The sequence below is a fragment of the Undibacterium sp. TJN25 genome, from assembly GCF_049339885.1.
Taxonomy (GTDB): domain Bacteria; phylum Pseudomonadota; class Gammaproteobacteria; order Burkholderiales; family Burkholderiaceae_D; genus Undibacterium.
Map to the genome: position 1 here is coordinate 230351 of NZ_JBMPPM010000008.1, position 57478 is coordinate 287828.

Below are 57478 nucleotides of genomic sequence, written 5' to 3' on the forward strand. Positions count from 1 at the left end.
ATGACAGGGTTTAAGTAAATAACGGCAGGAACGTTTAAAATAAGCGACTTGGCTGAGAAAGGCGTCAGCGCCAACAGGCCAGCCCTCAGGGCAGGGTATATTTCTATGTGCCTGGAGCGTAGTCAGTTTCAACACCAGGCATCAACCGCATACGAAGGAATAAACATGGCAACACAAAAATCAAAGATCATCTACACGCTGACGGATGAGGCGCCTCTGCTGGCGACGTATTCCCTGCTGCCCATCATCAAAAAATTCACCGCGCCGGCAGGTGTTGACGTAGTCGCCAGTGACATTTCGGTGGCGGCGAGGGTACTGGCTGAATTTCCAGAATACCTGAGCGACGATCAAAAAGTGCCTAACACGCTGGCCGAACTGGGTGAGTTGACGCAGAGCCCCGACACCAACATCATCAAGCTGCCCAATATCAGTGCGTCGGTAGCGCAGTTGATGGCATGCGTGCGTGAGCTGCAGGGCCGCGGCTACAAGCTGCCCGACTATCCTGAAGATCCAAAGACCGACGCCGACAAGGCGCTGAAGGCGCGTTTTGGCAAATGCATCGGCAGCTCAGTCAATCCGGTACTGCGTGAAGGCAATTCCGACCGCCGCGCGCCCAAGGCAGTGAAGGAGTTCGCGCGCAAGCATCCGCATTCGATGGGTGAATGGAGCCAGGCATCGCGTACCCACGTGTCGCACATGCATGAAGGCGACTTCTACCACGGCGAGAAGTCGATGACGCTGGACCACGCCCGCGACGTCAAGATGGAACTGGTCACCAGCTCGGGCAAGACCATTGTGCTCAAACCGAAAGTCTCGCTCAAGGCCGGCGAGATCATCGACAGCATGTTCATGAGCAAAAAGGCGCTGCTGGATTTCTATGAAAAAGAGCTCGACGACGCGCACAAGACCGGCGTGATGTTCTCCCTGCACGTCAAGGCAACGATGATGAAGGTGTCCCACCCCATCGTATTCGGCCACTGCGTCCGCATTTTCTACAAGGAAGCTTTCGCCAAGCACGCCAAGCTGTTTGAGGAACTGGGCGTCAACGTCAATAACGGCATGGTCAACCTGTACGACAAGATCGAGACCCTGCCCGTATCCCAGCGCGATGAAATCCTGAAGGACCTGCACGCGTGCCACGAGCACCGTCCTGAACTGGCGATGGTCGATTCCGCCAAGGGCATCACCAACTTCCATTCGCCCAACGACATCATCGTTGACGCATCCATGCCAGCAATGATCCGTATCGGCGGCAAGATGTGGGGTGCCGATGGCCGTCCGAAGGACGTCAAGGCCGTGATGCCGGAAAGCACATTTGCCCGCATCTATCAGGAAATGATCAATTTCTGCAAATGGCACGGCAACTTCGATCCACGCACCATGGGTACCGTGCCGAACGTCGGCCTGATGGCCCAGCAAGCTGAAGAATATGGCTCGCATGACAAGACTTTCGAGGTGCCTGAAGCCGGCGTCGCCAACATCACTGACCTCGCCACCGGCGAAGTGCTGCTGACGCAGAATGTGGAAGAAGGCGATATCTGGCGCATGTGCCAGGTCAAGGATGCGCCTATCCGCGACTGGGTCAAGCTGGCCGTCACCCGTGCCCGCAACTCCGGCATGCCGGCGATATTCTGGCTCGACCCGTATCGTCCACATGAGAACGAGATGATCAAGAAAGTCCAGACCTACCTCAAGGACCACGACACACAAGGCCTCGATATCCAGATCATGTCCCAGGTACGCGCGATGCGCTTCACACTGGAACGCGCATCGCGCGGACTGGACACCATCTCGGTAACCGGCAATATCCTGCGCGACTACCTGACTGACCTGTTCCCTATCCTGGAACTGGGCACTAGCGCCAAAATGCTGTCCATCGTGCCATTGATGGCCGGTGGCGGCATGTACGAGACAGGCGCCGGCGGATCGGCTCCCAAGCATGTGAAGCAACTGGTGGAAGAAAATCACCTGCGCTGGGACTCGCTGGGTGAATTCCTCGCCCTTGCCGTGTCACTGGAAGACATGGGTATCAAGACCGGCAATGCCAAGGCCAAAATACTGGCCAAGACACTGGATGAAGCCACCGGCAAGCTGCTCGACAATAACAAGTCGCCTTCGACCCGTACAGGCGAACTCGATAACCGCGGCAGCCATTTTTACCTGGCGCTGTACTGGGCACAGGCATTGGCCGCACAGTCAGATGACGCGGAACTGAAAGCATACTTCACACCGCTGGCGAAAAACCTGTCGGAAAATGAAGCGAAGATCGTCGAAGAGCTGAAAGAGGTGCAGGGCAAAGAAATGGACATCGGCGGTTACTATTTCCCTGACCCGGCGAAAACCGATGCCGTCATGCGTCCAAGTGCAACTCTGAATGCAGCATTGGCTACCATCTGACGAAGAGTAACAAACAGCGCAGCCTGCCCGGTTAATCGGCGCAGGCTGCTGACTGAGTCCTGGAAATAAAAAAGCTAAGCCGTTGAAATCAATGGCTTAGCTTTTTTTATGATGGAGAAAAGACAAACTCCCCATATTTATAGTCGCGTTAGCGAAATGGCTGGTTCGTTTTTTAAAGTAACCGGAATAGCGTTCGAAGGCTGTGACTTGTGGAATCTATGACGCAGTCAGATTCTATGACGCAAAAAAATAAGGCCTTCCGAAGAAGGCCTTATAAATACTGGCGGAGAAACGGGGATTCGAACCCCGGGTAGGCTATGAACCTACACACGCTTTCCAGGCGTGCGACTTAAACCACTCATCCATCTCTCCTGATTTCGCAAAAAGTGTTACATCTGCGAAGCTCGCAATTATAGCAGAACTTTTTTGAGCTATGAAGCTTTTCTTGCGGTAGATGTTGATAAATTTTCATACAAAACTACCCGCCTGCATCTCGTCTGGCCCTGGCCTGATTTCATTTCTCGCGTAGCCGGTATTTCGGCGCTGGTACTTATAAGGCTCAGTAATACAGGGCTCAATGATTTTTCTCGGTTTTTGGCAGCAGCCGGGCCAATACTAAGGATCAATGATCGCAGCACACGCATCGGTAGGCAGCGCCGCCACATGCCCAACCACGGGCACCATCTTGATGGCCGCGGAAGTGATCCTGCAAGGCGCGGCGACCACGCCGCAGCCAGTCATGGCGAACGTTGCCAGGACGATTGCCAGAGCCCCGGCGATTCTCGATTGCTTGCGCCATTTTGGCGTTTGATTGTCATTCATGTGCGTTATTAAACTTTGTTTTCCTGAGTATCCTGAACGGGAACTGCTATGTTGCGTTGACACGTCCGCCGCTTTTAATTTTCATGATACCGAATTTTCCCAGCTGCAACGCTGTTTTAGGCCCGCCGTTTTGTATCGTTTTACATGATTGTTGTATTCGTCTTTCTGTATGGTACATGCTCGAATTGCATTCTTTTGTATGGAAGATAAGAGCAGTTCAGGGGGCTGCGCTCAGGATTTGTATTGCAGAGATAAAAAAACGAGCCTTAAAGACTCGTTTTTGAGAGGGGGAATGCGGCAATTTCAGTCGCGAATTTCCAGTGCCCGGTTTAGGCTCAGTGCGGCCAGTGAGCACGCTGCGCCCGATAGCAGGTAAAGGCTGACATAAGCGAGGCCGAAATGCGCGGAAAGGCCGAGCGCCACCAGCGGCGCAAAGCCTGCGCCCACCAGCCAGGCCAGATCGGATGTCAGCGCGGCACCTGTGTAGCGGTATTTGGCTGGGAAGTTTGCCGTGACTGCGCCTGCCGCCTGACCATAAGACAGGCCAAGCAGGCTGAAGCCAAGCAGGATGAAGATATTCTGGCCCAATTCTCCGCCATCCATCAGCAAAGGCACCAGCGCACTAAGCAGTGCGATCAGCATTGCCAGCGTGCCCAGCGTGCGGCGCCGGCCGTAGCGGTCCGCAATCAGGCCGGAGGCGACAACGCCAACTGCCATCAGTGCGGCGCCGGCAACCTGGATGACCAGGAAACCGCTGAGCGAGCGTGGCGAATACAGCGTGATCCAGGATAGCGGGAAGACCGTTACCAGATGGAACAAGGCATAGCTGGCCAGCGCTGCCAGCGCGCCTATCAGCAGGTTGCGACCCTGCGAGCCAACCATTTCGACCACATTGGTCGGTTCCAGCTCACGCTCGTCGAGCAGGCGCGCATATTCATTGGTGGACACCAGGCGCAGCCGCGCAAAGAGCGCGACGACGTTGATCGCAAACGCGACATAGAAAGGATAGCGCCAGCCCCAGTCCAGGAAATCTTCGGTGGTCAGGTTGGACAGCAGGTAGGCAAACAGGCTGCCAGCGATCATGAAGCCCACCGGCGCACCCAGCTGGCCCAGCATTGCATACCAGCCCCTGCGCTTGTGCGGTGCGTTCAGCGCGAGCAGGGATGGCAGCCCGTCCCACGAGCCGCCGAGGGCAATGCCCTGGCCTATGCGCAGGAAAGCGAGCAAGACGATGGACGCAGGCCCCAGGTGGGCAAAGGTCGGCAGGAAGGCCATGCCGGCGGTGGAAATGCCCAGCATGAACAGCGCCAGCGTCAATTTGATTTCTCGGCCGAAACGTTGCTGGATCGCCATAAACGCCACGGTGCCGAAAGGCCTTGCAAGGAAAGCAAATGAAAAAATGACAAATGCATACAGCGTTCCTTCCAGCCTTTGTTCAAAAGGAAAGAACACTGATGGAAATACCAGTACCGAGGCGATTGCGTAAACGAAGAAATCGAAATATTCTGAAGCGCGGCCTATCACCACGCCGATGGCAATCTCTCCGGGGGCAATTGACGCGTGGTCGGTTTTGGTATTGCGCGATGGTTGCGCGGGGAAGGAGCCTGGCAGATCGCTGGCTTGGCTGTGTGTGGTAGTCATATTGTCGTCTCGCTATGGATTCGGTCGCTGAGCGTTGTCGGCCCTACAATGTGACTGAGGGGGTGGGACAAAACGTCCAATCGCCAAGGTTTACCTGTAGGGGTACATTAGCATATTTTGATGTTTCGACAGGATTTTTCCGTATGGTTCCTCACATAGCCCGTCGCACTCTCTTCGCCGCGCCCGCCATTTTGCTGGCAGGCTGCAATACGGTTGTGATGAATCCTTCGGGAGACATCGCGGCCCAGCAGGGCCACCTGATCGTCGTTTCCACGTTGCTGATGCTGCTGATCATCGTCCCGGTGATCGCGCTGACGATCCTGTTTGCGTGGCGCTATCGCAAAAACAACAAGACTGCCAAGTACGAACCCGACTGGGATCACTCTACCCAGCTTGAGCTGGTGATCTGGGGCGCGCCGCTGCTGATCATCATCGCACTCGGCCTGCTGACCTGGATAAGCACCCATACGCTGGACCCGTACCGGCCGCTGTCGCGGCTGGATGCGGCACGGCCCATCCCTGCCGGCGCCAAGCCGCTGGTGGTGGAGGTCGTGGCGCTGGACTGGAAGTGGCTGTTCATCTATCCCGAACTCGGCATTGCCACGGTCAACGAGCTGGCTGCCCCCGTGGATGTGCCCATCCGCTTCAAGATCACAGCGTCCACAGTGATGAATTCTTTCTTCATTCCCGCTCTGGCCGGCCAGATCTATGCGATGCCGGGCATGGAAACGCCGTTAAATGCGGTGATCAACCGTCCCGGCGAATTCGAAGGTTTCTCCGCCAACTATAGCGGCGCCGGCTTTTCCGACATGCGCTTCAAGTTCCATGGCATGAGCGCAGAAAACTTTGAGCGCTGGGTACAGGCGACCAAGGCCGGAGGCGGCACGCTGGCCCGCAGCGATTACGTGCAGCTGGAAAAACCCAGCGTGCGTGAAGCGGTGCGACGCTTTGGCACGGTGGACGCCGATCTGTATCACGCCATCGTCAATCGCTGCGTCGATCCGAAACAGGCCTGTATGGACAAGATCATGATGACCGACACCAATGTCAAAGCCGGTTCGGCCCCGCAGCACCATGAATAAAACTCAGCAAGCAGCCCAGGCAATGCGCCTCTCTGCAGATACCGGCGCGGCATTTGCCGCGGCCTTCTTTTTCCCCGGAAAGTAACGATGCCCGATCATATCGACCTGACGAAGCTGATCTTCGGCCGCCTCACGTGGGAAGCGATTCCCTATCACGAACCCATCCTGTTATGGACCTTCATTGCGGTAGCAATAGGCGGCGTGGCAGTGCTGGCCGCCATCACGCGCTTCCGCCTGTGGGGCATCCTGTGGCGTGACTGGTTCACGAGCATAGACCACAAGCGCATCGGCATCATGTATGTCATTTTCGGCCTGGTGATGCTGTTGCGCGGCTTTGCCGATGCGCTGATGATGCGTGCCCAGCAGGCTTTCGCTTTCGGCGACTCGGCCGGTTTCCTGCCGCCGCACCATTACGACCAGATTTTTACCGCGCACGGCGTGATCATGATCTTCTTCGTGGCCATGCCGCTGGTGACGGGGCTGATGAACTATGTCGTACCGCTGCAGATAGGCGCGCGCGACGTGGCTTTCCCTTTCCTGAATAACTTCAGCTTCTGGATGACCTGCTTCGGCGGCATGCTGGTAATGTTGTCGCTGTTCGTCGGCGAATTCGCGCGCACCGGCTGGCTGGCCTATCCGCCTTTATCCGGCATACTCGCCAGCCCTGACGTGGGGGTGGACTACTATATCTGGTCGCTGCAGATTGCCGGTGTGGGCACGCTGCTGTCGGGTATCAACCTGATCGCCACCATCGTCAAGATGCGCGCGCCCGGCATGACGATGATGAAGATGCCCGTGTTTACATGGACCGCGCTGTGCACCAACGTGCTGATCGTTGCCGCTTTCCCGGTGCTGACAGCCGTACTCGGCATGCTGTCGCTGGACCGCCTGGCAGGCACGAACTTCTTCACCAACGATATGGGCGGCAATTCCATGATGTACATCAACCTGATCTGGATCTGGGGCCATCCGGAAGTGTATATTCTGGTGTTGCCGGCGTTCGGCATTTTCTCCGAGGTCGTGTCCACATTCTGCAGCAAGCGCCTGTTCGGCTATACATCGATGGTGTATGCGACGGTTGTCATTACCATTCTGTCTTACCTGGTCTGGCTGCATCACTTCTTCACGATGGGGTCCGGCGCCAGCGTCAACTCCTTCTTCGGCATCACGACGATGATCATTTCGATACCGACCGGCGCCAAGATCTTCAACTGGCTGTTTACGATGTACCGCGGCCGCATCCGTTTTGAACTGCCGATGCTGTGGACCATAGGCTTCATGATTACCTTCGTCATCGGCGGCATGACGGGCGTGCTGCTGGCGGTGCCGCCGGCCGATTTCGTGCTGCATAACAGTCTGTTCCTGATCGCCCACTTCCATAATGTGATCATCGGCGGTGTGTTGTTCGGCATGTTCGCCGGCATCAACTACTGGTTTCCTAAAGCTTTCGGCTACAAGCTGGACACTTACTGGGGTAAATGGTCGTTTTGGCTGTGGACCATCGGCTTCTATGTCGCCTTCATGCCGCTGTATGTGCTTGGCCTGATGGGCGTCACCCGCCGCCTCAGCCATTTTGAAGATCCGTCGCTGCAAATCTGGTTCCAGATCGCTGCTTTCGGCGCTGTGCTGGTCGCGCTGGGCATTGCCGCTTTCATCATCCAGCTGGTGGTGAGCTTTATTCGCCGCGAATCGCTGCGCGACACCACAGGCGACCCATGGGGCGCCCGCACGCTGGAATGGTCTACTTCTTCGCCGCCGCCGGCCTATAACTTTGCCTTCACGCCGCGCGTGCATGACAACGACGCCTGGGCCGACATGAAGAGCAACGGCTATACCCGCCCGCTGCAAGGCTTTAACGATATCCATATGCCGAAGAATACCGGCGCAGGCTTTATCATCGCCGCCCTCAGCGCGGTCTGCGGCTTTGCACTGATCTGGCAAATGTGGCTGCTGGCCGGCCTCGGCTTTGCGGGCATGCTGGCTGCGGTGATCATCCATACTTTCAACTACAACCGCGATTACTACATCCATGCAGACGAAGTCGTCCGCACTGAAGATGAACGCACACGCTTGCTGGGTAGCCATGTCTGACATTATTTCTTCTTCCTCCGGCGCGGCTGCCGTGCCGAGCTCGCGCTATTACGTGCATGAGCATCATCCCGAGAACGGCACGCTGCTCGGGTTCTGGCTCTACCTGATGAGCGATTGCCTGATTTTCGCCTGCCTTTTCGCCACCTATGCAGTGCTGGGCCGCAGCTATGCGGAAGGCCCGACCGGCGCCGAACTGTTCGACCTGCCGCTGGTGGCGCTGAATACCTCGTTGCTGCTGCTGTCTTCCATCACCTACGGTTTTGCGATGCTGGAAATGCAGCGCCAGCGCCTGCGCAGCACGATGGTGTGGCTGGCGGTAACGGGACTGCTGGGCGCCTGTTTCATCGGCTTCGAATTGTATGAATTCATTCACCTGATCCATGAGGGTGCAGGTCCGCAGCGCAGCGGTTTCCTGACCTCGTTCTTCTCGCTGGTTGGTACGCACGGCTTGCACGTCAGCTTCGGCATTGTCTGGCTCGTCACCTTGATGTTCCAGTTGCGCCGCCATGGCCTGAGTGCAGAAAACCGCCGCCGGCTGATGTGCCTGTCCATGTTCTGGCATTTCCTGGACGTGGTCTGGATCGGCGTCTTTACCTTTGTCTACCTGATGGGAGTCCTGCCATGAGCGAGCATCAACAACATCCGGCGCACGGCGGCGGCCATGACAGCCAAGAAGATCACCATGGCCACCATGGGCACATGGAAGCAGACCACGGCAGCCTGAAAAGCTATACCACCGGATTTATACTGGCGGTGATCCTGACGGCGATTCCGTTCTGGCTGGTAATGGGCAAGGTGTTCGACAAGTCCAGCACCACGGGCCTGGTTCTGCTGGCCTTTGCGGCCGTACAGGTTGTGGTCCACATGATCTATTTCCTGCACATGAACACCCGCTCCGAAGGCGGCTGGACCATGCTGGCGCTGTTGTTTACGGCAATGCTGGTCTTTATCATGCTCAGCGGTTCACTATGGGTGATGTACCACCTGAACCACAACATGATGCCGGGCATGATGCCGGACGATATGGGCAACATGCCGCAGATGCAAAATATGCAGAACATGCAAGGCCACGATATGCAGAATATGCAGAACATGCAGGGTATAACACCGGAGCATGACATGAAAAACATGCAAAAAATGAACAGTATGCCATGAACCCGGCTCCGCGCGGAACGGCGGCAGACGGCCAGCTTGCTGCCGATGCTGTAGCCGCGCATCAGGACGACATTCCTCGTTCCCGTTCTGCCGCATCCAGGTATGCCTTGGCCGTTTGCGCGCTCCTGTTGTTCGCGACCTTCGCGGCCCTCGGCACCTGGCAGGTCCAGCGGCTGTACTGGAAATTGGACCTGATCGCCAGGGTGGAACAAAGGGTGCACGCGCCCGCTGTCATTCCGCCCGCCAGAGACCACTGGACTTTAATCACCTCCGAATCCGACGAATACCGGCACATACGCCTGGCAGGCGTGTTTCTCCCGCAATTCAGCGCCAAGGTACAGGCGTCCACGGTGCTGGGCAGCGGTTGGTGGCTGCTGACCCCGATGCGTCTGGAGGACGGTAGCACGGTGCTGGTCAATCGCGGTTTCGTGCCTGCCCGGGCGGATGACTGGAACGGGCATGCTCCTTTGCCGTCCGTTGCGGAAAAGCAGCAGACTGCCACCGTAACGGGCTTGCTGCGCATCAGCGAGCCGGGCGGAGGTTTTCTGCGGCATAACGATCCTGCCGCCGGGCGCTGGTATTCGCGCGATGTGCAGGCAATCGCCGCGGCACGGGGATTGTCAGACGTGGCGCCGTATTTTGTCGATGCCGACGCGGATGGAGAATCCGGCAGCAAGGGCGCAGAACCCGCTGCCGATCACCCGGTCGGCGGCCTGACGGTTGTCAGCTTTCATAACAGCCATTTGGTATATGCTCTCACCTGGTATGCGCTGGCCCTGATGGTTGCTGGCGCTTTTATATGGGTAGCGCGCCAGGAGAAAAATCTTTCGGGACGCGACCGCTAGGGACGAAGACGGGCAAGGCGGGAATGACGGAAATCAAAGACATCACTGAAAACCACGCAGGCACCTACAACAAGGACGGCATGAAGGAAAGACCGGCAGAACCGGCGAGCCTGGAAAACGCCGCCGGTCACAACAACATGTTGCAGCTGATCCAGTTGCGCTGGATCGCCGTGGTCGGGCAGATCACGACAATTGCCGTCGTCACGCTGGGCCTGGGCATCCAGCTGCGGCTGCCGCACATGCTGGAAGTGCTGGCTTGCCTGATCGCCTTCAACATCGGCAGCCACCTGCGCTGGCACGAGCGCCGCGTGGTCGCTAACGATGAACTGTTTTTTGCGCTGCTGGTGGACGTAGGCATACTGACGCTCCAGTTGTACCTTAGCGGCGGAACGACCAACCCGTTTGCATTTTTATACCTGATGCACGTCATCCTCGGCGCCGTGCTGCTGGAGGCCTGGTCCACCTGGACCATCGTCGGCATCACCTGCGCCTGCCTGGCGGGCCTGTCGCTGTTTTCCGAACCGCTGGTCTTGCCGTATGACGATGGCGACGGTCTGTCCAGCCTGTATGTCGAAGGCATGATCATCTGTTTCGTGCTCAATGCCGCGCTGCTGGTCATTTTCATTACCCGTATCGAGGGCAACCACAGGGCCGCCGACGCGCAGCTTGCAGACTTGCGCCAGCGCGCGGTAGAAGAAGAGCATATCGTCAGGATGGGCTTGCTGGCCTCCGGCGCTGCACATGAGCTTGGCACGCCGCTGGCCACGCTGTCGGTGATCCTGGGCGACTGGAAGCGCATGCCCGAATTCAGCAGGAATGCCGATCTGCTGGAAGAAATCGGTGAAATGCAGGCACAGCTGCAGCGTTGCAAATCCATTGTTAGCGGCATCCTGCTGTCGGCCGGAGAAGCGCGCGGCGAGTCTTCGGTAAAGACCAGCATCAACGTGTTTCTGGACGACCTGGTAAGGGATTGGCGGTCATCGCGGCCGATAGGCGAATTCGAATATGACAACCGGATAGGCCAGGACGTGCCCGTCGTTTTTGATACGGCTTTGAAGCAGATGATCTGCAATGTGCTGGACAATGCGCTGGAAGCATCCCCGGCATGGCTACGGCTGGAGGTCGTGCGCGAAGCCGATTCCCTGATCCTGCTGGTCACCGACCGCGGCCCAGGTTTTGTGCCGGCGATGCTGCCGCATCTGGGCAAGCCTTACCAATCCAGCAAGGGGCGGCCCGGCGGCGGCCTGGGCCTGTTCTTTGTGGTCAATGTCGCGCGCAAGCTAGGCGGCACCGTCACAGCCGGCAACCGCAGCGAAGGCGGGGCGCAGGTGCAGCTGACGCTGCCGCTGGCCGCCATCCGCCTCGAAGACGATAAAGACAGGGCGCAGATTGAGGTGCAGCATGCAGGCTGAGCGTTTGCTACTGATCGTGGAAGACGATGCGGCGTTCGCCCGCACGCTCAGCCGCTCGTTCGAGCGCCGCGGCTATACGGTGCTGCTGGCCGCGAATCCAGAGGATGTCGCCGCGCTGCTGCTATTGCATAAACCCGGCTACGCCGTGGTGGACCTGAAGCTGGAAGGAAATACCTCCGGCCTGACATGCGTCAAGATGCTGCACCAGCATGACGCCGCCATGCTGATCGTCGTGCTGACGGGTTTTGCCAGCATTGCCACGGCAGTGGAAGCCGTCAAGCTCGGGGCCTGCCAGTATCTTGCCAAGCCTTCCAATACCGATGACATTGAAGCGGCCTTCGGCCATGTGGCCGGCAATGCCGATGTTGAACTGAGCAATCGTTCGACGTCGATCAAGACGCTGGAATGGGAGCGCATCCATGAGATGCTGGTGGAGACTGACTTTAATATTTCCGAGACCGCGCGTCGCCTTGGCATGCATAGGCGAACGCTGGCGCGCAAGCTGGAAAAGCAGCGCATCAAGTAAACAGGCAAAACCACTTTGACAATGCGGTGCTAAAAAATAAAGGAAAAAATAGCGGATTCGCAATTAGTTAATTTTTTCATTTCACTTGTATTGACGGCTTGGCACGACATCGAAAACTGTCACAATTTTTACGCAGCGGATACAACATTATTTAACGTTTCCGGCTTTCTTTCGGTATCTTTGCTGCTACACTCGTTTTCCAGTAGACCGGCATGACGCCGGCCTGCATTCGATATTGTTGTATTAGCACAGAGGGCAAACCCGTTGAAAAGCGGGGACGCAAAGCTACCGGCCTACAGCGCGCAAGCGCCAGGGCAGCGGAGTTGCCAATGTTCCGTGACCCTGCATCATTGCAGACCAGTGAACCTTGTTCAGCGTGGCCCTCGCCCAATCCGGAGCGTCGTTGCCATGAAAAAGCCATCCACCCAATTTACCTCCACCTCTTTGACGGCACTGCTGCTGTCAGCCAGCGCATCGGTATTGCTGAGCGCCTGCGGCGGCAGCAGCGATGCGCCGTCCAGCCATGCCGCGGTAGAAGCGCAGGCGCTGGTCGCCACCGGAACGACAACGCTGCAATTGGGCGGCGATGCAACTCTTCCGGACTCGGTTGCGAATCAGCAGGCGCAACCCGCATTCCACGTTGCACCCGTGTTGCTGGATACGCCGGATGACGCCGATGTGGGCGGCGCCGCGGTGTCGGCGCACATGGAGCCGAGAAGGCAGGCGGTGCCGGCTGAATTCCAGGCGCTTTCCACGCGTGCGCTGACGGTAAGGACATTGCAGTCTGCCCGGGCCGCACAGGAATTGCGCTCTTCCCGCGGCCAGGCTGCCGCTGAAGACGGCAACGCCGCGCCGATGGCAAACAGCAAAGTCGTCTCCACCTATACCCCGGCCCAGATCCGCGCCGCGTACGGCCTGCCGGCCTTGCCTGTCGCGGGAGCTGCGCTCAGCGCTGCGCAGGCTGCACAACTGGGCGCCGGCCAGACGATCTATATCGTGGACGCGATGCATGATCCGAATGCCGTTGCAGAGCTGGCAACTTTCAACCAGAAATTCGGCCTGCCTGCCTGTACGGTAAAAACCATTTCTACCGGCGCCAGCCTGCCGCTGGCTGCCGCTTCGGCGAGCAGCTGTGAATTGTCCGTTGTCTTCAGCACCTCCAGCGGCACAATGATGGCTTCTGCACCAGCCTACGATTCCGGCTGGGCAACTGAAATAGCGCTGGATGTGCAATGGGCGCATGCGACAGCGCCGCTGGCGCGTATCGTGCTGATCGAAGCGGCGGATGCCTCGCTGACCAACCTGCTGGGCGGCGTCAAGCTGGCAAATGCAATGGGCCCCGGCATTGTGTCGATGAGTTTCGGCTCGCAAGAAGGCAGCTGGACCGCCTCCAGCGATTCGGCTTTTTCTGCCGCCAACATGACTTATCTGGCGTCAACCGGCGATTCCGGCTATTCGGTGCAATGGCCTGCGGTTTCAACCAAGGTGCTGGCAGTGGGCGGCACGACGCTGACCTACTCGGGCAGCGGCCCACGTTCGGAAACCAGCTGGTCGGGCACGGGCGGCGGTGTCAGCGCCTATACCGCTGCACCCAGCTACCAGACCAATGCGGTGCCGGGCATGGGATCCGTCACACGCCGCAATGTCGCCGATGTCTCCTTTAATGCCGACCCCAGCACAGGCCAGTACCTTGCCGTCATGTCTTCCGGCAGCTCTACCGTCAACTGGCTAAGCGCCGGCGGCACCAGCCTGTCCACGCCGCAGTGGGCCGGCCTGATTGCAATCGCAAACGCCACGCGCGCGCTGACGGCAAAGGCAGCGCTGGGCGTTCCTCACGCTGTTTTGTATGGACAGATTTCGACGGTACCCGGCACCTATGCCGCGGCCTTTGCCGACGTGACTACCGGATCGGACGGCACCTGTTCCGGCTGCACCGCGAAAACCGGCTATGACACATTGACCGGACTGGGCACACCCAATGCCGCCAGCCTGCTCAGCTCACTGACGGGTGCATCCGCCGTTGCTGCCGCTCCGGTGGTAACGCCGGCGAGCATCAGCGGCAAAGTCGGCACCTCGCTGACTTTCACTGTATCAGCCACCGGACCTAATCCGCTGACCTATTCCTTGAGCGGCGCGCCTGCGGGCATGACGATCAGCAGCACCGGCGGCGTGAACTGGCCTGTGCCGTCAGCAGGCACGTATTCTGTTACCGTGATCGCCAAAGACAGCAAGACCGGATTGAGCGGCCAGGGCGTGTATACCGTCACCATATCCTCCGTCAGTGCACCGGTGCTTGCGGGCGCCAGCATTACCGGCAAGGCAGGAACTGCGCTGTCGTTCAATGTCAACGCTGTATCGTCTGATCCCCTGACTTATTCGCTGAGCGGCGCACCCGTCGGCATGACTATCGGCAGTACCGGCACCGTAAGCTGGCCGTCGCCGGTAGCCGGCAGCTATACGGTGACCGCTGTCGCCAAGGATGCAAAAATCGGCACAAGCGGGCAGGGAACGTATAAGATCACGATTGCAGCAGCGACGACGGTGCTTCCTTCGGGGCCGGTATTGAATATTCCGGTAATGAACGGCGTGGCCGGCAAGGCGCTGACAGGCACGATAGGTATTTCGGATCCCGGTGCCTCTTCACTGCAGATTAGCATTTCCGGCGCGCCCATGGGAATGAGCTTTTCCATGAGCGGCATGAACGTCATTGCCAGCTGGCCTTCCGCGGTGACAGGCAGTTATACGCTGAAGCTCACCGTGGTTGACTCCGCCGGCCGCACTGCGCAAGCCAATGTGCCGGTGACGGTCAATGCAAAGTGAGCTGTGGCCGAATTAGCCGGGAAGGAAAGCAAGAGACATAGTTTATTATTGTCTAATGCTTAATTTTTACGGATGTGAGTAGCTTAAGCGCCCGCGCAAGCGGGCGTTTTGCTATTTGGCGTTCCGTACAGCAGTCTGCGGCGCGACAAAATACAACAAGCGGTAAATCGCCATTTCCCCACTATGCTGAATACTTGCAAATGCGCCTGATTGGTTGCAGAATCACCGTGGAATAAATAATGCCCTGAAACAAGTAGTATGAAGCAGTACTGGATTACACCATTTCCTTCCTATTCGGCTGCCTTTGTCGCGATTCTGTTCCTGCATCAGCGTTTCCGGCATGCTTCGTGTAAAAAACTGACGTCCATCCTATGCGGAGCAAAGAATGCCTGACAACGAGCCTGGCCTCGCGACCATCCTGATTGTTGACGACAATCCGGACATCATCCGGCTATTGTCGTCCTTGCTGGCCGACAAGGCTGAAATCCTGTTTGCCACCAACGGCCAGGCAGGCATCACCATTGCTAAGAAACGGCGCCCCGACCTGATACTGCTAGATATACAAATGCCGGAAATGGACGGCTTTGCCGTATGCCGTGCGCTGAAGTCGGATCCGGATACCCGCGACGGCAGCATCATTTTCGTGACGGCCGGCGATGACGATGCATCGGAGCTGATGGCGCTTGAAGCCGGCGCCGTGGACTTTATTGCCAAACCGCTCAGGCCTGCCATTGTGCGGGCGCGCGTGGAAACCCATCTGACCTTGCAGCGCCAGGCCAGGGAAATGAAAAAGCTGGCACACAGGGATGGCCTGACGGGCATCTTCAACCGCCGCTATTTCGATGAACAGATCTCCACCGAGGTGATGCGCCACCGGCGCCAGAATCTTCCGCTGGGCCTGATGCTGGTCGATGTTGACCACTTCAAGATGTATAACGATACAGTGGGACACCTGGAAGGCGATGCCTGCCTGCAGAAAGTGGCGGCCACACTCAGCGCAGCGGCAAGGCGCCCCGCCGAAATAGTCGCGCGTTACGGTGGTGAGGAATTCGCCATCATCCTGCCGGGTTCAGATATGCCGGACACAGAAAAATTCGGCGACTGGGTGCTGCAGAACATCCGGGAGCTGGCGTTGCCACATCCGAATTCGCCTACTTCTACGGCCGTCACGATCAGTGCCGGCCTGGTTTCCTGCATTCCCGATCCGCACCTGACGCCCGAACTGATGATCGCCCGTGCCGACCAGGCGCTGTACAAGGCAAAATCGCAGGGCAGGAACCGGTTTCAGACATATCATGTGCCGGAGCCGCGCGTGGACAGGCCGCACGCCGTGCCGGCCGGGTCATTTGCCAGTCCATAAGCCGACGTCAACAGGCAAAGACCTGCAAGCTATAGTATAAAGACAGAGATGAACCCTCTCAGTATCAAGGTCAAGATAGCGCTGGCAACCATCGTCACGACGGTTGTCATGATTGCGCTCGTCACGGCCATACAAATCCGCCAGATGCGCGAAGACTTTACGCGCGTACTGTACGACCAGCAAACCGCACTGGTGAACCGCACTGCCGAAGAGCTCGACGACAAGCTCAGCCTGCTGATCGATATCCTGAAACGCTCGGCAGACCATGTGCCGCGCGAGATGCTCGGCTCGCCGTCGCGGCTCAGGCAGTATTATGAAGAGCGCGCCATTCTCGCCCTGTTCGACGATATCCTGATCCTGAACACAAAGGGCGACGTCATCTGCGACGTTCCTGAACTGGCCGGCAGGACCAAGGTCAGCGCCGCCGACCGCGGCTATTTCAAGAAGGTCATGCAGACGAAGGCTTCATTCATTTCGGAACCTTTGTTCGGCAAGACCAGGGGTGAGCCTGTCGTCCAGGTGGTGGCGCCGATACTGGGTGCCGGCGGCGAAGTGCAGGGCGTGCTGGTCGGCGTGCTGCGCCTGTATAAAGATAATGTGCTTGGGCATTTAAGAACGGCCAAGGTGGGCAAGAGCGGTTTCTATTTTGCGCTGACCCGCGATGCGGTGCCGGTCTATGTGCTGGAGCCGGACATCAGGAAACTGCTCAAGCCCCGTCCCTCCAATGCCAACGTTGCGACCACGCGTGCGTTGATGGAGGGATTTGAGGGCACGGTGGAAAGCCTCAACAGCAACGGCTTGTTGGCGCTGACCAGTTTCAAATCACTGAAAACCGTGAACTGGGTGCTGGCTTCCTCGCTACCCATTTCAGAAGCCTTTGCGCCGTTTGAGCACGTGTCTTCGCGCCTTGCACTACTGGGCGGCATTGCTTCCTTGCTCGCGGCGATCTTCATAGGGTGGGTTACTACCCGGCTGCTGGCGCCGCTGGGCCGGCTGCGCGACGGCATTTTGTCGATGCTTCCGGATGCCAGCCAGTTCACGGCATTGCCGGTGCGTCGCCGGGATGAGATCGGCCAACTGACCGAAACCTTCAATAATCTGATGCAATCGCGCTCTGCGGCAGATGCCAGGTTGAAACAGCTGATTGAATATGCGCCCAACGCGATGATCGTCGTCAATGGCGAAGGCAATATCGAAACCTTCAACCGCCAGGCTGAACATTATTTTTCCTATCATCGGACTGAAGTTCTGGGAAAACCGGTAGAGCTGCTGGTGCCCGAGCGCTACCGGCTGCTTGACTCCGGTTCCCGCAAGGATTTTTTCCAGACGCGGCTGGACAAGGATTTGCTGGCAATGGGATCGGGGCTGGAAATCTGGGGCCTGCGCAAGGACGGCAGCGAGTTCCCTATCGATATCAGCCTGAGCCCCATCGACACTGACCTCGGCGCCAAGGTACTGGCAGTGATCACTGATATTACCGAACGCCACCGCCTGAGCCTGGAGATAGACGCCAGGGCGCATGAACTGGAAATCGAGCGCGACCGCGCGCAGGCAGCAAACAAGGCAAAAAGCGAGTTTGTCGCCAATATGAGCCACGAGATCAGGACGCCGATGAATGCCGTGCTGGGCATGGTGCAACTGCTGGGCAATACCGACCTCACTGCCGAGCAGCGCAACTACCTGACGATGGTGCGCACTTCCGGCCAGTCGCTGTTGGGCATCTTGAACGACGTACTGGATTTTTCCAAGATCGAAGCCGGCCACATGGAAATGGTGGCCGCCGAGTTTGACATCGACCAGTTGCTTAATTCGCTGGCGACCACGATGACGATGAATGCCGGCGACAAGGAACTGGAACTGGCCATAGGCATAGATCCCGAAGTGCCGCGGATACTGATGGGCGACAGCTTGCGCTTGCAGCAGGTGCTGGTCAACCTGACCGGAAATTCGATCAAATTCACCAGCAGTGGTGAAGTGTCGGTGCATGTCAGCCTGGGCTCGCGCGGCAATGACAAGGTGGTGCTGCATTTTGAGGTAAAAGACACCGGCATCGGCATTACCGAAGAACAGCAGGCCAACCTGTTTGCCGCGTTTTCACAGGCCGATGCCAGCATCACGCGCAGATTCGGCGGAACCGGCCTGGGCCTGACCATCACCAAGCGCCTCATCGACATGATGGGCGGCGAGATAGGCGTGCGCAGCCGCCCGGGGCAGGGCAGCTGCTTCTGGTTCGATCTTCCTCTGAACGTGATTGCCGATCGCAGCAATGAAAAACGCCTGCCTATGCTCGGCAAGCTCAGGCTGTTGATCGTTGATGACAACCAGACCAGCCGCAGCTTTCTGCAGAAAATGGTGCATAGCTGGGGCTGGGAGGCTGACGATGTCAGCTCCGGCGCTGAAGCGGTGATCCAGTTAAAGCAGCATATAGCAGAACATGCGTCCTACGATGTCATTCTTGCGGACTGGACAATGCAGGAGATGGATGGACTGGCAACCGCCAAGGCGATCCGGGAAGCAAGCGAGGGCGACAAGCAGCCCATCGTCATCATGGTCAATGCCTTTGCCCGCGACCAGATGGTGCAGGCGCCGCACGCGGAAGAGGCGGATGTCGTGCTGACCAAACCCATTACCGGTTCCAGCCTGTTTAACGCGGTGCATGAAGCGATTGTAACCAAGGGGGCCGGCAAGCATGAACTCAGGTCAAGCCGGCCTGCGACGAACCGGCTGAAGGGCGTACGCCTGCTGCTGGTGGAAGACAATCCGCTGAACCAGATCGTGGCGCGCGGCTTGCTCGAACATGAGGGCGCTAGCGTGGAGGTACTGGGTGACGGACAGCAGGCGGTTGATCACCTCACAGTACATGCGGGACGCTACGATGCGGTGTTGATGGATGTGCAAATGCCTGTGCTGGACGGTTTTAGCGCTACCCGCAAAATTCGCAAGGAGCTCAGGCTGGATATCCCTGTCATCGCGATGACAGCAGGTGTGACGACAGCGGAGCGCGACCTGTGTTTTGCGGCCGGCATGAACGACTTCATCGGCAAGCCGCTGGACCTGGCGCAAATGCTGGGCGTGCTGGAAAAACTGCATGCAGCGGGCAAGCCGAAGCATGCCCCGGTTGTATCCGTCACCGTTGCTGTACCGGTAGTTTCTGCGTCTCCCGCGGCATCGCCGGTTCCACCAGGCACACTGGAAGCGACAGCGCCTGACGATGTTTTTGCGCCGGACAAATTACTGGCATTCATGGGCACGGACGCGAGGGCCACCGACGTCATACTGAAGATGGTGCGCGATCTGGCGGGCTCGGCAATGCAACCGGTTGAAGAAGTAAAAAACGATATCGCATCAGGCAAAAATACTGAGGCTGCGCGCCGGCTGCATAGCATGCGCGGATCGATCGGGACGTTGGGCACCAAGCGTTTTGTCGTGGCTGCACTGGAACTGGAGCAGGCCATCGTTCAGCAAAGGGAGAATGACTTGCCTGCGTTGATGGCGGAAGTTGAAAACACTTTCTGTGCGGTGGTCGCCAGTGCGCGTTCCTGGCTTGAACGCCGCGGCGATTCCGGCGCCAGCGCAGACGCCACGTTCGATAAGGCCAGGCTGCAGCAGTTGATGCAGCTGCTGCGTGAACAGAATATGCGTTCCTGCGCGCTGTACGACGAGATGGCCGTGGCTTTAAAACCGCATTTGCCGGAAACCGCCTTTGCCGCACTGGCGCAGGCGATGGCGTCGCTGCGCTTTGACGCAGCGCTGGATATTTTGCAAGCGCTGGATGCCTGACGCCTTTATCCTCACCCTTCAGGCATTCAAGCCCTTCATTCCCTCTGTGCTGTAGCGGTCGCCAGCGGCAATGCCTGCAGGCAGCACTGCTGAAATGCGCTCGAGGTCCCCTGCGCTGAGTGTCACCTGCAATGCGCCCAGATTTTCCCGCAGGTATTGCGTACGCTTGGTGCCGGGGATGGGGATGATGTCTTTCCCTTGGGCCAGCAGCCACGCCAGCGCCAGCTGGGCCGGCGAACAGGCCTTTTCAGCTGCGATAGCTTTGACGATATCAACGATGCGCTGGTTATGCAGCATGTTGTCCGCGGCAAAGCGCGGGTTGAAACTGCGGAAATCCTTGTCGTCCAGCGATGCGGTATCCGTGACCTTGCCGGTCAGGAAGCCGCGGCCCAGAGGGCTATAGGCAAAGAAGGAGGCCCCGATGCTGCGGCAGGCCGCCAGCGCACCCGCTTCCGGATCGCGTGTCCACAGCGAGTATTCGCTCTGCAGTGCGGCAATGGGATGTATGCGCGCCGCGCGCAGCAGCGTGGCGGGAGACACCTCGCATAAACCGATTGCCCGGATCTTGCCTTGCTCGACCAGTTTAACCAGCGCTTCCATCGATTCTTCCAGCGGGGTTTGCGGATTTATCCTGTGCATGTAGTACAGGTCTATCGTATCAACACCCAGCCGTTTCAGCGAGGCCTCGCAGGCAGCGGCAATATAGGCAGGGCTGTTGTCGATGCGGCGCTCATAGGAGCCAGGCGTCCTGACCAGCCCAAACTTGGTTGCGATGCGGACCTCATTGCGCCTGCCTTTCAGGAAGCGTCCCAGCAGTTCTTCATTGTGGCCTATGCCGTAGGCATCCGCAGTATCGAACAAGGTGACACCGGCATCGTAAGCCGCCTCCAGTGTCGCCATCGAGGCATGATCGTCGGTCTGTCCGTAGAATTCCGACATGCCCATGCAGCCGAGACCCAGTGCCGATACTTGCATGCCGCTTTGGCCTATATCGCGCTTTTCCATAAAACCCTTTCTTTGCATTGCCCTGGCGATGCAGGGAGTAACAGCAGTGTAGCCGTCGCCGATTTCTTGTGGAATGACCAATTTCGTGATACCTTTTTGGTATGAGGAAGCTTGACACCAATGCCTTGCAGATGTTTGTCGCCGTTGCACTGAGCCTGAATTTTCGGCAGGCAGCGGAGCAGTTGCACATGTCGCAGCCGCCGCTGAGCCGTGCCATCAAACTGTTGGAGCAGCGCCTGGGCGTGCAACTGTTCGAGCGCGATACGCAGCGCGTTGCGCTGACGGCAGCGGGCGCAGATCTGCTGCCCAGGGCACAGCAGATACTTGGTCTGCTGCAGGAGGCGGAAGTGTCGGTGGCTCGCCATCAGGCGGGCACGCGGTTAAGGCTGGGCCTGACGACATCGGTGGAAATCGGCATGTTTTCTGCCTTTACCGCAGCGTTGCAGGCGGCGCTGGGTGGTGCTGCGCTGGAACTGAGTTTTGCATCGTCGCCGCGGCTGGTGGCCGGCCTGCGCGCCAGCCGGCTGGATGCCGCCGTGATTGCCTTGCCGACCAATACCTATGAACTGGCAGTGCAGCCGCTGCTGCAACAGGATATGATGGCAGCGCTGCAAAGCAGCCATCCGATGGCGCGCCGGCGCAGCCTGGCGCTGGTGGATTTGGGCACCGAGTCCGTCTATTGGTTTGAGCGCGCACGACAGCCGGCTTTTTTTGACCATTGCCACGCGATATTCCGCGAGCATGGATTCGCGCCGCATTTTGTGCGGGAGCCGCAAGACCACCACGTGCTGCTGGGCGACGTTGCTGCCGGCAGGGGCATCGCGCTGCTGCCGCAGTCTTTTACGTCGCTGAAAATGTCCGGCGTCGCCTATCGCAAGCTGCGTGAAGGCAAGGAGTTATCGCTAGGCCTGGGGCTGGTGATGCAGCATGCATCGCAGGGGAGGGCGCCGCATGCCTTGCTGGCGGAGTTGGCGCACAGGTTGCTGAAAGCACCCCAAGACGGGGAAGGCGACATTTAACCGCCGGTCAAGCATGGGGCGCTGCGTCCGGCATCCGGCATCCGGCACCCCATGCTGGATACACGTCAAGAGGACAGCAGGCGGCCCGGATAAGAGCGTATCCCTTTCAGGAATTCTATCCTGCGTTCATGCGACAGCAGCTCCGGCAGTGCGGCTTCAAATGCCTGCCTGTAGGGTTTGTTCAGGTGGTGCTCCAGGAAATAGTCGCGGCTGCACGCCCAGTTTTCATAGATGACCAGGGTATCGGGGTCGTTCAGGTCTTCGTGCACCCAGGTGTTGATGAAATCGGGTTCCGCGGACATTGCATCGAGCACGTCGAAAGTCATTTTTCGCATGCGTTCGCGTACTTCAGGCCGGGACGGCAGGTGGACGATAAAAGAAATGGTGTCAGACATTGTTTGCTTTCAATTTGATAATCAGGCCGGAAAACGTTCTCTTCCGTGTGGCGCCGTGAGGTCAAGCGCGGGCCCTGCCGGGATGATGCCAGTAGGATTGATCGAACCATGGCTGCCGTAGTAATGCGCCTTGATATTGTCGATGTTGACCGTGGCGGCAATGCCGGGGTGCTGGTACAGATCGCGCACATAAGCCCACAGGTGTTCATAGTCGGCAATGCGGCGCACGCTGCACTTGAAGTGGCCAACATACACGGCATCAAAACGTATCAGCGTGGTGAACAGGCGCCAGTCGGCTTCGGTCAGCGTATTGCCTGCCAGGTAGCGTTGGCCGGCCAGACGCTGCTCCAGCGTGTCCAGTGCGGCGAATACGTCGCGGACGGCTTCGTCATATGCGTGCTGCGTTGTTGCAAAGCCGGCGCGGTACACGCCATTATTGACGTTGGGGTAGATGTAGTCGTTGATGGCATCTATTTCGCGGCGCAGCGCTTGCGGATAGTAGTCTCCTGCGGAGGCGCCTATGCCGTCGAATGCGCTATTGAGCATGCGGATGATTTCCGAAGATTCATTGTTGACGATGGTGCCGGTCTTTTTATCCCACAGCACCGGCACGGTGACGCGGCCTGTGTAGTACGGGTCCGCCAGCGTATATACCTGGTGCAGCCGGGCGGCATGGTTGACGGTGTCGGGAATGACATCGGGACCGTCATCGAAGGTCCAGCCTTCGCTGCCCATGAAGGAATGGACGACGGAGACGGAAATCATGTCTTCCAGCCCCTTGAGCTTGCGGAAAATCAGTGCCCGGTGAGCCCAGGGGCAGGCCAGCGACACATACAAATGATAGCGTCCGGCTTCGGCCTTGTAGCCTGCCATGCCACTGGGACCGGCGCTGCCGTCGGCTGTCACCCAATTGCGAAAACTGGAGGCCTTGCGCACGAATGCACCGCCGGTCGATTTGGTATCGTACCAGTCGTTGCGCCATTTTCCTTCTACTAATAATCCCATGTCGGGCTCCAGAATCGATAATCGGGTCTTGCTTGCGTGCCCGCCCCCTAGGGGGCGCGGGCTGCTATGGTCGGGTGGACTGTCAGGCGACGGCGTGGCGCCCGGCGGCCATTTGCAGGGCTACCCTGGCTACGCGTGCACCGAGATGTTCCGAAGTTTTCAGGTCGGCACTGGTGGCTGCGTCGTCTGCGCTTTCATCGGCGTTGGACTGTGCAGCGGCGCCCAGGAAGAAGCCATGGCGATTCAGGCTGTCTTCAGTGCTCTTCGAGTTATTGTGGCCCGGTGGCAGACCGAGGTTGACCCAGTGCATGCCGTGCTGTGCCGCAAAGATGGAAAACTGCTGCAGTACGGCCAGCTTGTCGCCGGAGCGCGACGCTGCGTTGGTAAAGCCGGCGGCAATCTTGTTCGCCCATTTTCCGCCTTTTGCAAAAACCTTGCCGGAAGTGGCTTCCATAAAGCCTTTGAATTTGGCTGAGGCGCTGCCCATATAAGTTGGCGCACCGAAGATGATGGCATCAACGGTTTCCAGTTTGTCCCAGTACTGGTCGATATCGTCAACGCTGATCAGGATGCTTTCTATGCCGTTGATGCTGGCGGCGCCGCGTGCAACCGCTTCGGCCTGCTTGGCGGTATGGCCGTAGCCGCTATGGTAGACAATGGCTACGCTGGTAGTGCTGTTCATGATGAATTCCTTTATCGGTATGCCCGCGGCTTTGCCGCGGGTGGGATCAGTGTCAAACAACGATCACAGCTGGCTCATGCCGCCGTCCATGATCAGTTCAGTGCCGACGACGAACGCAGAGTCGGGCGAAGACAGGTACAGCACGGCGCTGGCGACTTCTTCGGGCGTGCCGAAGCGTTTCAGCGGGACTTGCGACTGTATATCGGAGGCAAGTTCGTTCAGCTGGTCGGCAGGGATGCCGAGGCGGCCATAGAGTGGCGTGGCAATGGGGCCGGGGCTGACGACATTGACACGCACGCCGCGTGGCAGCAGTTCCGCCGACAGGGTCTTGGCGAAAGAAATCAGCGCGGCCTTGCTGGCGGCATATACGCTGGATGACGGCATGCCGATATGGGCATTGATGGAACCGTTCAGGACAATGGCCGCGCCGCTGTTGAACAAGGGTGTCAGCGCCTGTATCGTAAAGAAGGTGCCTTTGACGTTGACGTTGAAAGTCTGGTCCCACAGGTTTTCATCAATGGCATCCAGAGGGCCGAATTTGGCGACGCCGGCATTGAAGAATGCAGCATCCAGCGTAATGCCTTGTGCAGCGAGTGTCTGTGCCAGTTCTTTGGATGCCTTGATGTCGCCTGCGTCGTTGCGCAATGCGATGGCGTTTTCGCCAAGTTGCGCCTTGGCCGTATCCAGCGTTGCCTGGTCGCGGCCGGTGATGATGACCCTGGCGCCTTGTTTGGCGAATTCCAGGGCGGTTGCAAAACCGATGCCGCTGTTGCCGCCGGTGACCAGGACTGTTTTATTGTCGAAACGTTTCATGATGAGCTCCATTAATGTGTGGTGAGATTGCTGAGGCAGATGTGTGTTCGTCTGTGCATTCACTATATGAGCAGGCGAGCCCGTCAACAATGCCGAAACGCTGCATGGATCGTTTAGGATTTGTGAATTTGTTGATGCCGATATTGCCGAAAATCATCGTTATGGCAACAATGCCAGCCCCGGAATCATCGCCAATATACCGATTTTGATTCTCAGCGCCACTATTTCCCTCTATGATGGGGTTCGAGGCAGCTGGAAATAAGTATTCAGCGACCCAACTTCATAAATGGTGAATCAATACCGGAGACCTGCATGGATCGCCTGCGTGCAATGGAAGTGTTTGTCGAAGTGGTGCGCAAGAACGGCTTTGCCCGCGCGGCCGATGCGCTGGAGACCTCGCCCGCCAATGTGACCCGTATTATCAGCGACCTGGAATCGCATCTCGGCACGCGCCTGCTGAACCGTAGCTCGCGCAAGATGTCGCTCACCGAGAGCGGAGAAGCGCTATATGAAAGGGCCAAATCCATCGTTGAAGAAATGGTGGAGGTGGAGGCGATTGCCTCTTCTGCGGCGATGCAGCCGCGCGGCCTGCTACGCATCAACGCGCCGCTCAGCTTTGGCGTGCTGCACCTGGCGCCCTTGTGGCCCAAATTCAAGGCTGCGTATCCCGAGGTGGAACTGGACATTGCATTGATCGACCGCGTCGTGGACATTGTGGAAGAGGGCTACGACCTGGCGATCCGGATTTCCCGCGTCGGCTCCACCGCACACGCGGCGCGCAAGCTGGCGACGTCGCACAATATCGTCTGCGCGTCGCCGGACTACATCCGCAAGCACGGCGCGCCGTCGGTGCCGGCCGATCTTGCCGGCCACAACTGCATCGTGTACAGCTATTCGCCCACTGCCGATGAATGGAATTTCCTGGATGAGAAAGGGCATTCCCATCCGGTGAAAGTGCCGTATTCTATGCGCACCAATAACGGCGATACCGCGCGCTCTGCGGCGCTGGCCGGTGCTGGCGTCATCTGGCAGCCCAGCTTCATCGTGGGACAAGATTTGCAGGCAGGGCGGCTGGTGCAGTTGCTGCCAGGCTTCCGCTTGCCGGACATCGATGTGCTGGCGATGTACCCGAGCCGGCGGCATCTCAGCGCCAAGGTCAGGGTGATGATCGATTTTCTGGTGGAAGAGTTCCGGGATGTCCCGCCCTGGGATGCGGACAACTGAGCCGTTTCAGCGCTACCGGTGCGGCCTGTTGATTGCCGCCCGGAGCGCGTCAGGAGATCACTGCACCGTTACATATCTGGAGCTGTTCTCTGCCGGTATTTCAACCAGCATATTTTTCATCTGATTGGCTTCTTCCACCGGCGTGCGGCCGAAGAAGCGCTTGAATTCGCGGCTGAATTGCGACGTGCTTTCGTAACCGACGCGGCCCGCGGCGGTGGCGGCGCTGAGGCCGTCCTGTATCATCAGCAGCCGTGCTTTGTGCAGGCGTGTGGTTTTCAGGTACTGCATGGGGGATGTCGTCGTCACGCCTTTGAAGTTGGCGTGGAAGGCGGCAACGCTCATGCCGGCTTCCGTCGCCAGCGTGTCGACATCCAGGCCATCCGCATAATTGGTATGGATGCGGCGCAGCGCCTTGCTGATTTTGCCGAAATGGCTTTGGTGCGTCAGCGCGGCGCGTATCGCGGGGCCCTGCTCGCCAGTGAGTACGCGGAAATAGATCTCGCGCATGATGGCGCTGCCCAGGATGCGGGTGTCTGTGGGAGACGTCAGCGTTTCCAGCAGGCGCAGCACGGCGTCACCCAGTTTGTTGTCCAGCGGCGTGGCGCACATGCCGACAGGCAAAGCCTGGGGCTGGTGATGGGATTCGTCCAGTGACAGCACTATCTCGGCGGCCACCGCCAGGTTGATGCGGATGGACATCGCCAGTAAAGGTTCTTCGGGGCTGGCAATGGTCTCGCTTTCAAACGGCAAAGGCACCGACAGCACCAGGAATTGCTGCGCATCGTAGATAAAGGATTGCTCGCCAAGGAAACCTCGTTTCCTTCCCTGGCAGACGATGACAACGCTGGGCTCATACAGCACCGGTGTACGCGGCAGGGATTTGCTGGCCCGCATGAACTTGACCCCTTCCAGTGCGGACAGCGTCTGCCCCTCGGACGGCGCGAGCTTGCCCATCAGTTCTATCATCCGCTGCTGGCGGGTTTCCTTTTCCATATGATCCGGCGATGAATGTTGTTAGTGACAGCGCCCATTTAACACCATCATTTTCTGCCCGTCCAGACGGCAATAGAATTAGGCAATAGATCAATATGAATAGGCAGGCTTTCGCAATTTTACTAAGTTCATTTATTTAATTGGGTAAGGTATTTGGCTATTTAGTAGGTAATTCATCTTTAATTTTATAGAAATAGGCAATACGTCGATATCTTCGTGTATTCAATGGAACACGCATGGGCGCTAAACTTCTGTCATCGCTGCGGGAGTCCGGCAGCCAGTTCAAAGAGGAAGGGAATAACCATGAACCATCTTGCCATCTATACCGCGCTTGGCGTCCATTCACTGGCCAGCGTTGCCTATGTTGCCGCTTACGGCACGGAAACCGGGATGTCGGCTGCCACGACGCAACTGGCCGTGTCCCCTTTAATCCAGACCGTGCCGGGGCAGGACGACGCCAGGTTGCTACGTCACTGGACTACGCTGCTGAGCATGCACGCACAGCAAGCGCGCCGGTCCTGATTGCATACAGGCGCCGAGCTTGCCGCTTGCTGCTTGCCGTATGTCTGCCATCGGCTTTTTCTTTGCGCGCTTTGCCCCTGTAATATATGGTGGCGATCCGCAAAAACAATTTATCATTGTCACCTTGGCCGGCTTTGTTTGACGAATGGTGACTCATGAAAAAATTGGCAAAACTGTGGTTGTCTGGTTTGATGCTGCTTGCTGCGGCAGCTTCGTGGGCCGACGATTTTTCCGACGGCGTGGAGCTGTATGAAAAAAAAGACTATGCCGGTGCGCTGAAGCTATTCACCAAGGCGGCGGAAAAGGGGAATACGGATGCGCAGTTCAACCTGGGCCTGATGTATGTCAACGGTGAAGGCGTTGCGCGCGATTACGACCAGGCGCTGGAATGGTATGAAAAATCCGCCGACAAGGGCAATGCACGTGCACAGTTGAATTATGGGCGCATGTTCGCCAAAGGGCTGGGCGTGAAGCAGGATTACAGCGAAGCGCGCTATTGGTACCGCAAATCGGCAGACCAGGGTTATCCTGACGCGCAGTACAGCCTGGGCATCATGTATTTCACAGGCATAGGCGTCAGACAGGATTTTGAAGAGGCGCGGACCTGGTTCCAGAAAGCCGCCATGAAAGGCAATGCCAGCTCGCAGCACTATCTGGGCTTGATCTATTTCAGGGGCAACGGCATGCAGCAGGATGATGTCGAAGCGCTTAAATGGTTCATCCTTGCCGGGGACTACAAGGATGCGGTGGAATACCGAGAATATGCCGAGTCCAGGATGAGCAAGGATCAGGTGGCGCAGGCCAGGAAGCTGGCCGGAGACTGGCAGCCAAACTAGATCGCAAACCAAATCAGGTGATGGGCAGGCTGCGCTTGCGAGCGCGCCGCTACACTACTTCACCCATACCCTATATCAGCAGGCCCTTGGACTTTGTTCCCATGAAAAGTTTTTTGAGCAGGTAGCCGATGCGATTTTTCCGGTAACTCTCATAATTTGCCAGTAGCGGCTGCAGCAAAGGTTCCTGCCGTTTCAATTCGGCGTCGATATCCGGCCCCGTCCAGTCTGTGCGCCATTGTGCGCGCATGCCATTGGGGAGTTCCGAGGTTGCCAGCACCGGCCCATAGTTGCTGGCAACGCAGGCGATCGCGCTGTAGAAATTTTCCCGGTAATGGCGAGCCGCGTTACCTAATCCAAAATCCAACACGATATTGCCGTTGACGACACACACTACATGGCCCTCCACCTGGCCCGGTTCTGCATAGCCTTTGTAGCCCAGGTAAAACTCTTCGTCGGCGCTGCTGAAAATCGCATGGCAGGCTTTCACTTCGGTGGCATGGCCCCTGGCACGCAGGATTTTTGCCGTCAGCGCAGCCATGGCAAAGCAGACGGACCCGTACCGGTCAAAGTAGGCCAGCTGGCGGAAGTCTTCATATAGCTGGCGCACATCCGAGTGAAACGCGTGATCCTTCGGCAAATTTTGCAGCGCTGCCTGAATGAACGGCTTGATAAGCGGGGTGCCGGCGAGCGGATCGGTCGCGGTGAAAGCGGGGGAGGAGGCGGTATTCATGGCATGGATGGATATAAACGATCTGTTCAGTACGGAGATGTTTCAGCTTCTTGATGCACCTCATACCAAAACATATCATTATTTATTTTGCAAGTTTGCTACATATTGAAACGGCTTGTAAGCAGATGTTAAAAAATTAATCAAAATCATTTTTCCGTTAACCAATAGCGGTAATGTGTGGTATTCCTGATGCTGCCTAACGTAAAGAGCCTATTTTTACGCAAAGAAATTTCCTCTTTAATGCCAGGGTGAATACAATTCTTTGCGCAGAACCAGAATAAAAAAAATATTGCCATACGGTATTTATTTTAGGCAATTTAACGGGGAAATTCATGAGATTTTATAAAATAAGCATCATGTTGTTGCTGTGTGACAACGTCGGTGCGGCGCTGGCAGATGACGATGGTGCGGTGCTGCCCTACCGGCCTTCCGTATCCAGCCCGGCGCAACTGCCACAGGAAGGCCAGCTGGAGTTTGAACTGGGCGGCCTCGCATCGAAAAGCGGCGACACCAGGCGTGATAGCCTGCCTTATCTGTTCAAGCTGGCGTTTAATCCGCAATGGGGCTTGCTGTTCGGCGGCGAGGCCTACGTTTCTTCAAGGGAAGATGGCGGCAGCCGGGCGCGCGGGCTGGGCGACAGCAGCCTGGTGCTGAAGCGGGCTTTCCTGGTGGATGACGCCACTGCCTTCGGCCTGGAGTTCGGTGCCAAGCTGCCGACGGCGAAGGACAGCATAGGCAGCGGTAGTGCCGATTATTCGATCAACAATATTTTCAGCAAGGACATGGGCAAGCTGCACATGGACCTGAACCTGAATGTCACCAAACTGGGCGGCGTCGATGCCGGCACATCCAGCCTGCAGACGGGTCTTTCTTCTTCGTTCTCGCTGCCGATCGCAGAGCAATGGGGAACCAACTTCGAATGGTCGGGCACGCGCCGCAACGGCGCAGCCAGCACGGCGCAGCTATTGGGCGCTTTCACCTACAGCCCCAGCAAGCGCATGACCATCGACTTCGGCGTGGTAAGAGGTTTGAACAGTGCGTCGCCGGACTGGTCGTTGTTTACCGGTATCGTCGTGCCAGTGGCAAAATTGTGGTAACCCCATACGCCGCATATTAATCACACATCGTTGGAAAGCCGGAAAACTATGGAAATTGATCCGATTGAAACACTGGAACAAATGGAGGAAGGCCGCACTGCAGACCGCGCGTCGATGCGCCTGAACATGCTGGTGGCGATTACTGTCGCCATCCTGGCGACCTTCATGGGCATCTGCAAGGTTAAGGATGACAACATCGTGCAGTCCATGCAGCAGGCGCAAGCCAATAAGCTGGACCACTGGGCGTTTTACCAGGCGCGCAACATCCGCGAGGAAGTCGCCAAATCCACATTGCTGCAATTGCGCCTGGCCGCTGCGGCGCGCCCCGCCGGAGAGCAGAATGGCTATGCGCAAGCTATCAGCGAGTATGAGAAGCTGGCAACCGACCAGGAAAAGAAAAAGGATGAATTGAAAGCCCTGGCCGACCAGGACCAGAAGGATTATGATGCTGCCAATTTCAGGGATGACCAGTTCGACCTGTCCGACGCCCTGATTGCGATTGCCATCTCCCTGCTCGCAGTGACGGCGCTGACGCATCAGCGCTGGCTGTATGTGCTGGCGCTGATACCGACCGGTTTCGGCATATTGATGGGGCTGTCCGGCCTTATCGGATGGAGCGTGCATCCGGATGGCCTGATACGACTGCTGTCCTAGCCGCCTGCCTGCGGTTTGCTTGAAAAAAAACCCGCTGCAGCGGGTTTTTTTTGCGCAGGTGCAATGCGCAGAGATATTGCAGACAGCAGGCAGGTTTCAGTTCTTCCTACATGCCAGCAGCCCGCAGTCCTATCCCAACGGCAACGGCAGGGAATTATCATTTAATTTACTGGGCGGCTGATGCGCGTCCAGAGCATATCTGCATGATCCCGACATCTGCCAAACACGAGGAGTACAACATGGCCACTACCATTATTGCCGGACATTTCGAACTGCAGGAGGAAGTCGCCGAGGCTGTCGACAGGCTGGTGGCACAAGGATATTCGCGCGATGGAATTTGTGCTTTCTACGCCAATCCGGCCGGGCAGCACAGTGTCTACCCGATAGGCGGCGACCGCGACAAGTCGCCGGGTGCGAAGGAAACCAGTGAAGGTATGGTGGTGGGTGCATCGGGCGGCGCGGTGCTGGGCGGCATAGTCGGCTCTGCCGGCACGCCTGTAATAGGACCGGCAGCTCCGGTACTCGGTGCCCTGGTGGGCGCGCACATCGGTTCGCTGGTCGGCAGCCTGAATTCCACCAAGGAAAAAAACGAGGATGAAGAGGGCGGCGAAAATGAGGTCCCGGTCAGGAAGTCCGGCATGATGGTAGCAGTGTCGCTGCGCGACGACGTACAGGAAGAAAGCCTGGTGGCGCTGCTCAAATCCGTCAGCGCCAGCCGCATAGAACGCTCTCACGGTACGATTGTCAACGGTGATTGGCAGGATTTCGATCCTTTGTCTGCACCGGAATACGTGGACGGCAAGGTACTGGCGGCTTTTCCCTGAAAAATTATTGAGCGCCACTGATATGGAAAAACCGCCTTCTATTCAGAAGGCGGTTTTCTTTTATTGTGCTGCAATGCTTAGTCGCGGGGTTTCAGCAGCCGCCGGCGCAATAATTCGAGTAGCGCGGCTTCGTCTTCCGCCAGGACGTGCGTGTTTTTTTCTGAAGATGAACAGATCTTCCATTCATCCGTCAGCGTACCGTCGCTATAGGCTTGCAGAATATCCGGATGCACGTAGCATTTGCGGCAAACGGCCGGCGTATTGCCCAGCTTTTTGGCCACCTGTTCTATTGCCCTGACGATATTTTTCTTTGCCTCATTCTCCGACGCCGCAGGCCCGATTTCCAGCAGAGCGCGGGCCGCCAGCAGGGTGCCGGACCAGGTACGGAAATCCTTGGCGGTGTAGTGCTCACCGGTGATGCTGCGCAGGTAGTCGTTGACGTCAGCGGAATTGAGCGCATGCCGCTGCCCTTGCTCATCCAGGTACTGAAACAGCTCCTGCCCCGGCAGTTCTCGCATACGCTTGATGATGCGGGACAGGCGCGGATCGCGCAGGCTGATTGCATGCTTGACACCGCTCTTGCCGCGAAACTCAAACGCAATGCTGGTGCCGCTCACGCGCACATGCTTGTTCTGCAGCGTCGTCAGGCCGAAGGATTTGTTAGTGCGCGCATATTCGTCATTGCCTATGCGTATGTTGGTGCTTTCCAACAGGGAGATGACGGCGGCGAGCACCTTGTCGCGGGACAGGCCCGGTTTTGCCAGCGCCGCTGTCACGCTTTCGCGGATAAGCGGCAGCGCCGGGCCAAACTGCAGCAACTGGCCATACTTGGCCTCATCGCGCACCTCGCGCCACTGCTGGTGATAACGGTATTGCTTGCGCCTGCGCGCATCCCTGGCGGTGACCTGGATATGGCCGTTGTCCCATGGGCATATCCAGACGTCGGTCCATGCCGGCGGTATCACCAGGGACTTGATTCGTGCGAGAACGTCCTTGTCGCGCACCGGCTTGCCATCGGCGTCGAGGTAGCGGAACGCGGCCTTGCCCTGGCGGGTGGCGGACTTGCGCGCGATGCCGGGACTCTGGTCGCTGACATAGCGCAGGCCTGCCTGTTTTGCCGCGTGTTCGGCGTCGTTCTTGACGATCGAAAATTTTTCAGCGAGCTGCCGGATTGCCTTGGCAGGCATCGCAAGCTGCGCATTTTTCCGGTTGGCGGAAGCGGTGTGCAGTTGCATGGAGAAGTGCCCTCAATTTGCCCACCGGGCCGGTTCGGCGGGATGGTGGATTGCCGCCAGCAGCGCCTGGTTGAAAGCGGGCAGAGAATCTGGATTGCGGCCGGAAACAAGGTTGCGGTCGGTCACGACATCCTGGTCCAGCCAGATGCCGCCGGCATTGCGGATGTCGTCGCGCAAGCTGGGGTAGCTGGTCAGCGTACGGCCGCGGATGACGTCGGCCGAGATCATCAACCATGCGCCGTGGCAGATAACGGCAATCGGTTTGCCTGCCGCCTCTACCTGACGAACAAAAATCTGCGCTTCGGGCAGCTGGCGTATCGCGTCGCTGTTGAGGACGCCGCCCGGTAGCACTAGCGCGTCATAGTCCTCTGGATGAGCCTGAGAAAAATTCAGGTCCACGCTGACAGTGTCTGCCTTGTCGCTATCGCGATAGCCCTGGATGACGCCATCCTTGTTGGAGATCACATGCACGGCAATGCCGGCATCTTCCAGGGCCTGCTTCGGCTCCAGCAACTCAGCCTGTTCATAGCCGTCGGTGGCAAGGATCGCTACTTTTAATGCGCCTGGCATGCTCATAATATTGTCCCGGAGATTAGTTGGCGGTACATCGTCATGAAGCAAATGGTAGAAGCGATGCCGGGGCGATACTATCGGACGATGCCTACCGGCACTGTAGGATTTTCTGGCAGGGCGCTCGCGTTGACGGGAGACAAGTATTGACAATATTGTCAATGGTGCAAGCTTGATTGGCGTAGGCGGCCATCGTGTGTAACATGGAATCTGCATCGGAATCCTGATAAATAACATTGGCATATCGCCCTATACGGAGACATCATGTTTGGAATCATCAACTACGGTACTTTTATCGTCACTGTACTGCTGTTTTTGGCGATACCGGGGCCTGGCTTGCTGGGGATTATCGCTTCTGCCGGCAAAGACGGCCGGCGCGCGGGTTTTGCCGCCACGCTAGGTGTGGTCGGTGGAGATTGGGTCCATATGTTCCTGGCCGGCATAGGCGTCGCCGCGCTGTTACAGGCCAACCCGGCGTTTTTCAAGGGGATACAGTATCTCGGCGCGGCCTACCTTATTTACCTGGGCATAGGCCTGCTGCGCACCAAGATAGAAAACAAACCGGCTGATGCAGAAGCAGAGCCTGCGGCCGGCAGCCGCCATCTGCGCCGCTTGTTCGTCATCACGCTGATGAATCCCAAAGCCATCGTTTTTTATATGGCTTTCTTTCCGCTGTTTATTAATCCCGAGCAGCACCATGGCGCATGGACGCTGCTAGCGATGGGCCTGACTGTCAGCAGTCTCACTATCCTGTTCTGCTTTTCAGTGGTACTGCTGGTGAACCTGATCACGTCGAAACTGAAAAACAATGCCAGGATATCCCGGGTTGCGCACCGCATTGCAGGCATCGCATTGATAGGATTTGGTATCAAGCTGTCAACAAATTAAGCTGTCTCCACCGCGGCCGGACAACCCGGCCACGGCTGTCCAAGTCAATTCCAAAAAAAACGGGAACTTTTCCGCTCCGCCAGGGGAATATCAGAAAACACGCTGAGATTATGTCCCTGGCCAATCCACTCCACGATAACAACTTGCTGAAGGAAATGCGCGCCGGTAATGCGGCCGCGTTCCAGACGCTATACCGGCAGCACCAGGCGCCGCTGTACCGCTACGCCTTGCTGCGTTCTGCGTCGGCGGAAACGGCGGCCGACATTGTGCAGGATATCTTCATGGGTTTGCTGACGGATGCGTACAAGTTCGATCCGCTGCGCGGCAGCCTGCAAAGCTTCCTGTTCGGTGTCGCGCGCAACCTGATACTGAAGCGGGAAGAGGCCGGCAGGCGCTTTGTCGCCTCGTCCGCAAGCGGCAGCAATGACGATGAAGAAGAGATTGAATGGATAGACGAGGCGACGACGGAGGAGCACGAGCCGTCGCATCGCCTGTTTTCCAGCCAGGTGGCCGAGCAGGTGCGCCGCGCACTGGCGGCGCTGGCCCCGCACTACCGCGACGTGGTGGTGCTGTATGAGATGCATGACATGTCCTATCTGGAGATTGCACAGATCTGCCAGATAGATATAGGTACGGTGCGTTCCCGGCTGTCGCGTGCCCGAGCGGCGCTGCTGACAAGGCTGAAGCATCTGGAGCCAGATAGTGCCGCCGCATCTGCGGCGCGCTAGATCCGGCCGCCCGCATAGCAGGAAGGAAGAAACATGAACGACGATAAACCCGGTAAGCAAGGCGATGCGCTGGACGTAGGTTTTGACGCGCTACGCGAGGAGATGCAGGACGTCCAGGCACCGGATCACCTGGAGCGCGCCCTATTGGCAGCATTCAATGCTACGCAGGCAGCGCGGCCGGCACAGCCGCAAGCCGGTGTAGCGGGCATGGCCGGTGCATGGCTGGCCTGGTACCGCACATCCCGGCACTGGATGTCCAGCGCGCTGGCAATCTCCGGTACCGCTGCGCTGGTGGCTGTGATGATGATTTCGCCGGTACGCACACCGATGGAGGCCAGGACGGCGGTAAAGCAGTTGCTGAACGAGGATGAGGGAACGCCCTTCATTGCGATCGCTTCGCTGCAAAGGATAGGCGAAGAGCCTGCACCGCACTTGGTCGATGCCGATGTCCCGGGTAGCTGGCTGGCATCGCTGGGTTTGCCGGTAGCCCCGGAAATGGCCAACGAGCCGGTGCATGCGCAAATGCTGCTGAGCGAGTCCGGCCAGCCGCTGGCGATGCGGCTGGCGCCTTGATCAAACGGGCAAAAATTTGTAGTAAAACAAGCGAGAGAAGATTATGAAGAACCATAAACGATTGCTGGCGCTGATGCTGGGCGCTGCTGTTGCAGGGATATCGCATGCAGGTGCGGCAGAGACTGAATTATTGCAGTTGCGTACGTTCGATATGCCACCTATACCAACTATGCCGCCTATGCAGCTGGCGGCTTTGTCGGACGTGCCGAGCCCTGCGCAGATAAGAACCATCGTTTCCACAGCGGTATCGGAGGCTTACGCTGCAGCACCGCTGCTGCCCCTTGGCAAAGTAGTCAAAAATGCGCCTTACAGCACGGAAGTCATTTCGGAAAAAATCCAGAACCTGGCCGATGGAAACCAGATAGGCAGTAAAACCAGCACCATGTCTTTCCGCGACGGCATGGGCCGGACACGCCAGGAGATACGCGATAGCAAGGGCGAGCTGCGCCAGGTCATCATCAACGACCCGGTGGAAGGCACGCGCTATACGCTTAATCCGGACAGCAAAAGTGCGATCAGGCGGGGCCTGAACCTGGAGATATCCCGCAAGGTGGAAGAGGAAAAAGCCAACGCGGAGGCAATGAAAGCGAAATCGCTGGCGCTGAAGCACGAGAGCCTGCGCCAGGAAATTATTGTCAGGAATATTGAGAAAACTGAGGATATCGACCGGGATGCCAACAAGAACCGGGATAGTGATAAAGACCGCAATAAAGATAAGGATAAAGACAGAAAGGATGCACAGCAGGAAGTCAGCGTCAAGGTGATCCGCCTCGGCAGCGAGGACAAGCTGGCAGCGAACATGCCGGGCCTGAATCCTATCGGCAGCGGCCTCGGTGACATGGTGCGCTCTGGGCCTATTTATAACGCATTCAGCGATGGCGGCGCTTCTTCCAAGACCAGCCGCAAGGAGTTGGGGAGCCGTGATTTTGACGGAGTCCGCGCAGACGGCAAGATGAGTTCGTATTCGATACCGGCGGGCCAGGTCGGCAATAAAAATCCCATTACAGTCACATCTGAAAGCTGGTATTCACCTGAGCTGCAGGTGACAGTGTATTCAAAACACAGTGATCCGCGTACGGGAGATCTGATCTATCGGCTGGCCAATCTGAAACGCGGAGAGCCGAGCTCAGCACTATTCAAGGTGCCCGAAGGTTACAGCATCCGGGATGCATCGACAACGATCAATGTCCGCGTTGATAGCAATACCGGGAAAAATTCCGGAAAAAATTAATCGCTTTAGCGGGCATGCCGGTCCCGGCATGCTGTTCGGGACGCGGAACCTGGCCGTGATCCCCGGGCGGCAGTCGCGGCATGCCTGCATTTTCTCTCCGGCCTTACTTTCGCTGCGTTTCCTGTAGCGTATATCCTCCTGGCCTCCTGGCCGTTTTTCATGTGCTTCGCCCATCGCATGTTTAAATTACTTTACCTAAGAATAGTTTAGGTTTAAAGTATATTTAATTCCTGCATACCTGCGGACGGTGAAATGCTGTCGGCAATCCGAATGGAGAGTAGATGAGCACACTTGTTCGCAGCGGCAGCGCACATCTGGATACCTTTGCCTTCGACCATTTGCCTCCCCGCGAGCAATGGCCCGATCTGCTCTTTCCCCTGCCGGAATTGCAATACCCTGGCCGCTTGAACTGTGTGGTGGAATTGCTGGACGCCTGTGTAAAAAAACATCCGGATAAAATGGCGATCGTCACTTATGACGAAAGCTGGAGCTATGCTTTTTTACTGGAGCAGGTCAACCGGATTGCCCATGTACTGACTGCCGACCTGAAATTGGTGCCCGGCAACCGGGTGTTGCTCCGCGGGGCCAATAATCCCATGATGGCGGCCTGCATACTGGCGGTGTTCAAGGCTGGCTGCATCGCAGTGCCGACCATGCCTTTGCTGCGCGCCAGGGAACTGGCCGCCATCATCAACAAGGCTGAAGTGACTGCAGCCTTATGCTCGTCGGCGTTAAAAGAAGACATGCAAACGGCAAAAGAGGCTTGCCCGGTGCTAAAGCAGTTAATCTGTTTCCATACCGGGGCGGAAGATGCCGGAGGACTGGAGTCGCTGATGCAATCCCGTCCCGCGCATTTCGATGCGGTGGACACTGCGGCGGAAGACGTGTGCCTGATCGCCTTTACCTCCGGCACAACGGGCACCCCCAAGGGAACGATGCATTTTCATCGCGATATCCTGGCGGCCTGCGACTGCTTTCCGCGCTCTGTATTGCACGCATCCGGCAGCGATATTTTTATCGGTACGCCACCGCTGGCATTTACTTTCGGTCTCGGCGGCCTGCTGCTGTTTCCATTGCGTGCCGGCGCCACCGCTGTGCTGCTGGAAAGGTTGAATCCGGAAAGCTTGTTGCAGGCAGTTGCGCACTTCCGCGCCAGCGTATGCTTTACCGCGCCCACTTTTTACCGCCAGATGACTTCGTTGGTAGCGAACACCGACCTGTCCAGCTTGAAAAAGACGGTATCCGCCGGCGAAGCGCTGCCGGCGACGACGCGGCTGGCCTGGCAGCAGGCCACAGGGCTGGCCATGATAGATGGCATAGGGTCGACCGAGATGCTGCATATTTTCATCTCGGCCGCCGGAGATGAGACCAGGGCAGGTGCGACCGGCAAAGTGGTTCCCGGCTACCAGGCCTGCATTCTGGATGATGATGGCCGGCCTGCGCCGCCTGGTGTAACGGGCCGCCTTGCCGTCAAAGGCCCCACCGGTTGCCGTTACCTGGCCGATGCACGCCAGGCGAACTATGTGCATGAAGGATGGAACCTGACCGGCGATGCCTATGCGATGGATGAAGATGGTTACTTCTGGTACCGCGCGCGCACCGACGACATGATCATTTCTGCCGGCTACAACATTGCAGGGCCCGAAGTGGAAGAGGTGCTGCTTACTCATGCGGCAGTTGCGGAGTGCGCAGTCATAGGCTGGCCGGATGAAGAGCGTGGGCAGATCGTCAAGGCCTATGTCGTACTAAAACCCGGCATGCAGGCTGGCGAGACCATGGTGCAGGAGCTGCAACGATTCACCAAGGAAAAGATCGCCCCCTACAAATACCCGCGCGCAATCGAATTCCGCGTGTCCTTGCCGCGCACTGAAACCGGGAAGCTGCAGCGCTACAAGCTGCGCCAGGCCGAAGATGGGAAATAGAGAAAGATGAAAATTCTATGCATAGGCGGCGGCCCCGCTGGCCTGTATTTTGCGCTGCTAATGAAAAAGCAGCATGCTTCGCACCAAATTACGGTCGTAGAGCGCAACCGGGCTTACGACACTTTTGGCTGGGGCGTGGTGTTTTCCGACCAGACGCTGGGCAACCTGGCGGAGGCGGACGACGATAGTGCCCGCGCCATCCTGCAGTCTTTCAACCACTGGGACGATATCGACACCCATTTCAAGGGGCAGGTCGTAACGTCCGGCGGCCACGGTTTTTGCGGCATAGGCCGCAAGCGCCTGTTGAATATATTGCAGCAGCGCTGCGAGGAGCTGGGTGTCAAACTGGTATTTGAAACCGACGTCAGCGACGATCAGGCGCTGGCGAAAGAATACGGCGCCGACCTGGTGATCGCCTGCGACGGGCTGAGCAGCCGTATACGCAGCCGTTACGAGCACAGCTATCAGCCCGAAATCGATACCCGCAAGTGCCGTTTCGTATGGCTGGGAACCCGCAAGCCGTTTCCTGCGTTTACCTTTGCGTTTGAAGAAACGGAATTCGGCTGGTTCCAGGCACACGCCTACCAGTACGACGGCGACACGTCTACCTTCATCGTCGAAACTCCGGAGGATGTGTGGCTGAAAGCCGGCATCGATAAAATGGACCAGCAGCAGGCCGTTGCATTCTGTGAAAAGGTCTTCGCCAAATACCTGGATGGCCATGCGCTGATGAGCAATGCGACGCATCTGCGCGGCTCGGCCAACTGGATCAGGTTTCCACGCATCATCTGCAAGAACTGGGTGCATTGGAACGCGATTGACGGCAGGCAGGTGCCTGTGGTGCTGATGGGCGACGCAGCGCATACCGCGCATTTTTCCATCGGTTCCGGCACCAAGCTGGCGCTGGAGGATGCGATAGAGCTGGCCCGCAGCTTCGACAAACACGGCGACGACGGCATGCTTGCAGTGCTGGATGCTTATCAGCACGTGCGCTCGATCGAGGTTTTGAAAATCCAGAGTGCGGCTCGTAATTCGATGGAATGGTTTGAAAATGTCAAACGCTATACCGCGCTGGAAGCGCCCCAGTTTGCGTATTCGATGCTGACCCGCAGCCAGCGCCTGTCGCATGAGAACCTGCGCGTGCGCGATGCGGCCTATGTGCGCAGCTTTGAGCACTGGATTGCAGGGCGGGCCTACGCGCAGGCCGGTATTGCACCCGTTGCGCCCGCCGCACCCATCGAGCCGCTTGCCGCAAAGGATGCTTCTGCAGCGACGGCGGCTCCGCCGATGCTGACGCCTTTCCGCCTGCGCGATGTGGTGCTGAAAAATCGCATCGTGGTATCGCCGATGGCCCAGTACTCCGCCAGAGACGGTGTGGCCGGCGACTATCACCTGGTACACCTGGGAAGCCGCGCGATGGGCGGCGCGGGCATGGTGTTTGCAGAAATGACCTGCGTGTCGGCCGACGCCCGCATTACGCCGGGTTGCCCGGGATTGTACGCGCCCGAACATACACAGGCATGGAAACGCATCGTCGATTTTGTGCACGCCAATACCGATGCAAAGATTGCCGTGCAGCTCGGGCATGCAGGCGCAAAAGGCTCCACCCGTGTCGCCTGGGAAGGCATAGACCTGCCGCTGGAGAGCGGCAACTGGCCGCTGGTATCGGCATCTGAACAGCAATATCTGCCGGGTGTTTCGCAGGTAGCGCGCGCGGCGACGCTGGCGGACATGAACCGCATTACGGCGGATTTCGTCCATGCAGCTCGGGAAGCAGCTAAAGCCGGTTTCGACTGGCTGGAACTGCATTGCGCACACGGCTATCTGTTGTCCAGTTTTATCTCCCCGCTGACCAATCGCCGCGAAGATGATTTTGGCGGTTCGCTGGAAAATCGCTGCCGTTTCCCGCTGCGGATATTTTCCGCAATTCGCGCGGTATGGCCGGCTGGAAAGCCGGTCAGTGTACGCATCTCTGCGCATGACTGGGTGGAAGGCGGCATCACGCCGGACGACGCGGTACAGATCGCACGGCTGTTCAAGCAAGCCGGCGCCGACATGATCGACTGCTCATCAGGCCAGGTCAGCAAACAGGAGAGGCCGGTATTCGGCCGCATGTTCCAGACGCCGTTTGCCGACCGTATCCGCAACGAAGTGCAGATACCCACAATTGCGGTAGGCTCCATCTATGAGGCAGATCATGCCAACAGCATCATTGCTGCCGGACGCGCCGACCTGTGCGCGATTGCCCGGCCGCATCTTGCCAACCCGGCATGGACGCTGAACGAAGCCGCCAGGCTGGGCTATGCAGATATGCAATGGCCGCCGCAGTACGCTGCCGGCAAGGCGCAGCTGGAACGCAATCTGGCGCGCGACAGGCAAATTGCCGCAGCCAGCACCGGCTTGACGCCGCAGCAGATCGCAGCGAAATTACTGGAAGGATGACAATGGAAATTAAAACGGGCCCTGCTGCGCTGGCGGGCAGGCATGCGCTGGTGACCGGCGGTGGCCGAGGCATAGGCCTGGCAATTGCCGCTGCCTTGCTGGAGCAGGGCGCGAGCGTGACAATTGCGGGCCGGGATAAAGCGGTACTGCAACAAGCCGCTGCACAATTGCAGCCTAAGGGAAGCGTCGATTTCATCGGTATCGACGTGGCGGATGCAGAGTCGGTGCAGGCGGCGTTCGCGCAGGTTGTGCAGCAGCGCGGCCGGATCGACATCCTGGTCAACAATGCCGGACAGGCGCAGTCGGCGCCGTTTCACAAAACCGGTGCGCAGCTATGGCAGCAAATGCTGGACGTTAACCTCAGCGGCACTTTTCATTGTACCCAGCAAGTGCTGCCCGGCATGCTGCAGGCTGGCTGGGGGCGCATCGTGAATGTTGCCAGCACGGCCGGCTTGACCGGATATGCGTATGTGGCGGCGTATTGCGCCGCCAAGCACGGTGTCATCGGCCTTACCCGCGCGCTGGCGCTCGAAGTGGCAAGCAAAGGTGTGACAGTCAATGCAGTCTGCCCCGGTTATACCGAGACCGATATCGTACGCGATGCCATTGCCAATATCGCTGCCAAGACCGGGCGCAGCGAAGAGCAGGCCAAGGCGGAACTGGCGGCTGTCAATCCACAAAAGCGGCTGGTGCGGCCGGAAGAAGTCGCCAATGCCGTGCTGTGGCTATGCCTGCCGGGATCTTCTGCAATGAACGGACAGTCGGTCGCCGTCGCCGGCGGCGAAGTCATGTGAAGATGAATATGAATGTGGGTGGATAAAAATGAAAAACTCCGTCGTCAGGAAAAATGAAGTCGGCGCCGATGCCGGGGAAGAGGGCGCTGCGCCGGTCTATGACCTGGAAACCAGGCTTACCCAGGACCATCACCAGTCGCTGAAGCTGTGGCTGCGCATGCTGTCCTGCACTGTTCTGATAGAAAACCAGGTACGAGGTCGACTGCGCAATGAATTCGGCGTTACCTTGCCCCGCTTCGACTTGATGGCACAGCTGGAAAGGCATCCCGAGGGCTTGCGCATGGGGGAGTTGTCCAAGCGCATGATGGTAACCGGCGGCAACGTGACGGGCATTACCGACCAGCTGGAGCAGGAAAAACTGGTCGTGCGCGTGGCCGATGCCAAGGACAGGCGCGCCTACAGCGTCAAGCTGACGCCAGCGGGGCGACGCGCCTTCAAGCGGATGGCTGCGGTGCATGAAGGATGGATCGCAGAAGTATTTTCCGGCTTGCAAACGGACCAAAAAAACAGCCTGTTCGACTTGCTGTCCCAGGTTAAGAACCATGTCAGTGATGCACACACTGCGGAGGAATGAAACCATGAAATACCTTCCCGGCCAGCCACAGCAGCTCCCCGGCAACCGTAACAGCCTGGCCGATTATCAGGCGGAAAACTTCCTCTATACCGTCAATGACAGCGTTGCGACGATTACGCTGAACCGGCCTGAGCGCAAGAATCCTCTCACCTTTGAGTCGTATGCGGAACTGCGCGAGCTGTTTCGGGCACTGGCCTATGCCGATGACGTCAAGGCGATTGTGGTGACCGGTGCCGGTGACAATTTTTGCTCTGGCGGCGACGTGCATGACATCATCGGCCCGCTGACGAGGCTGGACATGCCCGGCCTGCTGGCGTTTACCCGCATGACGGGCGACGTGGTGAAGGCGATGCGCGCCTGTCCACAGCCGGTGATTGCGGCGGTAGACGGCATCTGCGCCGGCGCCGGTGCGATACTGGCATTGTCGTCCGACATCCGATTCGGCACGGTGCGCAGCAAGACGGCTTTCCTGTTTACCCGGGTCGGGCTGGCGGGGTGCGATATGGGCGCCTGCGCGCTGCTGCCGCGCGTCATCGGACAGGGGCGGGCCGCCGACTTGCTGTATAGCGGGCGTGCGATGTCCGGCGAGGAAGGCGAGCGTTGGGGATTCTTTAACCGCCTGAGCAGCCCGGAGCAGGTGCTGGCAGATGCGACGGCTTATGCAAAAGATCTGGCAGAAGGACCGAATTTTGCCCATGGAATGACCAAGAAGATGCTACAGCAGGAGTGGAATATGGGCGTCGATGAAGCGATCGAGGCCGAGGCGCAGGCGCAGGCGATCTGCATGATGAGCAATGATTTCCACCGTGCCTACCATGCCTTTGCCGCTAAACAAAAACCGGTATTTGAAGGAGACTGAGGCTATGTCCGACAAGAGCTATCTGCGCTGGCCCTTTTTTGCCAAATCGCACGGGGAACTGGAGTCTGACCTGGATGCCTGGGCCGCTGAACATATCCCGCAAGAGCATCCGCACGATGTGGACCAGGCTTGCCGCGAGCTGGTGCGCAAGCTGGGCGAGGCCGGCTGGCTCCGGCACGCGGTTGGCGGAACGGCCTATGGCGGGGCGCAGGACGTCATCGATACGCGCACCATCTGCCTGATACGCGAAACGCTGGCGCGGCATTCCGGCCTCGCGGATTTTGCCTTTGCCATGCAGGGGCTGGGTTCGGGCGCGATCAGCCTGTTTGGCAGCGATGCGCAAAAAAATAGCTACCTGGGCCGGGTCGCACGCGGCGAGTTGATTGCTGCCTTTGCGCTATCCGAACCGGACGCTGGTTCCGACGTGGCGGCAATGCAATGCACGGCGGAATTGGTGCAGGACGACGGCGGCGCGCACTATGTACTGAATGGTGAAAAGACCTGGATTTCCAACGGCGGCATCGCCGATTTTTATGTGTTGTTTGCGCGCACCGGCGAGGCGCCCGGAGCCAGGGGTATTTCCGCATTCATCGTGGATGCGTCTGCAACGGGGCTGGAAATAGCCGAGCGTATCAATGTGATTGCACCGCACCCGCTGGCGCGCCTGAAGTTCCATCATTGCCGCATTCCTGTTGCGAACCGCATAGGCGAGGCAGGCCAGGGTTTCAAGGTAGCGATGGCGACGCTCGATGTGTTCCGCACTTCGGTGGCGGCTGCTTCATTGGGCTTCGCGCGGCGCGCGATGGATGAGGCACTGCAGCGCGCGACGTCGCGCAAGATGTTCGGCCAGGTCTTGGCCGACTTTCAGTTGACGCAGGCCAAACTGGCTCAGATGGCGACCGGTATTGATACTTCTGCCTTGCTGACCTATCGTGCTGCCTGGCAGCGTGACCAGGGCGAGAGGGTAACGAAAGAGGCGGCGATGGCCAAGCTGACGGCGACGGAAACCGCGCAGCAAGTGATTGACGCTGCGGTGCAGATGTTTGGCGGCATGGGTGTCGTCAGCGAGATGCCGGTGGAGCGGCTGTACCGTGAGATTCGCGCATTGAGAATTTACGAAGGCGCCAGCGAAGTGCAGCAACTGATTATTGCGCGAGAGATTTTGAAGAATCCATAAGTGCGGCGCAGTGCAGTATGGCGGGATGAACGGTCGATGCCTGACAAATAAAGGAAGAATATGGAATTTCTGCAACCTCCCGGATGGGTGCGCCCCAAGGGCTATTCCAATGGAATTTCCGCCCATGGGCGAACTGTCTGCGTTAGCGGTATGATAGGCTGGGACGCGCAGGCGCAGTTCACATCCGATGATTTTGCAGTGCAGGCCAGGCAGGCATTGAAGAACATCGTGGAAGTGCTGGCGCAGGGCGAGGCTGGGCCGGAGCACATCGTGCGCATGACTTGGTACGTCATCGATAAAAAAGAATATGTGGCTGCCTACAAGCAAGTCGGGTTAGCATATCGGGAAATCATAGGAAGCCATTACCCCACCATGACTGCAGTGCAGGTTGCAGGCTTGATCGAAGACCGGGCACGCGTGGAAATAGAGGTGACGGCAATCGTACCTGACTAAGGAGTTGTTGCGAAATTACGCTGGCGTTGGCGCTTTTCTTCGCTGTACTACTCGTACGGTCTTTGTCGTTGCGCCTAGTCAGCCTCATTTTGCAACAGCTATAAGGAGCATAAATTGCCAGCGGTATCAGGAAGAGACAGTGTTATAGGCGTAATAGGGGCCGGCGCGATGGGACGCGGCATCGCACAGATCGCAGCCCAGGCGGGAATACAGGTGAAGCTGTTTGACGTGCAGCCCGGCGCCGCCGAGTCGGCAAGCCAGGCAGTTGTCGCGCAGTGGGAAAAATTGCAGCAAAAAGGCAAACTCAGCGACGAGCAATTCCGCACGGCAAAACAGCAATTGCAGGTGATCAGTTCGCTCGATGAACTGGCCGATTGCGGTATTGTCATTGAAGCGATTGTCGAGAAGCTGGAAGTGAAGCGCGAGCTCTTTCGCCAGCTGGAAAAGATAGTCGGCGCAGATTGTATACTGGCCACCAATACCTCGTCGCTGTCGGTAACGGCGATTGCCGCCGGCGTTGCACAGGCTGAGCGCGTCGCCGGCCTGCATTTCTTTAATCCCGTGCCTTTGATGAGAGTGGCGGAAGTGATTGCGGGCTTGCTGACTTTGCCTGAAGTCACACAGCGCCTGGTGGAATTCACGCACCGCACTGGACACAGGCCGGTCATCACCAAGGACACGCCGGGTTTCATCGTCAACCACGCGGGCCGCGCCTATGGCACGGAAGCCTTGCGCGTTCTGCAGGAGGGCGTTGCCGACTTTCCGGCGATCGATGCCATCATGCGTGAATCCGCAGGATTTCGGCTCGGCCCTTTTGAATTGCTGGACCTGACCGGCCTGGACGTATCGCATCCGGTGATGGAATCCATTTACCAGCAGTATTATCAGGAGCCGCGCTACCGCCCCAGCGTGATTACCGCACAGCGTTTGCAGGCCGGCTTACTCGGCCGGAAAACAGGGCGCGGTTTTTACAGTTATCCGGACGGCAAGCAGACTGTCATTGGTGCGCCGGCGGCGTTGACTGAGGCACCGGCGTGGTCGGGCTGGGTCTGGGTCAGCCCGGAAAATCCGGAAGCGGCAATCCATGTACGCGCGCTGCTGGAGCGCTGTGGCGCCAACGTGGAAAACACGCCTGAGCCTTCGGCCGATTCGCTGTGCCTGGTCAGCCCGCTGGGCGAAGACGTTAGCACCTGCGTGGTTCGGCAAAAGCTGGATGCGCGCCGCACGCTGGGTATAGACAGCCTGCTGGATTGCCAGGGTCACCTAAGCCTGATGAACAATCCCGGCACCGACGCCGGCATTGCACAACAGGCGCGTGCCTTGCTGCTGCAAAGCGGGCAGAGTGTAAGCCTGTTGCAGGACAGCCCCGGATTCGTCGTGCAAAGGATACTGGCCTGTATCGTCAATATCGCCTGCGATATGGCGCAACAGGATATCTGCACGCCGGACGATCTGGACAAGGCAGTGGAACTGGGGCTCGCGTATCCCACCGGCCCGCTGGCCTGGGGCGACAAGCTCGGCGCAGCGCGCATATTGACGATATTGCAGAATTTGCTGGACTACACCGGCGACCCGAGATACCGCCCCAGCCTGTGGCTGTCGCGCCGGGCGCAACTAGGATTATCATTAAAACATAAGCAGAACTAGGTTCTGGAATAAATCAGGAGAAACAGATGGCAAAAGCAGCATTTCATTGGGAAGACCCTTTATTGTTGTCGTCGCAGTTGAGCGACGACGAACGCATGGTGCAGGAAGCTGCCCGTGTGTATTGCGAACAAAAGCTGGCGCCGCGCGTGCTGGAAGCCTTCCGTCACGAAAAGACGGATCCCGCGATTTTCCGCGAGATGGGTGAGCTGGGCCTGCTGGGTTCCACCATCCCTGCCGAATATGGCGGCGCGGGATTGAATTACGTTTGCTACGGCCTGATCGCGCGCGAAGTAGAGCGCATCGATTCCGGCTATCGCTCGATGATGAGTGTGCAGAGTTCGCTGGTGATGGTGCCAATCAACGAATTCGGCAGCGAAGCGCAGAAGCAGAAATATCTGCCCAAGCTGGCCAGCGGTGAGTGGATAGGCTGTTTCGGCCTGACTGAACCCAATCACGGTTCCGATCCCGGCAGCATGGTGACGCGCGCGAAGACGGTGCCCGGCGGCTATTCGCTGAGCGGCGCAAAGATGTGGATCACCAACAGCCCTATCGCCGATGTCTTCGTGGTGTGGGCCAAGACCGATGACGGACGCATCCGCGGCTTCATCCTGGAAAAAGGCTGGAAAGGCTTGTCCGCTCCAGCGATCCACGGCAAGATAGGCCTGCGCGCATCGATTACCGGCGAGATCGTGCTGGATGAAGTATTTGTACCCGAAGAAAACCTGATGCCGAATGTGGAAGGCTTGAAAGGACCGTTTACCTGCCTGAACTCCGCACGCTACGGCATTGCCTGGGGTGCGCTGGGTGCGGCCGAATTCTGCTGGTTTACCGCGCGCCAATATACGATGGACCGCCATCAGTTCGGCCGTCCGTTGGCAGCCAACCAGCTGGTGCAAAAGAAACTGGCCGACATGCAGACTGAAATCACACTCGGCCTGCAAGGCTGCCTGCGCCTGGGCCGCATGAAGGACGACGGCACCGCATCGGTAGAAATCACTTCCATCATGAAGCGTAACTCTTGCGGAAAATCGCTGGACATTGCCCGCGTTGCCCGCGACATGCTGGGCGGCAACGGCATCTCCGACGAGTTCGGCATTGCCCGCCATCTGGTAAACCTGGAAGTGGTCAATACCTATGAAGGTACGCATGACATCCATGCGCTGATATTGGGCCGCGCGCAGACAGGCATCGCCGCCTTCTGACGTCAAGTCTGGCATTCATGCGTGCCGTCAAGCAGCTGTAGTAACAAATTTTCCAAAGGAAGCCCCGCCTGTTCGCAAGCGGGGCTTTTTTATCTATACTGGCTGCATGGCTAATCCACAGATTCTTATTGCAGGCGCCGGTCCTACCGGCCTCGTGCTGGCACTGCTGCTGGCTCGCCACGGCATTGCTTTTCGCATCATCGACAAGAATAGCGGCCCGGGGCAGGCTTCGCGGGCGATGGTAGTGCATGCCCGCACGCTGGAATTTTATAATCAGCTGGGCTTTGCCGATGAATTTGTCGCGCAGGGTATCAAGATGGAGCACGTGCATGTGCATGAAGGCGGCACTGAGGTGGCCCATATCGCACTCGGCGAAATTGGGCAGGGCTTAAGCCCTTATCCTTTCGTGCTGGATTTTCCGCAGGACGACCATGAGCACTTCCTCGTGGCGAAACTGCAGGCGGCAGGGATTGCGGTCGAATGGAATACAGCACTTGTCTCCTTTACCCAGGATGCGGCGCAGGTATCGGCTGTTATTGAGCATGGCGGTGCTACCGAGCAATGCGAATTTGCCTATGTATGCGGCTGTGACGGTGCGCGCAGCACGGTGCGGGAGGCGTTGAGGTTGGACTTTCCGGGGGGCACCTACGAACGTTTGTATTACGTTGCAGATGTCCGGATAGACGGCAGCCGCAACACGGACTTGCATGCGCACATCGGCCCGCACACCTTCAACCTGATGCTGCCTGTACGTTCCAGCGGCATGCAGCGTCTGATCGGCATCATGCCGGATCGGATAGGAGCGGACGCCGGCGCCGGATTCGAGGATGTGCGGCCCGATGTGGAGCATTTGCTGGGCGTACAGGTAAGCGAGGTCAACTGGTTTTCCACTTACCGTGTGCATCACCGGGTGGCGTCGCAATTTCGCAGCGGCCGCTGCTTTGTCTGCGGTGATGCTGCCCATATTCACAGTCCTGCAGGTGGACAGGGAATGAATACCGGCATAGGCGATGCCGTCAACCTGTCCTGGAAGCTCGCAGGGGTGCTGCAGCAGAGGGCAGACGCGTCTTTGCTCGACACTTACGAAGCCGAGCGCATCGTCTTTGCGCGCAAGCTGGTTGCCACGACCGACCGCGCGTTTCAGGCCATCGTTTCGCAAGGGCTGGGCGGCAAACTGGTGCGCAATTGGCTGGTGCCGGGCGTTCTGCCCTTCCTGTCCGGCTTTACAATGACACGCCGGGCCATGTTCAGGACAGTCTCGCAGATACAGATTCATTATGCCGACAGCGCGCTGAGCAAAGGCCGGGCGGGGAAGGTTTCGGGCGGTGACCGCTTGCCCTGGGTCAAGGAGAAAATCAAAGACCAAATAGTGGATAACTTTGATGCATTGCGTTCGCTGGAATGGCAACTCCATGTCTATGGAGCGCTTATACTCGAATTCGCAGCAGACGCGCAGGCGCTTGGCCTTGCCGTGCATACGTTTGCATGGAATGCTGCGGCGGCACAAGCGGGTCTGCAGCGCGATGCGGCTTACCTGATTCGCCCTGACGGTCATGTCGCATTGGCGTTGCCGGAGCAAGAAAGCGGCGTGCTGCGCCGCTTTTCACAGAGGCTGGGGCTTCGGTTCAGCAGCTAATGCATCAGATAACTGGCAGCTAATTCAGCAGCTTAAAAAGTGCTTTAGTGAGCCCGCTGCCATTGATGGTTATCGATCGCTATTGATAACTATTGGTCAGACCGGGTCTTTTTAACTACGTCTTCCACGCCGCGCTCGCCGTGCATATCAGTATCCACCAGCCCTCGGTCCAGGTCCCTCTTGGCTTGTTGCATGACTTTTTTCGGTTGCGTCGATTGTGCATCTGGAGATTGGTCGCGCTCATGGGGCAAACGTTTTTCACCGTCATTGCAGACCTTTTGTGCCGTATTGACCTTGGTGTCGGTGCTGGCGTCCTTGGCGTTGTGCGCAGCCTGCGGGCTGGCGTTCCGGGTGGGTGTTTTCATGATGGGGCAAGTCTTTGGTGGCAGATGTCGCCAGCTTAGCGTTTATCCGCCGCGCGGGGCGTCGGATAAGGGCCAGGGAAAAAGTAGGACTTGCCTGATATGGCTGATAGTTTGCGCTATCCGTTTCTCTTCTGAAACAGCGGCTAGTTGGGGCTCACCGTTTCTATGCGGTTGCGGCCGCGTGCCTTGGCCAGGTAGAGTGCGCGGTCGGCCAGGTCCAGCAAGTCTTGCGGCGATCTTTCATTGCTGGGTATCATCGCGGTGATTCCCATGCTGGCAGTCACGACAGGCGCCAGGTCCGAAGACGGATGCGGAATTGCTTCCTCGGCCAGCCTGGTCCGTATGCGTTCCGCGAAGGTGCACGCATGTTCGATGTTGGCGTCTATCACCAGGATGACGAATTCCTCGCCGCCGTAGCGGGCGACAAAATCGCCGCTGCGCTGCACGGTTTCCCTCAGCACTGACCCTACGCGCCGCAGGCACTCGTCGCCGGTCGCATGGCCGGAAGCATCGTTTATGCCCTTGAAGTAGTCCAGGTCCAGCATGATTGCCGCCAGCGAGTGTCCGGTGCGTATTGCGCGCAGCCATTCGTTTTCCAGGGTTTCCTCCAGCGTGCGGCGGTTGAACAGCTTGGTCAGGGAATCGGTGCGCGACAGCCAGTGCAATTCGTTGTTGGCATGGATCAACTGGTCGTTCAGCCTGTCTGCGCGTTCGTGCTGCAGGCGCAGCTGGGTTTCCAGTTCTGCGCTGACATCAACGAGCTTGTCGGCCATGCGGTTGACTGAATAGGACAGCATGCCCAGTTCGTCGCGCGAGAAATGCTGCATGCGGCGCTTGAAGTCGCCGCTGGCAATCATCACTGCCACCTCGGCCAGGCCCAGTATCGGCATCGTGAAGTAGCTGGACAGCCAGACGCCGATGACGGCCACCAGCACCAGTACCAGCAGCATCATTGCCAGCCACAGGTCGCGCTGGTCGCGTATCGGCCGGAAGGCGTCGTCCTGGTCTATCTTGACCATGATGGTCCACGCCGGGTTTTTCAGCATCTGGGTAGAGGCGAGCACTGCTACGCCGCGGTAATCTTTGCCTGACAGCATGTTGCGCTCTTCGGATTTGATGCTGCCCTGGTCCTTGATCTGGGTCAGCGTCAGCGGTGGCACGTCTTCCGTCATCGCAAAATGCAAGGGTGTGATGGCCTTGTCGTGGCCGTGAGCATCGGTTTCGGTAATGATCAGTTCTTCCGATATCCAGCCCCCGCTGCCGCTGGATGCGGCTCGCAACGGCTCCATGCTGGTCAGCACGACCAGGATGCCGATCGCGCGGTTGCCGTCCATCATCGGGCCTCCGACCTGTATCAGCCGCCGGCCGTCGGCGCCGATGACGGTGGACGTCACCTTGTGGTTGCCCAGCAAGTTATCGCGCAGGCTAGGCTCCAGTTGCTCCGATTCCACGCTCAGCGCCGATACCGATGTGATCAGCTTTCCGTCTATGCCGTACAGCAGAAGATTATCGAAAGACGATACTGAGCGTTTGGCATCGGACAAAATGAGGTTGATCTGGTCTAGTGCAGACTGATCCCTGCGGTCGACATAATCTGTAATTGATTTACGCAACTGTGTACGGCTGCTGATGAGGCGCAGTTCGGAAGTAAGGAAAGTCATGAACTCGTCAATGCGTTGCGCATGCAGGCGGGCTACCGAAGCGAGATGCGACTCGATGGAAGTTTCCATATAGCGCTGGCTGACGAAAACGAAAGCGCCGGCAGCGGAGAGCATGCTGATCATCGCTACCCCCAGTACCAGCATGACCAGCTTTTCGCGCAGCCCGAACCAGCTTCGATACGGAAGCCATGGCTGGTTGCCGCTGAACAGCGCCGGCAATACCTTTACCTCTTCCTTGCTGTCTGGATCTTCCTGAGTGCCTGGCAGGGTCATCGGGTCACCTAAATTGAACTGCAGCGTATCAATCGATATGCGAGGAAAAAAATTCTGCGAGAGCACACGCGCTACCGGTGCCCAGCCGAACCGTGACAGAAAAGTACGTGTTGAACGACTGATAGGAAGTGCGCGCTTAAAGATTACATCAATTTGCGCAAAAAAAGGGCAGATGGGCCGGTGAAACGGCAAATTTGCAGCAGAAATGGGTGCGAGGCTGCAGCAAAGCAGCACTCGCTCACATGCGGACTTTGTTGCCGCCCTTGGGCGTATCCATGAAATAAGACATGCGTTTGCGCGGACTCAGGTAATCATAGACTTCCGGCGCCAGCTGTTTCGGCCTCAGGCTGGCGGCGACCTCCAGGTCCTGCTCCTGGCTCAGGTCCAGGATGATGGCTTCATTTTTCGGAATGTCCGGATCGTAGATCAGCACACTGGGGCGCAGGGGTTTGCCGGAGTTGATGGACATGACCATGCCCAGCGTGGCATCCGACAGTTGCACGATGGTGCCCGGCGGATAAACACCCAGGCAGTGGATGAACATGTCCAGCGCGGCCGGCTCGAACAGTTTGCGCTGCTGCTTGAACATGAAGGCCAGCGCCTCGTACGGTGTCAGCGAATCGGCCGGGTTGGGGCGGTTGCAATGGTTGTCGTAGGCGTTGACGACCGCCACGATGCGCGCCAACGGCGACATCTGTCCAGCCGTGAGGCGATTGGGGTAGCCGCTGCCGTCTGCGTATTCATGATGCTGCTGGATGATGTCGATTACCTGCTTCGGCAGCCCAAGCTTTTCCGCGATGGCGCCGCCGTACTGGCTGTGTAGCTGCAGCAGGTTTTGTTCGGCCTTGGTCAGCGCGAAGGTCTTGTTGACGATTCTGTCCGGTATTTCTATCTTGCCTATGTCATGAAACAGGCACCCCACGCCGATTGTCTTGATATCCTGGGCTGGCAGGCGCATTTCCTTTGCCAGCATCATTGCCAGCACCGAGACATTCAGCGAGTGATAGTAAGCTTCTTCGCCTGCGATCTTGTCGTTCATCAGGTGGATGGCGATATCCTTGTCGGCCAGAAGGGAATCCAGCATCTGCTGGATCAGCTGGTCGGCTTCACGCTGAGCCTCCTGCGGCCGGGAAAACAGGTTGCGCGAGATGTTTTTCAGCGTGCTGGCAGCTTTCTCGAATTCTTTTTCACACTGCGCGATGGCACTGCTTTCTTCGATCAGCTTTTCTATCCTGGCTTTTTTTGCGTTGATCAGTTCCAGCTCTTCGGTACTGGGCTGGGCAATTTCTACCGTTTCTTCAGCATTGGGATTGGCAGGCAGCGGGCGGCAATCGCTGCGGGCGGGTTCCACCCGTACCGTTTTCAACCCCATTTGCTTGATTGCAGCGATCTGCTTGTCGGTTTTGATCTTGAAACTGTTGCGGGCAAAAGAGTGATTGAGCCAACCCACATCGAGGTGCACATATAAGCCGATGCACAGCTGTTCCACGGAAATATTTTTAGTTATCAGGCTACTATTCATTTTTCCATTAAGGAATATACATTTTCTTTATTCTAGCAGTCATCGAGATATTTATAAGCGTTGATGTGGTTGTGCATCCACTAACCACGGGATTCCGGCCTTTTTTGGCGCATATAGCTTGCCCAGCAAAAACTTTATAGTGCGGTGCGCAGAGAAAACAGTTCAGGAAACAGCACAACATCAAGCATCTTGCGCAGGTAGCTGACGCCCGCAGTACCGCCGGTGCCGGTTTTGAAACCGATGATCCTCTCTACCGTTGTTACGTGCCGGAAGCGCCAGATGCGGAAAGCGGTTTCCATATCCACCAGTTTTTCCGCCAGCTCATATAGTACCCAGTGCTGTTCAGGCGCCTGGTAGACCTGTAGCCACGCAGCCTTGACGGATTCGTTTGCCGTCACCGGTTGCGTCCAGTCCTGGCTCAGGCGGCCGGCATCGATGGCAAAGCCGTTGCGGGCCAGCAGCATGATGGCCTCGTCGTAGATGGAGGGTGCCTGTAGCGTTGCTTCCAGGATGGCAAGGGCCTCCGGGTTGGCCTGGTGTACGCTGAGCAGCGCGGGATTTTTATTACCGAGGATGAACTCCAGTTCGCGGTACTGGTGCGACTGGAAGCCGGATGAATTACCGAGGTAGGGACGTATGGCCGTATATTCGCTGGGCGTCATCGTTGCCAGCACATCCCAGGCATGCACCAGCTGGTCCATGATACGGGCAACGCGCGACAGCATCTTGAATGCGGGCGGCAGGTCGCCGGCATGCAGCTGTTTGCGCACCGCATGCAGCTCGTGCAGCATCAGCTTGATCCACAGCTCACTGGTCTGGTGCTGGACGATGAACAGCATTTCATTGTGGTTGGGCGAACGCGGATGCTGCGCATTGAGTATCTGGTTCAGGCCTAGGTAGTCGCCGTAGCTCATGGCGTCGCTGAAGTCCATCTTCGCGTCATGCCAGGCGGCGTTTTGTGTTTTGCTCTCGTTTGTCATGATCTTCTCAGGTGTAAAGTACTGCGCTTGGGCTAGCTCAGGTCACTGCGTGACGTTCGGCATTCATCGAATAGTCTGCGGTATCGAGGATGTCGCGCAGGATTTCTACCGCATCCCACACGTCGCTGAAGCGCACGTACAGGGGAGTAAAGCCGAAGCGCATGATGCCGGGTTCGCGATAATCGCCGATGACGCCGCGCGCAATCAGCGATTGCATGACCGCGTAGCCGTGTGCATGGCGGAAACTGACCTGGCTGCCGCGTTGTGCATGCATGCGCGGCGTTACCAGTTCCAGAGGGTGATGGGAGCAGCGCTGCTCCACGAGTTGTATGAACAGGTCGGTCAGTGCGAGGGATTTGGCGCGTATTGCCTGCATGCTGGTCTTTGCAAACACTTCCAGCCCGCATTCCACCATGGCCAACGAGACGATGGGCTGGGTGCCGCACAGCGCGCGGCGTATGCCTGCAGTGGCTTCAAACGCAGGCTGCATGGCGAACGGCGATGCGTGCCCCCACCAGCCGGACAGCGGATGCTGGAAGGCTTCCTGATGCCGCTGCGCGACCCAGATGAAAGCCGGCGAGCCGGGGCCGCCGTTCAGGTATTTGTAGGTGCAACCCACTGCAAAGTCGGCATTGGCGCGCTTCAGTTCTACCGGAAGGGCTCCTGCCGAATGGGCAAGGTCCCACAGGATCAGTGCCCCTTGCTTGTGCGCGTGGGCGGTCAGCGCCGGCATGTCGTGCAGGTAGCCGGTGCGGTAGTTGACGTGGGTCAGCATGACCAGCGCCGCTTCGGTATTGATGGCCTCGGCCAGCTCTTCCGGCGTATCTACCAGGCGTATCGTATAACCGCGGTCCAGCCAGCGCGTGATGCCTTGCGCCATATACAGGTCGGTGGGGAAGTTGCTGCGTTCGCTGACGATGACCTTGCGTCCGACAGTCTCTTTTTTAGAGGCCTGTATCTGCAGGCCGGCAGCCAGCGCCTTGAACAGGTTGACGGAAGTTGAATCGGTAACGACGACTTCGTTTTCTGCGGCGCCAATCAGCGGCGCCAGCAGGTTGCCCAGGCGCGAAGGCAAATCGAACCAGCCTGCCTTATTCCAGCTTTTGATCAGGTCCGTGCCCCATTCGCTGGTAATTACTTGCTGGGCGCGTGCCGGCGCTGCCTTGGGCATTGCGCCCAGCGAATTGCCGTCTAGGTAAATAGTGCCTTCCGGCAGGGAGAACTCGTTGCGGAAGCCGGCTAGCGTATCGCCTTGGTCCAGCGTCAGACAGTCGTTGCGGGTCATTGTGGTCATAGAGGTGTGTGCGGATTCGATTTACAGGCGTGGGCTTGTGCGCAGCGAGCGGTCTTTCAACCGCTCCGGAGTTGATTATTTTATGCTCAAATAGCTGAATAATTATTGCAAACTGGCGTGATTTTTCTATTAACTATAGAATATAGTTCGATTATTTGAGTAAATTTTGACAGGATATTGCAATGCAGCTGGATGCGACGGATTTGAAGATATTGCAGGCTTTACAGGCGGACGGCCGCATTAGCAACCTGGAACTGGCGGACAAGGTATTCCTGTCGCCCTCTTCCTGCCTGCGCAGGGTGAGGGTGCTGGAAGAGGCCGGGATCATCAGCCGCTATAGCGCTGTGCTGGATGCTGCCAGGTTGGGGCTGGAAGTGGATGCTTTTGTGCAGGTGACGATGCGGCGCGACGTGGAGCAGTGGCATGAAAATTTTTCGCAGGCACTGCAGCAATGGCCGGAAGTGGTCGGGTCTTATATCATTACAGGAGACGCGAATTATCTGTTGCGCGTGCGTGCCCGCAACCTGAAGCATTATTCGTCGTTTGTGCTGGAGCGTCTGTATAAAACTACCGGTGTGCTGGACATCCGCTCCAATATCGTCTTGCAGGTTATCAAGGATACCAATGATATTGCGCCAGAACTGATGGCGGAAGGAAAATAGGCAGGCGGCCAGAAGCCGCCTGATGAAGCAATCATCACATTGCAGTGGTTACATTTTCTTTGCCAGGAATTCCAGCGTCTTGCCGTGTGCCAGCGTGGCAGCAGGCTGATTATACGATTCGCGCGCCCAGCAGTTGAAGCCATGGTGTACGCCAGGGTAGGTTTCTATCTGCACGTTGGAAGACTTGGCAAATCGGGCTTTGACTTTTTCTATCGCTTCCGCAGGAATGTACTGATCTGCTTCGGCAAAATTGAAAAGGACCGGGCAGGTAATTTTGTCCGCTTCGTCCAACTTGCCGTCGATGCCGCCGGGGTAATAACAGATTGCTGCATCCACGCCGGCATGGGCTGCACTCAGGAATGACAGCAAGCCACCCATGCAGTAGCCGATGGAGGCCACCTTATCGCTGGATTCGGCACGTCCGCGCAGGGTTTTTACAGTGCTGGCCAAGTCTTGCAGCGCCAGACCGAAATCCATGCCTTGCATCAGTCCAAAGCCTTTACCCATATCAGCCTCGCTGTAGCCCAGGTCCACGCCGGGCTGCTGTCGCCAGAACAGGTCAGGCGCCAGCACCACATAGCCGTCCAGCGCGTACTGGTCGGCGACAGACCTGATATGTTCATTGACGCCGAAAATTTCCTGTATCAGCAGCAGGCCGGGGCCTGAGCCGGTGGGCGGCAGGGCCAGGTAACCCTTGAAACTCTGCTTGTCGTGCGTTGCTATATCTATCCATGAAGCTGCCATTGTGTACCCCTTGTAATCTTCAGTTAAAAAATATTGTTTCCAGCGCTCTTCATCTCATCTCTGTTTATTTTTTGCTTCTTGACTCCTGATGTGCTCAGGCGCCTGCCCACGGCAGGCCCGCCTTGCACCACCCGCCTACGGATTTGCGGTGGCCCTCAGCATCCTTGTCACCTTCAAAGCCTTCAAGGATGTCGTAGCACTGCGTGTATCCGTTTTCTGTCGCCAGCTTGGCGGCGTGGCGCGAGCGCACGCCGGAACGGCAAAGGAACAGGATAGGGGTGTTCTTGCCTGCAACGGCCGACAATTGTGCGAGGAA

General features: G+C 57.9%; 51 protein-coding genes, 1 tRNA gene and 1 riboswitch (1 of these 53 only partly in view). Of the genes, 33 read left to right on the plus strand and 19 right to left on the minus strand.

The genetic code is table 11. The features are described 5' to 3' along the window. Positions 1 to 165: 165 nt before the first annotated feature. Positions 166 to 2397 (plus strand): NADP-dependent isocitrate dehydrogenase, encoded by a 2232-nt coding sequence (locus tag ACO0LO_RS20665; RefSeq protein ID WP_422966928.1) that lies wholly within the window; start codon positions 166 to 168, stop codon positions 2395 to 2397. Between the two features lie 281 nt (positions 2398 to 2678). On the opposite strand, the gene ACO0LO_RS20670 is transcribed toward ACO0LO_RS20665, so the two are convergent. The 3 genes from ACO0LO_RS20670 to ACO0LO_RS20680 form a co-directional block, all read right to left on the minus strand. Further along, positions 2679 to 2769: transfer RNA gene (locus tag ACO0LO_RS20670), tRNA-Ser, on the minus strand. A 243-nt stretch (positions 2770 to 3012) separates the two neighbouring features. Next, positions 3013 to 3219: a DUF6726 family protein gene (locus ACO0LO_RS20675; RefSeq protein WP_422966930.1), complete on the minus strand. Its 207-nt coding sequence runs from the start codon at positions 3217 to 3219 to the stop codon at positions 3013 to 3015. A 303-nt stretch (positions 3220 to 3522) separates the two neighbouring features. Next, positions 3523 to 4860 carry an MFS transporter gene (locus ACO0LO_RS20680; RefSeq protein ID WP_422966932.1) on the minus strand — a complete coding sequence of 446 codons (1338 nt, stop codon included), beginning with the start codon at positions 4858 to 4860 and terminating at the stop codon, positions 3523 to 3525. 143 nt (positions 4861 to 5003) lie between these two features. On the opposite strand from ACO0LO_RS20680, the gene cyoA reads away from it, so the two are divergent. The 10 genes from cyoA (at position 5004) to ACO0LO_RS20730 (ending at position 19931) form a co-directional block, all read left to right on the plus strand. Further along, positions 5004 to 5942 (plus strand): ubiquinol oxidase subunit II, encoded by a 939-nt coding sequence (cyoA, locus tag ACO0LO_RS20685; protein WP_422966933.1) that lies wholly within the window; start codon positions 5004 to 5006, stop codon positions 5940 to 5942. 87 nt (positions 5943 to 6029) lie between these two features. Continuing rightward, positions 6030 to 8033, plus strand: coding sequence for a cytochrome o ubiquinol oxidase subunit I (gene cyoB, locus ACO0LO_RS20690; protein ID WP_422966935.1), 2004 nt, complete (start codon positions 6030 to 6032; stop codon positions 8031 to 8033). Next, positions 8026 to 8658, plus strand: a complete 633-nt coding sequence (cyoC, locus tag ACO0LO_RS20695) for a cytochrome o ubiquinol oxidase subunit III (RefSeq protein WP_422966937.1) — start codon at positions 8026 to 8028, stop codon at positions 8656 to 8658. Before cyoB ends, cyoC begins: the two co-directional genes overlap by 8 nt. Next, on the plus strand, positions 8655 to 9188 hold the full coding sequence (cyoD, locus tag ACO0LO_RS20700) for a cytochrome o ubiquinol oxidase subunit IV (protein ID WP_422966938.1): 534 nt from the start codon (positions 8655 to 8657) through the stop codon (positions 9186 to 9188). The genes cyoC and cyoD overlap by 4 nt, the downstream gene beginning before the upstream one ends. Further along, positions 9185 to 10033 (plus strand): SURF1 family protein, encoded by an 849-nt coding sequence (locus tag ACO0LO_RS20705; protein WP_422966940.1) that lies wholly within the window; start codon positions 9185 to 9187, stop codon positions 10031 to 10033. Before cyoD ends, ACO0LO_RS20705 begins: the two co-directional genes overlap by 4 nt. A gap of 80 nt (positions 10034 to 10113) precedes the next feature. Then, positions 10114 to 11445 (plus strand): ATP-binding protein, encoded by a 1332-nt coding sequence (locus ACO0LO_RS20710; protein WP_422967046.1) that lies wholly within the window; start codon positions 10114 to 10116, stop codon positions 11443 to 11445. Continuing rightward, positions 11435 to 11971 carry a response regulator transcription factor gene (locus ACO0LO_RS20715; RefSeq protein ID WP_422966942.1) on the plus strand — a complete coding sequence of 179 codons (537 nt, stop codon included), beginning with the start codon at positions 11435 to 11437 and terminating at the stop codon, positions 11969 to 11971. The genes ACO0LO_RS20710 and ACO0LO_RS20715 overlap by 11 nt, the downstream gene beginning before the upstream one ends. A gap of 244 nt (positions 11972 to 12215) precedes the next feature. Next, a riboswitch (cyclic di-GMP riboswitch) is annotated at positions 12216 to 12302 on the plus strand. Between the two features lie 77 nt (positions 12303 to 12379). Then, entirely contained in the window at positions 12380 to 14791 is a 2412-nt protein-coding gene (locus ACO0LO_RS20720) for a putative Ig domain-containing protein (protein WP_422966944.1), read from the plus strand. Positions 14792 to 15176: 385 nt separating this feature from the next. Next, positions 15177 to 16151, plus strand: a complete 975-nt coding sequence (locus ACO0LO_RS20725) for a diguanylate cyclase domain-containing protein (RefSeq protein ID WP_422966946.1) — start codon at positions 15177 to 15179, stop codon at positions 16149 to 16151. A gap of 48 nt (positions 16152 to 16199) precedes the next feature. Further along, positions 16200 to 19931 carry a response regulator gene (locus ACO0LO_RS20730; protein WP_422966948.1) on the plus strand — a complete coding sequence of 1244 codons (3732 nt, stop codon included), beginning with the start codon at positions 16200 to 16202 and terminating at the stop codon, positions 19929 to 19931. Between the two features lie 18 nt (positions 19932 to 19949). On the opposite strand, the gene ACO0LO_RS20735 is transcribed toward ACO0LO_RS20730, so the two are convergent. After that, the gene (locus tag ACO0LO_RS20735; RefSeq protein WP_422966950.1) at positions 19950 to 20936 is read right to left on the minus strand and encodes an aldo/keto reductase; all 987 of its coding nucleotides are present in this window, start codon (positions 20934 to 20936) and stop codon (positions 19950 to 19952) included. 101 nt (positions 20937 to 21037) lie between these two features. On the opposite strand from ACO0LO_RS20735, the gene ACO0LO_RS20740 reads away from it, so the two are divergent. Next, positions 21038 to 21955, plus strand: a complete 918-nt coding sequence (locus ACO0LO_RS20740) for a LysR family transcriptional regulator (protein WP_422966951.1) — start codon at positions 21038 to 21040, stop codon at positions 21953 to 21955. Positions 21956 to 22020: 65 nt separating this feature from the next. On the opposite strand, the gene ACO0LO_RS20745 is transcribed toward ACO0LO_RS20740, so the two are convergent. The 4 genes from ACO0LO_RS20745 to ACO0LO_RS20760 form a co-directional block, all read right to left on the minus strand. Beyond that, the gene (locus ACO0LO_RS20745) at positions 22021 to 22350 is read right to left on the minus strand and encodes a putative quinol monooxygenase (RefSeq protein ID WP_422966953.1); all 330 of its coding nucleotides are present in this window, start codon (positions 22348 to 22350) and stop codon (positions 22021 to 22023) included. Positions 22351 to 22371: 21 nt separating this feature from the next. Next, positions 22372 to 23355, minus strand: a complete 984-nt coding sequence (locus tag ACO0LO_RS20750) for a glutathione S-transferase family protein (RefSeq protein ID WP_422966954.1) — start codon at positions 23353 to 23355, stop codon at positions 22372 to 22374. 82 nt (positions 23356 to 23437) lie between these two features. After that, positions 23438 to 24037, minus strand: coding sequence for a flavodoxin family protein (locus ACO0LO_RS20755; RefSeq protein ID WP_422966956.1), 600 nt, complete (start codon positions 24035 to 24037; stop codon positions 23438 to 23440). Positions 24038 to 24100: 63 nt separating this feature from the next. Continuing rightward, positions 24101 to 24850 (minus strand): SDR family oxidoreductase, encoded by a 750-nt coding sequence (locus ACO0LO_RS20760; protein ID WP_422966958.1) that lies wholly within the window; start codon positions 24848 to 24850, stop codon positions 24101 to 24103. A 312-nt stretch (positions 24851 to 25162) separates the two neighbouring features. Here ACO0LO_RS20760 and ACO0LO_RS20765 point away from each other — a divergent pair, with 312 nt between their 5' ends. Further along, the gene (locus ACO0LO_RS20765; protein WP_422966959.1) at positions 25163 to 26074 is read left to right on the plus strand and encodes a LysR family transcriptional regulator; all 912 of its coding nucleotides are present in this window, start codon (positions 25163 to 25165) and stop codon (positions 26072 to 26074) included. 57 nt (positions 26075 to 26131) lie between these two features. On the opposite strand, the gene ACO0LO_RS20770 is transcribed toward ACO0LO_RS20765, so the two are convergent. Then, positions 26132 to 27067: an AraC family transcriptional regulator N-terminal domain-containing protein gene (locus tag ACO0LO_RS20770; protein ID WP_422966961.1), complete on the minus strand. Its 936-nt coding sequence runs from the start codon at positions 27065 to 27067 to the stop codon at positions 26132 to 26134. 303 nt (positions 27068 to 27370) lie between these two features. Between ACO0LO_RS20770 and ACO0LO_RS20775 the strand changes: the two genes are divergently transcribed. Next, positions 27371 to 27589 (plus strand): hypothetical protein, encoded by a 219-nt coding sequence (locus ACO0LO_RS20775; RefSeq protein WP_422966963.1) that lies wholly within the window; start codon positions 27371 to 27373, stop codon positions 27587 to 27589. A gap of 155 nt (positions 27590 to 27744) precedes the next feature. Then, a complete protein-coding gene (locus tag ACO0LO_RS20780) occupies positions 27745 to 28425 on the plus strand; it encodes a tetratricopeptide repeat protein (protein WP_422966965.1) in 681 nt (226 codons plus the stop codon). Between the two features lie 70 nt (positions 28426 to 28495). On the opposite strand, the gene ACO0LO_RS20785 is transcribed toward ACO0LO_RS20780, so the two are convergent. Continuing rightward, on the minus strand, positions 28496 to 29155 hold the full coding sequence (locus tag ACO0LO_RS20785) for a hypothetical protein (RefSeq protein WP_422966967.1): 660 nt from the start codon (positions 29153 to 29155) through the stop codon (positions 28496 to 28498). A 332-nt stretch (positions 29156 to 29487) separates the two neighbouring features. On the opposite strand from ACO0LO_RS20785, the gene ACO0LO_RS20790 reads away from it, so the two are divergent. The 3 genes from ACO0LO_RS20790 (at position 29488) to ACO0LO_RS20800 (ending at position 31730) form a co-directional block, all read left to right on the plus strand. Next, the gene (locus ACO0LO_RS20790) at positions 29488 to 30252 is read left to right on the plus strand and encodes a transporter (protein ID WP_422966969.1); all 765 of its coding nucleotides are present in this window, start codon (positions 29488 to 29490) and stop codon (positions 30250 to 30252) included. Positions 30253 to 30300: 48 nt separating this feature from the next. Then, positions 30301 to 30906 (plus strand): DUF4337 domain-containing protein, encoded by a 606-nt coding sequence (locus ACO0LO_RS20795; RefSeq protein ID WP_422966971.1) that lies wholly within the window; start codon positions 30301 to 30303, stop codon positions 30904 to 30906. A gap of 239 nt (positions 30907 to 31145) precedes the next feature. After that, positions 31146 to 31730 (plus strand): hypothetical protein, encoded by a 585-nt coding sequence (locus ACO0LO_RS20800; RefSeq protein WP_422966973.1) that lies wholly within the window; start codon positions 31146 to 31148, stop codon positions 31728 to 31730. Positions 31731 to 31807: 77 nt separating this feature from the next. Here the strand turns inward: ACO0LO_RS20800 and ACO0LO_RS20805 are convergent, their stop codons facing one another. Both ACO0LO_RS20805 and ACO0LO_RS20810 read right to left on the minus strand, forming a co-directional pair. Beyond that, positions 31808 to 32965, minus strand: a complete 1158-nt coding sequence (locus ACO0LO_RS20805; protein WP_422966974.1) for a DNA topoisomerase IB — start codon at positions 32963 to 32965, stop codon at positions 31808 to 31810. 12 nt (positions 32966 to 32977) lie between these two features. Beyond that, a complete protein-coding gene (locus tag ACO0LO_RS20810) occupies positions 32978 to 33541 on the minus strand; it encodes a type 1 glutamine amidotransferase domain-containing protein (protein WP_422966975.1) in 564 nt (187 codons plus the stop codon). A 258-nt stretch (positions 33542 to 33799) separates the two neighbouring features. On the opposite strand from ACO0LO_RS20810, the gene ACO0LO_RS20815 reads away from it, so the two are divergent. The 14 genes from ACO0LO_RS20815 (at position 33800) to ACO0LO_RS20880 (ending at position 49661) form a co-directional block, all read left to right on the plus strand. Next, entirely contained in the window at positions 33800 to 34423 is a 624-nt protein-coding gene (locus tag ACO0LO_RS20815; protein ID WP_422966977.1) for a LysE family transporter, read from the plus strand. A gap of 110 nt (positions 34424 to 34533) precedes the next feature. Next, the gene (locus tag ACO0LO_RS20820; protein ID WP_422966978.1) at positions 34534 to 35151 is read left to right on the plus strand and encodes an RNA polymerase sigma factor; all 618 of its coding nucleotides are present in this window, start codon (positions 34534 to 34536) and stop codon (positions 35149 to 35151) included. Positions 35152 to 35184: 33 nt separating this feature from the next. Then, positions 35185 to 35724, plus strand: a complete 540-nt coding sequence (locus ACO0LO_RS20825; RefSeq protein WP_422966980.1) for a hypothetical protein — start codon at positions 35185 to 35187, stop codon at positions 35722 to 35724. Positions 35725 to 35767: 43 nt separating this feature from the next. Continuing rightward, complete coding sequence (locus tag ACO0LO_RS20830; RefSeq protein WP_422966982.1) at positions 35768 to 36955, plus strand: hypothetical protein; 1188 nt, start codon at positions 35768 to 35770, stop codon at positions 36953 to 36955. A 281-nt stretch (positions 36956 to 37236) separates the two neighbouring features. Continuing rightward, positions 37237 to 38877 (plus strand): AMP-binding protein, encoded by a 1641-nt coding sequence (locus tag ACO0LO_RS20835; RefSeq protein ID WP_422966984.1) that lies wholly within the window; start codon positions 37237 to 37239, stop codon positions 38875 to 38877. 6 nt (positions 38878 to 38883) lie between these two features. Beyond that, entirely contained in the window at positions 38884 to 41319 is a 2436-nt protein-coding gene (locus ACO0LO_RS20840; RefSeq protein ID WP_422966986.1) for a bifunctional salicylyl-CoA 5-hydroxylase/oxidoreductase, read from the plus strand. Between the two features lie 2 nt (positions 41320 to 41321). Continuing rightward, positions 41322 to 42113, plus strand: a complete 792-nt coding sequence (locus ACO0LO_RS20845; RefSeq protein ID WP_422966988.1) for an SDR family NAD(P)-dependent oxidoreductase — start codon at positions 41322 to 41324, stop codon at positions 42111 to 42113. Positions 42114 to 42141: 28 nt separating this feature from the next. Next, a complete protein-coding gene (locus ACO0LO_RS20850; protein WP_422966990.1) occupies positions 42142 to 42687 on the plus strand; it encodes a MarR family winged helix-turn-helix transcriptional regulator in 546 nt (181 codons plus the stop codon). 4 nt (positions 42688 to 42691) lie between these two features. Beyond that, on the plus strand, positions 42692 to 43546 hold the full coding sequence (locus tag ACO0LO_RS20855) for an enoyl-CoA hydratase family protein (protein WP_422966992.1): 855 nt from the start codon (positions 42692 to 42694) through the stop codon (positions 43544 to 43546). 4 nt (positions 43547 to 43550) lie between these two features. Beyond that, entirely contained in the window at positions 43551 to 44723 is a 1173-nt protein-coding gene (locus ACO0LO_RS20860) for an acyl-CoA dehydrogenase family protein (RefSeq protein WP_422966994.1), read from the plus strand. A gap of 60 nt (positions 44724 to 44783) precedes the next feature. Then, the gene (locus ACO0LO_RS20865) at positions 44784 to 45176 is read left to right on the plus strand and encodes a RidA family protein (RefSeq protein ID WP_422966996.1); all 393 of its coding nucleotides are present in this window, start codon (positions 44784 to 44786) and stop codon (positions 45174 to 45176) included. 114 nt (positions 45177 to 45290) lie between these two features. Further along, positions 45291 to 46823: a 3-hydroxyacyl-CoA dehydrogenase gene (locus ACO0LO_RS20870; RefSeq protein WP_422966997.1), complete on the plus strand. Its 1533-nt coding sequence runs from the start codon at positions 45291 to 45293 to the stop codon at positions 46821 to 46823. A gap of 26 nt (positions 46824 to 46849) precedes the next feature. Beyond that, positions 46850 to 48025 carry an acyl-CoA dehydrogenase gene (locus ACO0LO_RS20875; RefSeq protein WP_422966999.1) on the plus strand — a complete coding sequence of 392 codons (1176 nt, stop codon included), beginning with the start codon at positions 46850 to 46852 and terminating at the stop codon, positions 48023 to 48025. A gap of 106 nt (positions 48026 to 48131) precedes the next feature. Next, positions 48132 to 49661 (plus strand): FAD-dependent monooxygenase, encoded by a 1530-nt coding sequence (locus ACO0LO_RS20880; protein WP_422967001.1) that lies wholly within the window; start codon positions 48132 to 48134, stop codon positions 49659 to 49661. Positions 49662 to 49750: 89 nt separating this feature from the next. On the opposite strand, the gene ACO0LO_RS20885 is transcribed toward ACO0LO_RS20880, so the two are convergent. The 5 genes from ACO0LO_RS20885 to kynU form a co-directional block, all read right to left on the minus strand. Continuing rightward, positions 49751 to 50026 carry a hypothetical protein gene (locus ACO0LO_RS20885; protein WP_422967003.1) on the minus strand — a complete coding sequence of 92 codons (276 nt, stop codon included), beginning with the start codon at positions 50024 to 50026 and terminating at the stop codon, positions 49751 to 49753. A 143-nt stretch (positions 50027 to 50169) separates the two neighbouring features. Beyond that, a complete protein-coding gene (locus ACO0LO_RS20890; protein ID WP_422967005.1) occupies positions 50170 to 51960 on the minus strand; it encodes a sensor domain-containing diguanylate cyclase in 1791 nt (596 codons plus the stop codon). 238 nt (positions 51961 to 52198) lie between these two features. Further along, positions 52199 to 53482, minus strand: a complete 1284-nt coding sequence (locus ACO0LO_RS20895) for an HD-GYP domain-containing protein (protein ID WP_422967007.1) — start codon at positions 53480 to 53482, stop codon at positions 52199 to 52201. Positions 53483 to 53616: 134 nt separating this feature from the next. Further along, positions 53617 to 54462 (minus strand): tryptophan 2,3-dioxygenase, encoded by an 846-nt coding sequence (gene kynA, locus ACO0LO_RS20900; protein WP_422967009.1) that lies wholly within the window; start codon positions 54460 to 54462, stop codon positions 53617 to 53619. Positions 54463 to 54499: 37 nt separating this feature from the next. Beyond that, positions 54500 to 55756 carry a kynureninase gene (gene kynU / locus ACO0LO_RS20905; RefSeq protein ID WP_422967011.1) on the minus strand — a complete coding sequence of 419 codons (1257 nt, stop codon included), beginning with the start codon at positions 55754 to 55756 and terminating at the stop codon, positions 54500 to 54502. Positions 55757 to 55938: 182 nt separating this feature from the next. On the opposite strand from kynU, the gene ACO0LO_RS20910 reads away from it, so the two are divergent. Then, the gene (locus ACO0LO_RS20910; protein WP_422967013.1) at positions 55939 to 56418 is read left to right on the plus strand and encodes an Lrp/AsnC family transcriptional regulator; all 480 of its coding nucleotides are present in this window, start codon (positions 55939 to 55941) and stop codon (positions 56416 to 56418) included. A gap of 48 nt (positions 56419 to 56466) precedes the next feature. Here ACO0LO_RS20910 and ACO0LO_RS20915 read toward each other — a convergent pair whose 3' ends face one another. Together ACO0LO_RS20915 and ACO0LO_RS20920 are read right to left on the minus strand one after the other, a co-directional pair. Beyond that, the gene (locus ACO0LO_RS20915; RefSeq protein WP_422967015.1) at positions 56467 to 57162 is read right to left on the minus strand and encodes a dienelactone hydrolase family protein; all 696 of its coding nucleotides are present in this window, start codon (positions 57160 to 57162) and stop codon (positions 56467 to 56469) included. Between the two features lie 94 nt (positions 57163 to 57256). Further along, positions 57257 to 57478 carry the end of a rhodanese-like domain-containing protein gene (locus tag ACO0LO_RS20920; RefSeq protein WP_422967017.1) on the minus strand. Its footprint extends 237 nt past the window's final position, so 222 of the gene's 459 nt are visible here — the last part of the coding sequence; the start codon falls outside the window, past its right edge; the stop codon is at positions 57257 to 57259.

Bases quoted from the DNA above. Each gene is read 5' to 3' on its own strand.
- ACO0LO_RS20755 (WP_422966956.1), bottom strand. From the start codon at position 24,037: ATGAACAGCACTACCAGCGTAGCCATTGTCTACCATAGCGGCTACGGC.
- cyoD (WP_422966938.1), top strand. From the start codon at position 8,655: ATGAGCGAGCATCAACAACATCCGGCGCACGGCGGCGGCCATGACAGC.
- ACO0LO_RS20665 (WP_422966928.1), top strand. From the start codon at position 166: ATGGCAACACAAAAATCAAAGATCATCTACACGCTGACGGATGAGGCG.
- ACO0LO_RS20795 (WP_422966971.1), top strand. From the start codon at position 30,301: ATGGAAATTGATCCGATTGAAACACTGGAACAAATGGAGGAAGGCCGC.
- ACO0LO_RS20790 (WP_422966969.1), top strand. From the start codon at position 29,488: ATGAGATTTTATAAAATAAGCATCATGTTGTTGCTGTGTGACAACGTC.
- ACO0LO_RS20720 (WP_422966944.1), top strand. From the start codon at position 12,380: ATGAAAAAGCCATCCACCCAATTTACCTCCACCTCTTTGACGGCACTG.
- ACO0LO_RS20675 (WP_422966930.1), bottom strand. From the start codon at position 3,219: ATGAATGACAATCAAACGCCAAAATGGCGCAAGCAATCGAGAATCGCC.
- ACO0LO_RS20915 (WP_422967015.1), bottom strand. From the start codon at position 57,162: ATGGCAGCTTCATGGATAGATATAGCAACGCACGACAAGCAGAGTTTC.
- ACO0LO_RS20810 (WP_422966975.1), bottom strand. From the start codon at position 33,541: ATGAGCATGCCAGGCGCATTAAAAGTAGCGATCCTTGCCACCGACGGC.
- ACO0LO_RS20880 (WP_422967001.1), top strand. From the start codon at position 48,132: ATGGCTAATCCACAGATTCTTATTGCAGGCGCCGGTCCTACCGGCCTC.
- kynU (WP_422967011.1), bottom strand. From the start codon at position 55,756: ATGACCACAATGACCCGCAACGACTGTCTGACGCTGGACCAAGGCGAT.
- ACO0LO_RS20735 (WP_422966950.1), bottom strand. From the start codon at position 20,936: ATGGAAAAGCGCGATATAGGCCAAAGCGGCATGCAAGTATCGGCACTG.
- ACO0LO_RS20730 (WP_422966948.1), top strand. From the start codon at position 16,200: ATGAACCCTCTCAGTATCAAGGTCAAGATAGCGCTGGCAACCATCGTC.
- ACO0LO_RS20910 (WP_422967013.1), top strand. From the start codon at position 55,939: ATGCAGCTGGATGCGACGGATTTGAAGATATTGCAGGCTTTACAGGCG.
- ACO0LO_RS20865 (WP_422966996.1), top strand. From the start codon at position 44,784: ATGGAATTTCTGCAACCTCCCGGATGGGTGCGCCCCAAGGGCTATTCC.
- kynA (WP_422967009.1), bottom strand. From the start codon at position 54,462: ATGACAAACGAGAGCAAAACACAAAACGCCGCCTGGCATGACGCGAAG.
- ACO0LO_RS20860 (WP_422966994.1), top strand. From the start codon at position 43,551: ATGTCCGACAAGAGCTATCTGCGCTGGCCCTTTTTTGCCAAATCGCAC.
- cyoC (WP_422966937.1), top strand. From the start codon at position 8,026: ATGTCTGACATTATTTCTTCTTCCTCCGGCGCGGCTGCCGTGCCGAGC.
- ACO0LO_RS20770 (WP_422966961.1), bottom strand. From the start codon at position 27,067: ATGGAAAAGGAAACCCGCCAGCAGCGGATGATAGAACTGATGGGCAAG.
- ACO0LO_RS20840 (WP_422966986.1), top strand. From the start codon at position 38,884: ATGAAAATTCTATGCATAGGCGGCGGCCCCGCTGGCCTGTATTTTGCG.
- ACO0LO_RS20750 (WP_422966954.1), bottom strand. From the start codon at position 23,355: ATGGGATTATTAGTAGAAGGAAAATGGCGCAACGACTGGTACGATACC.
- ACO0LO_RS20805 (WP_422966974.1), bottom strand. From the start codon at position 32,965: ATGCAACTGCACACCGCTTCCGCCAACCGGAAAAATGCGCAGCTTGCG.
- ACO0LO_RS20740 (WP_422966951.1), top strand. From the start codon at position 21,038: ATGAGGAAGCTTGACACCAATGCCTTGCAGATGTTTGTCGCCGTTGCA.
- ACO0LO_RS20765 (WP_422966959.1), top strand. From the start codon at position 25,163: ATGGATCGCCTGCGTGCAATGGAAGTGTTTGTCGAAGTGGTGCGCAAG.
- ACO0LO_RS20745 (WP_422966953.1), bottom strand. From the start codon at position 22,350: ATGTCTGACACCATTTCTTTTATCGTCCACCTGCCGTCCCGGCCTGAA.
- ACO0LO_RS20855 (WP_422966992.1), top strand. From the start codon at position 42,692: ATGAAATACCTTCCCGGCCAGCCACAGCAGCTCCCCGGCAACCGTAAC.
- ACO0LO_RS20830 (WP_422966982.1), top strand. From the start codon at position 35,768: ATGAAGAACCATAAACGATTGCTGGCGCTGATGCTGGGCGCTGCTGTT.
- ACO0LO_RS20895 (WP_422967007.1), bottom strand. From the start codon at position 53,482: ATGAATAGTAGCCTGATAACTAAAAATATTTCCGTGGAACAGCTGTGC.
- ACO0LO_RS20845 (WP_422966988.1), top strand. From the start codon at position 41,322: ATGGAAATTAAAACGGGCCCTGCTGCGCTGGCGGGCAGGCATGCGCTG.
- ACO0LO_RS20785 (WP_422966967.1), bottom strand. From the start codon at position 29,155: ATGAATACCGCCTCCTCCCCCGCTTTCACCGCGACCGATCCGCTCGCC.
- ACO0LO_RS20885 (WP_422967003.1), bottom strand. From the start codon at position 50,026: ATGAAAACACCCACCCGGAACGCCAGCCCGCAGGCTGCGCACAACGCC.
- cyoA (WP_422966933.1), top strand. From the start codon at position 5,004: ATGGTTCCTCACATAGCCCGTCGCACTCTCTTCGCCGCGCCCGCCATT.
- ACO0LO_RS20850 (WP_422966990.1), top strand. From the start codon at position 42,142: ATGAAAAACTCCGTCGTCAGGAAAAATGAAGTCGGCGCCGATGCCGGG.
- cyoB (WP_422966935.1), top strand. From the start codon at position 6,030: ATGCCCGATCATATCGACCTGACGAAGCTGATCTTCGGCCGCCTCACG.
- ACO0LO_RS20875 (WP_422966999.1), top strand. From the start codon at position 46,850: ATGGCAAAAGCAGCATTTCATTGGGAAGACCCTTTATTGTTGTCGTCG.
- ACO0LO_RS20820 (WP_422966978.1), top strand. From the start codon at position 34,534: ATGTCCCTGGCCAATCCACTCCACGATAACAACTTGCTGAAGGAAATG.
- ACO0LO_RS20710 (WP_422967046.1), top strand. From the start codon at position 10,114: ATGAAGGAAAGACCGGCAGAACCGGCGAGCCTGGAAAACGCCGCCGGT.
- ACO0LO_RS20705 (WP_422966940.1), top strand. From the start codon at position 9,185: ATGAACCCGGCTCCGCGCGGAACGGCGGCAGACGGCCAGCTTGCTGCC.
- ACO0LO_RS20800 (WP_422966973.1), top strand. From the start codon at position 31,146: ATGGCCACTACCATTATTGCCGGACATTTCGAACTGCAGGAGGAAGTC.
- ACO0LO_RS20775 (WP_422966963.1), top strand. From the start codon at position 27,371: ATGAACCATCTTGCCATCTATACCGCGCTTGGCGTCCATTCACTGGCC.
- ACO0LO_RS20815 (WP_422966977.1), top strand. From the start codon at position 33,800: ATGTTTGGAATCATCAACTACGGTACTTTTATCGTCACTGTACTGCTG.
- ACO0LO_RS20725 (WP_422966946.1), top strand. From the start codon at position 15,177: ATGCCTGACAACGAGCCTGGCCTCGCGACCATCCTGATTGTTGACGAC.
- ACO0LO_RS20890 (WP_422967005.1), bottom strand. From the start codon at position 51,960: ATGACCCTGCCAGGCACTCAGGAAGATCCAGACAGCAAGGAAGAGGTA.
- ACO0LO_RS20715 (WP_422966942.1), top strand. From the start codon at position 11,435: ATGCAGGCTGAGCGTTTGCTACTGATCGTGGAAGACGATGCGGCGTTC.
- ACO0LO_RS20680 (WP_422966932.1), bottom strand. From the start codon at position 4,860: ATGACTACCACACACAGCCAAGCCAGCGATCTGCCAGGCTCCTTCCCC.
- ACO0LO_RS20780 (WP_422966965.1), top strand. From the start codon at position 27,745: ATGAAAAAATTGGCAAAACTGTGGTTGTCTGGTTTGATGCTGCTTGCT.
- ACO0LO_RS20835 (WP_422966984.1), top strand. From the start codon at position 37,237: ATGAGCACACTTGTTCGCAGCGGCAGCGCACATCTGGATACCTTTGCC.
- ACO0LO_RS20825 (WP_422966980.1), top strand. From the start codon at position 35,185: ATGAACGACGATAAACCCGGTAAGCAAGGCGATGCGCTGGACGTAGGT.
- ACO0LO_RS20760 (WP_422966958.1), bottom strand. From the start codon at position 24,850: ATGAAACGTTTCGACAATAAAACAGTCCTGGTCACCGGCGGCAACAGC.